This is a genomic window from Streptococcus orisasini, from assembly GCF_001431045.1.
Classification (GTDB): Bacteria; Bacillota; Bacilli; order Lactobacillales; family Streptococcaceae; genus Streptococcus; species Streptococcus orisasini.
The window spans coordinates 57,672-115,342 of sequence record NZ_BCLE01000009.1 but is presented as its reverse complement, the minus strand read 5'-3'; the positions used below and the strand labels follow the sequence as shown (position 1 = coordinate 115,342).

The window sequence follows — 57,671 nt, the reverse complement described above, 5'->3', positions numbered from 1 at the left end:
GGAATGGCTAAAAAATCATAGTGGTGGGAACTTAAGGTAAAACTGTTTTTGTAATTGTTTTGATAACGCTGTTTAAGTAAGTCCATTTCTCCTAGGATACGTTTGGCGTATTTAAGAAAGTCATAGCCATCATCTGTCAAACGCGCTCCAGTATTAGAGCGGATAAAGAGCTGGACACCTAGTTCTTCCTCTAATTCTTTGATGGATGAGGAAAGATTGGGCTGGGTAACATAAAGTCTTTTTGCGGCTTCACTGAAAGAGCCTGTCTTGGCGATAGCCTCAACATAGCGGCATTGTTGAAAATTCATACTAATTCCTTCTTCTTGAGCTTTTTTGACATTATAACAAAAGGAACAATATAAAATCTGCAAAAAGCTGATAGAAAAAAGCAAAGAGGTGATACATTTTTCTTATAGCCTGATAACGTTTTTCTTTGCCAGTGTTTATACGCTTTTAAACGGCCATAAATAAAATTTATAGCTTACCATAAAAAAGATAAATTATACAAGGTGTTTGGGAGATGGTAGGATAAAATCATATTTATTTCAAAGGAGGACAGGCTTATGACAGATAGTAAAAAAGAATGGGTTTTAAAAGCATTTAGAGGTGAAGAAGTAGAACAAGTACCAGTTGGCTTTTGGTATCATTTTTTGCCGGAAGAAGAGTTGGGTCGAGGGCTTAACAGCCGCAGTCTGTTTAAGAAAAATCTGGAAGGTCATAGGAAATTTATCCAAGAGGTGGAACCTGATTTTATCAAAATTATGAGTGATGGCTTTTTCACCTATCCTAATCCTTTAATTACTACCGAAGTGACTTCTATTAAGGAATTGGCGGCTATTACCTCTATTGGTAAGGATCATCCTTGGTTTGACCAGCAGGTAGAATTAGTCAAGGCTATTAAAAAGAGCTTTACCGAAGACATTGTTGCTATTTATAATATTTTTGCTCCGGTCACCTATCTTAAGTGGCAGCTAGCTGGCAAGGTAGCAAGTGGAGATACTATCATTGCTGATTTTCTGCAGGAAGATGCCCAAACCTTAAAAAAGGTTTTAGGAGTTATTGCTGATGACATTGCCATTTTAGTTCAAAAAATTATTAAGGAAACTGGGATTGAAGGAATCTATCTTAGTGTGCAGTCTATTCAAGATGATCGTGTTACTTCACAGGATTACAGCAAGTATATTGCTCCCAGTGATTTGACTATTCTTGAAGCAGCCCATAAGGCAGCTGGCTTGAGTGTTCTTCATATCTGTGGTTACGAAGGGGCTAGCAATGATATCAGTCTCTTTAAAGATTATCCAGCTCAGGTCTTTAATTGGGCTGTCGGTCCAGAAGGTATCAGTCTGGCAGAAGGACGTAAACTCTTTGGTGGTAAACCTGTTCTGGGTGGCTTTGTCAATACAAAGGAAGGCTTGCTCTATAAGGGAAGTAAGGAAGAAATTCAACAGACAGTAGCGAAACTTTTAAAAGAAGCTGGCAAAAAAGCAACGATTATTGGTGCAGACTGCACAATTCCAAGCGATATTGCTGCTGAGCGTATTGCCTGGGTTAAAGAAGCGGCAGCTTTATAAAAGAAAGGAATGATTGAATGGCTAAGAAAAAATGGTTTATCACAGGCGGAGTACTGATTATTCTCATTGGCGGAACTATTATCGGTCGTCAGTTGACCGGCAACAATGCTGCAAATGGAAAAGTAAAAACTTTGAAAGTTGCCCATACTCAAAACTACGTACCCTATGATTATGTTAATGACAAAGGTGAAAATACCGGCTATGAAGTAGAGGTTTTAAAAGCTATAGATAAAAAATTGCCGGATTATAAATTTAAATATACCGGGACAAGTGATGAAGATTTACTGATTGGCCTAGAGTCGGGCAAATATGATATCGGTACCAAGGGAGCTTGGTATACGAAAGAACGTGCTCAAAAATTTATTATTCCTAAAGACGCTATTGGAGCTAGTGTCATTGGTTTTACCATCCGTAAGGAAGATAAAGCAAGATTTAAAAACATTAACTCTTTTGCCCAATTAGGTGGCAAGCTGGTTCCTATTTCCCCACAAAATGCCCAGTGGAATGTAATCGAGGATTACAATAAAAATCACAAGGATAAGCCCATTGATCTCAAAGCTGCAGAAAGTTTCACAGTAGCAGACGCCTATGCTTGGGTTCTTGAGAAACGTTACGATGCTTACTTTGACATTAAACTGTCCTTTGAACAGGCTGTTAAGGATAAGGACGGATCCTATCACAAATATGCTGATAAACTGACTTGGATTCCTTACAAGGGGATTGAGACTTATCCTTTGATACACCGTAATCAGTCCAATAAGAAATTTGTAAAAGCATACAACAAGGCAATCAAAGAACTAAAGAAAGACGGAACGTTATCAAAACTGTCTAAGAAATACTTTGGGGAAGATGTCTTTAACTATGTGACAAAATAGGAGATTGTATGGTTTCTTATACACCGTCTTATGTTTTTAAATTTTTGCCAACCATCATAGCTGCCCTGCCTTTGACCTTGTGGGTCATCTTTCTTACTGTCCTTTTAGGAAGTATTCTGGGAGCAGGGCTTGCTTGGGCACAAGTGGGTTCTGATACTGGTCTTGCCGGATTTGCTAAAGCTTATGTTTTTACGCTGAGGTGTACACCGCCTATTGTTTTGCTCTTTCTTGTTTTCTATGGCCTGCCTAAATTTTTAACCTGGTGGCTCCATTTGGATGTTGATGGCTGGTCACGTACCATTTTTGTTGTTGTGACCATGGTCTTGCTTTTTGCAGCCTCTATATCAGAAGTTTTTAAAGCAGCTTATTTAGCAGTTCCTAAAGGGCAGCTGGAAGCAGGACTGAGTATTGGTCTAACGGGATATCAAACCTTTATCCGTATTTTGCTGCCGCAGACCTTTAAAATTGCTCTGCCTAATATGACGACAGCTGTTTTGAATCTAATGAAAGATGCTGCCTTGGCTTATACGATTGGTTTAGTCGATATTATGGGAGCAGGCAATTTGCTAATCAGCCGCAATCTTGGGAATTATTCCTTGGAAACTTATACGGCTGTTGCTCTTATCTATTGGGGTTTGGCTTTAGTATTGACGGCTCTGTCTTATCTGATGGAGCACAGTCTCGATAAGGGAAATGGTTAAGGAGGAGCTATGGATTTTTCGTATATTTTTCATACATTTTTGCTCTCTTTAAAGGGTGTCCCTGTCACTTTGGCTATTATGGCAGTCTCTATCTTGCTGAGTTTTTTCCCAGCCTTATTTTTAGCTTTAGGCAGAATTTATAAGGTCAAAGGAGTCACAGCTTTTTCAGTTGTCTATCTAGCCTTTATCCGAGCAACGCCGCCAATTCTTTTGATTTTATTTTTTTACAGCCTCTTACCTAGCGTTTTAAATACCATTTTAAAATCCAGCGGATTTGATATTTTCAAGCTCAATCCTATTTATTACGCTTTTATTATCTTTAGTCTGATGACTACTGGAAGCTTGTCAGAAATTTTGCGTTCTGCCATCCTAACAGTTGATAAGGGGCAACTAGAAGCAGCCCAGTCCATTGGTCTGACAACTACTCAAAGTTACATCAGGATCGTTTTTCCTCAAGCTTTGCGAAATGCTCTTCCCAATCTGTGCAACCTAGTTATTAATATTGTTAAAGGGACCTCCCTTGTCTTTGTCATGACGGTTAAGGATATCACGGCCATTGCCAAGGTTGAAGCTGCCCATGGCTATCAGTACTTTGAATCTTATCTGGTGATTTTCATCATTTATATTATCATCTGTGGTCTGATTCAATGGGGATTCTCAGCTCTAGAAAAGCAGTTTGTTTAAGGAGAACTTATGTTAGATATAAAAAATTTATCAAAACAATTTGATGGTAAGACAGTTCTGGAAGATGTTAGCCTGACAGTTGGCAAGGGTGATGTCGTGGTTATTCTGGGCCCCAGCGGATCGGGTAAAACAACTTTTCTGCGCTGCCTCAATCATTTAGAGAAGGCTGATCAAGGACAGCTGACCTTGGACGGTCACTCTTATGACCTAGCTTCCTTAAATCGGAAAGAGGTATTGGACATTCGTCAAAAAACAGCTTTTGTTTTTCAGCATTACAATCTTTTTGCCAATAAAACAGCTTTGGAAAATATTCTAGAAGGCCTTGTTATTGCTAGAAAGATTCCAAAGGCTGAAGCAGAAAAAACAGCTTTAGAAGCTTTAGAAAAAGTGGGTTTGTTGAGTCATAAGGACTATTATCCCAAACAGCTCTCTGGCGGTCAGCAACAGCGGATTGGTATTGCGCGTGCTATTGCTGTAAAGCCTGATGTTATCTTCTTTGATGAACCAACATCAGCACTAGATCCTGAATTGATTGGTGATGTTTTAGGTGTAATGAAGCAGCTAGCGCAAGATGGAGTTACCATGGTTGTGGTAACACATGAGATGAGCTTTGCTAGAGATGTGGCCAATCATGTTGTCTTTATGGATGGCGGCCATATCATTGAAGAAGGAGCTCCTAGGGAATTTTTCCTACGTCCTAAGGAGGAGAGAACACGGCGCTTTTTGGCACGTATTTTGTCTGATGACAGTTATTCGGTAAATTATATATTGTGATAGGCTGAGCAAAAATTTGTCCAATATTCCTGTTTTGGAATAAGCTCTTGACCGCAGTGGTTGGGAGTAAGACTTGTTGGCTAGGCCAAGAAGTCTTACCCTTGCACAGTTCATTAGGTGCTTTAGCACCAATGAACCACTGCTGGCTGGTTTTCCTTTTGCCACAAGGCCAAAGCGGAAAACCTAAACAAATGTGATTTCGACGCCCTCTGGTCAAGTCCGCAAAACCGTAAACTTTTATCTAAGACACCAGAATAGAAATTTTTTGATTCATTAACGAAAAAGGTCGGTCATAGTATTTTCCGATCTTTTTTGGGGTCGCTTTTTTCTCATTTTTATATTAAAATAAAAAGGTAATACATTGCAAGATCTTAGGCGAAGGGACGTTTGAAAGTGACTGAAAAATCTGTAAAAGTCAAATCTTATGCTAATATTGCTATTATTAAGTATTGGGGGAAAGCAGACGCTGAAAAGATGATTCCCTCTACCAGCAGTATTTCACTGACACTTGAAAACATGTATACTGAAACCAAACTTTCGCTTTTGCCAGCCGCCGAGGCTGATGAATTTTATATTGACGGTGTTTTGCAAAATGAAGCAGAACATGCCAAGATGAGCAAGATTTTAGATTATTTCCGAAAAGATCAGCCGCTTTTTGTGAAAATTGAAAGCTCTAATAATATGCCGACAGCCGCTGGCCTTTCATCAAGTTCCAGCGGTTTGTCTGCCCTTGTGAAAGCAGCTAACATCCTTTTTGAAGGGCATCTCAGCCAAAGTAAGCTGGCTCAACTGGCAAAATTTGCGTCTGGCTCTTCTTCCCGTTCCTTCTTTGGTCCCGTGGCTGCCTGGGATAAAGATTCTGGTGAGATTTATAAGGTTAAGACAGACTTAAAGCTAGCTATGATTATGCTGATTTTGGATGACCGTAAAAAACCAATTTCCAGTCGAGATGGCATGAAACGCTGTTCAGAAACTTCCAGCAATTTTAAAGATTGGATTGCCCAGTCTGAACAAGATTATGCCAACATGCTGACTTATCTGGAAGCTAATGATTTTGACAAAGTAGGGGAATTGGCCGAGCGCAATGCCCTTGCTATGCATGCAACAACTGAGAGTGCAAAACCATCCTTTTCTTATTTGACCGAAAAGTCTTATCAGGCCATGGAAAGAGTCAGGAATCTTAGGCAGCAGGGAGAAAGGTGCTATTTTACTATGGATGCAGGGCCCAATGTCAAAGTTCTGTGTTTGGAAGAAGATTTAGAGCATTTGGCGGCTTCGCTGGCTGAGGACTATCAGATTATCAAGTCTAAAACGAAGGAACTTTAAGATGGATGATGTTATTCAGGTACAAACCGGTGGCAAACTTTATATCGCCGGTGAATATGCTGTTTTAACGCCCGAACAGTCAGCTATCATCAAGAATATCCCGATTTATATGACAGCCAGCATTAAACCGGCCGATCAGATTTCTATCTGGTCTGATATGTTTGACTATCGCACAGGGATGGCAGCAGATGCTAACTATGCGCTGATTCAGGAAACAATTGCTGTTTGGGCTGCTTTTTGGGGTAAGGATGTGTCTGATTTAAGACCTTTTACTCTAGATATTACCGGTAAAATGGAGCGCAGCGGCATCAAATTCGGTATCGGCTCCAGCGGCAGCGTGACTGTTTTGACCTTGAAAGCTTTAGCGGCTTTTTACCATGTGAAACTATCCAGAGACACGCTCTTTAAATTGGCCTCCTATACCTTGATTAAGCGCGGTGATAATGGTTCCATGGGAGATCTGGCCTGCATTGCTTATGATGATTTGATTTTATTTACTGCCTTTGACCGCAGCCGGGTGCGCACTTGGATTGAAAGTTATGATTTAAAGACTGTTTTGGCGAAGGATTGGGGTTACAGCATTGAAATCATTAAACCAGCTCTTTCTTGTGACTTTCTGGTCGGCTGGACTAAGGAAGCGGCCATTTCGCGTGACATGATTAATTTGGTTACGTCAGCCGTTACAGATGATTTTCTGATGCAGACTCAAAAAGCTGTTCTCCAGCTGAGGTCTGATTTAGAAGCAGGAGAAAAAGTTGCCATCAAAGCAGAAATTGAAAATGTCTCTAATTTGCTTTCTGCTCTTAGCCCTGCCATTTACAGTGATAAGTTAAAGGAACTAAAGGCAGCCAGTCAGGGACTGGATGCTGCTGCCAAATCGTCAGGTTCTGGCGGCGGTGACTGCGGAATCGCTCTGTCCTTTGATGAAAAAGACAGTCAGACCTTAGCAGAACGCTGGCAGACAAGCGGAATCGAATTGCTTTACCAAGAAAAATTATAGGAGAAAACATGGCAAACAGAAAAGATGAGCATATCAAATATGCTTTGAAGTACGAAGCACCATACAACAGCTTTGATGATATGGAGCTTGTTCATCATTCTCTGCCCGATTATGACCTGAGTGAAATTGATTTAAGCACACATTTTGCAGGCCGGAATTTTGAATTTCCTTTTTATATTAATGCCATGACGGGCGGCAGCAGCAAAGCAAAAGCTGTTAACCGCAAACTTGCTCAAGTAGCTGAAGCCACAGGGATTGTCATGGTGACAGGTTCCTACAGCGCAGCACTCAAAAATGAAAATGACACCTCCTATCCTAACCGGCAAGAATTTCCAAACCTGCTTTTGGCTGCTAATATCGGCCTTGATAAACCAGCAGCTGCAGGCCTGCAGACAGTTGAAAGAACAAAACCGCTTTTTCTGCAGGTTCATGTCAATGTTATGCAGGAACTTCTTATGCCGGAAGGAGAGCGCAAGTTTCGTCCTTGGAAATCTCATCTTTCCGCTTATGTTAGAGACATCCCTGTACCGCTTATTCTTAAGGAAGTTGGTTTTGGCATGGATGTTAAAACGATTGAAACAGCAGCAGAACTAGGAATTAAAACCTTTGATATCTCCGGCCGCGGCGGCACCAGTTTTGCTTATATTGAAAATGAGCGTGGCGGCAACCGTTCCTATCTCAATGAATGGGGGCAGACCACCCTTCAAGCATTGCTAAATGCCCATCCTTTGATGAATCAGGTAGAAATTTTAGCCTCGGGTGGTGTCAGACATCCTTTGGATATGGTGAAATGCCTTGTTTTGGGTGCCAGAGCAGTTGGTCTGTCACGGACGGTTTTAGAACTGGTTGAAAGCTATCCAATCGAAAAAGCCATTGACATTGTCAACAGCTGGAAAGAGGATTTGCGGCTGATTATGTGCGCTCTTAATTGCAAGACTGTTAAAGAACTTCAAAAAGTTGATTATATCTTATATGGCCGTTTAAAAGAAGCTCAGCAAAAGCCATGAGCGCTATGCCGCAAACAAATGAAAAAGTGAGAAAAGTCCTTGTATTTAAAGGATTTTTCTCACTTTTTTTATGGATACAGAAATTAAGGCTAACTCTAATTAGCTTTTTAAAAGCAGATCTTACAGCATATAATAAACAATAGCAATGTACTGTAAGGCTGACGCTAAAAGAATAAAGAGATGCCATATCATATGAAAATAAGGCTTTTTCTTGGCATAGAAGAAGGCACCGACTGTGTAAGAAAGTCCGCCGCCCAGCATCAAGAGCCAAAAGGTAAGTCCGGTTTTACTGATGATAGCTGGAATGATAAAGATAACCAGCCAACCCATCAGCAGATAAAGAAAGAGGCTAAATTTATCATTAATCTTTTTGGCAAAAATTTTGTACAAGATACCAAAAATAGTTGTTCCCCACTGCAAAATAATAATAAGGTAACCCAGCCAGCCGCTGACCAGAGACAGAGCTACTGGTGTGTAAGATCCTGCAATGGCGATATAAATCATGCTGTGGTCAATAATGCGCAGGATGTATTTCTGCGGCGAGTCATACTGCATGGAATGGTAGACGGTTGACGATAGGAACATTAAAAAGAGACTGATGACAAAAATAGACATACCGACTGCAGCCTTTATACCATAAGATTGATAGCTATAAATAGCAGTGATAGGCAGCAAAACGAGCATTATAGCAGCACCGACAGCATGGGTAACGCTGTTGGCAACCTCTTCGCCAAAACTTAGCTGTTTACTTAATTTAAGTGTTTGAGTCGGACTCATCTGTGTCACCCCTTTTCAATTCTAAAACAAGCTGATGTGTTTTATGATAGAGTTTCAATGTCTGGCAGGCAGAAACGATAACAGCGGGAATTTTGTCCGTGCTTTCACCGTTCATGCAAGCTGCAAAATAGTTGTAATTTGTTTCTGATTGAGAATTAGCTGTCAGTATTTCCAGTGTCTGGCTGATTTCCTGAATGGCAAAAACATTCTTTAGGCTAGTAATCACAATCAGGCGAGCTACTTGTTTGCGGCTGTATTTTTTCTTGATTGGTTTGTCAATATGGCCGTGTTTGACATAATTGTTAATCATAGCTGCTGTCAGCCCTTTATCATTTTGTGAGGAAGAGCAGCTGGCTACCTGATTGACATACAAGAGAACCTGATCAAGATACAGGTCTAACTCCGGCAGCTCTTTCCATTGAGGATAGGAATAGGTCACGAATTATCACCTTCAGTTCATCTAGTTTTCATAACCAGATTATATAATTATATAAAATTGTTGTCAAGGAAAAAATGCGGCTCTCTAAAAATAAATATAGATCAGAAAAAAGTAGTACAGGAAGCTGACAGCAGTTAATTCCTTATTAAAGAGACAAAACACCTAGATTACTGAGGTCTAGGTGTTTTGATTTCTGATATTTTCTAAAATAATCTGCGCGGTTTCTAAATTCATATGTTTAGCTTTAAGAAGCTGAGAAACAAGAGTTGGAATTTCCTTTTCCTTGGCTCCGGCAAGTAAGGCTAAGGATTTAGCCTGTAGTTTCATGTGTCCTGCCTGAATGCCAGTACTGGTAAGGGCCTTGAGCGCTGCAAAATTTTGTGCCAGTCCCACTGAAGCAATGACAGCCGCCAGTTCACGGGCATTTGGGTTGCCCAACAAGTCATGAGCTGTCCGGACACTGGGATTGAGACCGATGGATCCGCCCTTGGTTGCAACAGGCAGAGGCAGAGTCAGAGAGCCTTTGAGAATTTGCTGTTTCTGATCAAAGGTCCAAGCAGACAAGCCGCGGTACTGGCCATCCTTAGCTGCATAGGTATGACCGCCTGCCTCTATGGCCCGCCAATCATTACCGGTCGCCATCACAACAGCGTCAATGCCATTGAAAATTCCCTTGTTGTGGGTGCTGGCCCGATAGCTATCTATTCTCGCCAAGTTGCTAGCCAGCTCTATCTTATGGGCAAATGTCTGTGCCATTACCTTATCACGGCTGAGAAATCTAAGCTCAACCTGACAATTTGCTGTGACTAGGGATTCTGTTGCGTAATTTGACAGGATTGCCATTAGCTGTTGACCGCCGGATAATTCTTCTAGCAGCGGCATCAGGGCTTCCATCATGGTATTAACCATATTGGCACCCATAGCTTCCTGTGTGTCAACTGTCAGGTAAACAATAAGAAAGTCTTCTTTTATTTCTGCTGTCAAATCGCGCGCACCGCCTCCACGTTTAACGATAGAAGGGTAGGCCTCATTAGCTAGCATTAATAACTGAGTTTTTTGGGCCAGAATGTCTTTTTGGGCTTTCTTGAGATTGGGGACCTGATAAAGTGCCGCTTGACCAATCATCAGCCGGTCATGAATGATTGTTGTAAAGCCGCCTGAACGCTTGATGATTTTGGCAGCGAAGCTGGCCGCCGCAACAACAGAAGGCTCTTCAGTTACAAAGGGCACCTGATAGTCCTTGCCATCAATGAGAAAATCAGGCGCCATGGCAAAAGGCAGAGAATGTGCTCCCACAACATTTTCGGCCATTTGATTGGCTGTTTCCAGCGGCAGTTGGCGGTTATATTTCAAGTTGTCTATATTTTCAGAGCTGAGCAGCTGTTTTTCAGCCAGTAAATTGATTCGCTCCTGCAGGGACTTCTTCGAAAAACCTGTCCAATTTACTTTGTCTTTAGTCATTGATTTTACCATAAATTCGCTGATGTTCTATGATTTTTTTAAGGGCAAAAGGACCTGTTTTATAATTCTCAAAAGAGGCGTTGCCGTTTTCATCCAAATCAGCTTCTTCAAAGAACATCTTTTCATATTCTGCTACCGATAAGGGACTGCGCTGTGCGAGGCTTTTTAAACGATTGCTTGGTAACTGTTCCTTAAAACCTTCAGCCAAGGTTCCCGTAAAGATTTCTGCAACAGCGCCGCTGCCGTAGCTAAAGAGAGCGATGTTATCGCCAGCTTCTAAATGTTTGCTGTTTTCAAGCAGTGAAAGCAGCCCCAAAAAAAGGGAACCTGTATAGATGTTTCCAATTTGCTGGCTGTAAAGAATAGAAGCTTCAAAATTTGCACGCAGTTTTTCCTGTGCGGCGCTTGGCAGCCTTTTGTCCATGATTTTATTGAAACCTTTGAGAGCCAGCTTTGGAAAAGGCAGGTGGAAACAAAAGGCTGCAAAATCAGCTAAAGAAGTGTCAAAGCGTTTCTGGTATTCTGCCCAAGTTGTTTTCAGCATATCCAGATACTGTTTGGTAGAATAGATGCCGTTAACGTAAGGTGTAGTCGAATAATTAGGCCGCCAGAAATCCATAATATCGCGTGTCTGCGCTAGGTTTTCATCATGGAGAATCAAAATGCGAGGATCTTTTTTGACCAGCATGGCCACACAGCCTGCTCCTTGAGTTGACTCACCGGGAGTATTAATACCATATTTGGCAATGTCGCTGGCCAGTACAAGCACTCGCGCCTGAGGGTGCTTTTCGATATGCAGTTTGGCATAATTAAGAGCTGCAGTGGCACTGTAACAAGCTTCTTTCATTTCGATACTGCGGGCAAAAGGCTGAATGCCCAGCAGCTGATGAACATAGACCGCAGCAGCCTTGCTTTGATCAACACTTGATTCGGTTGCGACAATAACCATATCAATCAGCTCTTTGTCTTCATCTGTTAAAATCTCCTCAGCAGCAGAAGCGGCTAAAGTGATAATGTCATCTGTAATAGGAGCAATACTGAGTGCGTCAAGCATGAGTCCCTTGCTGAATTTTTCAGGATCCTCGTTGCGTGCCGCAGCTAAGTCTTTCATTTTCAAGACATATTGGCTGGTCGCAAAACCAATTTTATCAATTCCAATTGTCATAGATCTTCCTTCTTTTCTTTTTTAGTGATACTTTTTGTAAAATGTCATAGTTATTTTACCATAATTTAAAGCAAAATTAACGAATAAACTTTTTAGAATCAAATCAAAAAAAGTCTTGTTATGGCTAATATTCCACTGAAAGACTATTTTCTGCTATAATATTTCATAAAAAGAAATCACACTTGATTTTTTAAAGTAGAGGAGAAAATTATGACCAAGGCAGATCTTATTTTTAAGGAAAATATTAAAAAAATTTTAGACACAGGTGCTTGGAGCGAGCAGGCGCGGCCCAAGTATAAGAATGGCAAAACAGCCAATTCTAAATATATCACAGGTTCCTTTACGGAGTATGATTTAGCAGAGGGTGAATTCCCCATTACTACTTTGCGGCCGATTGCGATTAAGTCAGCCATCAAAGAAGTCTTTTGGATATATCAAGATCAGACCAATGATTTGTCTGTTTTAAATGATAAGTACGGTGTCAAATATTGGAATGACTGGGAAGTCGGACAGACAGGAACTATCGGCGAGCGCTACGGTGCTATTGTTAAAAAGCACGATATCATGACTAAAATTCTCAAGCAGCTCGAAGAAAACCCTTGGAATCGCCGTAATGTCATCAGTCTTTGGGATTATGAGGCTTTTGAAAAAACAGACGGGCTTCTTCCTTGTGCCTTCCAGACCATGTTTGATGTCCGCCGTGTCGGTGAGGATATTTATCTGGATGCTACCCTAACTCAGCGCTCCAATGATATGCTGGTTGCCCACCATATCAACGCCATGCAGTATGTGGCTCTGCAAATGATGATTGCCAAACATTTTGGCTGGAAAGTTGGAAAGTTCTTTTATTTTGTCAACAATCTTCATATCTATGATAATCAGTTTGAACAAGCAGAAGAACTTTTGCGGCGGGAACCTGCTTTGTGTCAGCCTCGCCTAGTGCTGAATGTTCCTAATAAAACCAATTTCTTTGACATAAAGCCTGAAGATTTTGAACTGCTGGATTACAACCCAGTCAAACCGCAGCTGAAATTTGATTTAGCTATTTAAATAGATAGCAGAAGTGAAAGTGGCAAAATAAGTATTTTTAATCCCTGGACATGTGTCTTGACATATGAATGAATAGCTGTATAATAATACCAACTAATTGATTTTAGAGAAGACGAAAAATGGCAAAAACAATTGAAGTTTGGAATAATATTAAATGGCTGTTTAAAGAAGGAAAAAGACTAGGATTTAAAAGACTCTTAGAGCTGCTGTGGGAAGATTTATTTGGCCACCGAACGCTGGCGCAGTGGTTTTATCTTTTAGGGCTCAGTCTGCCGACTCTTTTGTTGGAGTTTATTGGCGGTACGAGGCATATTGCTGGTTTTGCAGCAGCACTTACGGGAATTTTATGTGTTATTTTTGTTGCAGAAGGCCGAATCAGTAATTATTTCATTGGTTTTGTTCATGAAATGCTCTATCTTTATCTGAGTTTTGAGAACATGTACTATGGCGAAGTTTTAACGACCTTATTTTTTACCATCATGCAATTTGTCGGCGCCTATTATTGGCTGGTGGGCCACCGCAAGGGGCAAGAAAAGAAAGTTGAAGTTAGGGATGTTAAATCACGAAAGCTAAGCCCGCTTGGCTGGCTGAAATCATTGGGAATTGCTGTTGCTGTTTGGCTGGTTTTTGGTTTTATTTATAAATCAATTGGTTCACGCCGCCCCTTTTGGGACAGTTCAACAGATGGCACCAACTGGAGCGGTCAATTTCTGCAGACGGGAATGTACAGTGAGCAGTGGTTGTTTTGGATTGCAACCAATATTCTCAGCATTTTTCTCTGGTGGGGAGCAGAACCACATGTTATGCTCATGTATATCATTTATATGATTAACAGTATTGTCGGCTGGATAAAATGGGAACGCGATATTAAAATAGCTGCCAAAAATGTTTAAAAATTTCTAAAATTATTATTAAAAAACTGCATTTGATTTTTTTCAATGCATTTTTTGTTGAAATTTGTTAAAATAAAATGAGTATGAACAACAAACAAGAAAAGAAAATTATCGCTATTTGGGCTGAAGACGAAAATGGTCTGATTGGAGCTGATGGCAGGCTGCCTTGGCATCTTCCCAAAGAACTCAAACATTTTAAAGAAACAACAACAGGGCATGCACTTTTAATGGGGCGTGTCACTTTTGATGGGATGAAGCGCCGCGTTCTTCCCAACCGTGAAACTTTGATTTTGACAAGGGACGAAAATTTTCAGGCAGAAGGCGTTAAGGCTCTTAACAGTCTAAAGGAGGTTCTGGCTTGGTTTGACAGTCAGAATAAAAACCTTTATGTTGTCGGCGGTGCTAGCATTTATAAGGTTTTTGAGAATCATTACGATGAACTTATCAGAACCAAGGTTCATGGGACATTCACAGGTGATACCTATTTTCCGGAACTTGATTGGTCAGATTTTCAAGAGTCGACAAGCACAGATTTTGACAAGGATGATAAAAATCCCTACGCTTTCACTGTCACTGTCTGGGAAAAAAAGTAGCAAGGAGATTTGCCAAAGATTATGCAAAGAAGTGTTTTTGGGGTATTTACTGCCTTTTTGTTCGTGATTTGTATCTTATGCGCAATTCCTGCGTTTAAAAAAAATCGTTATGGTTTAGGGATATTTTTCTTACTGAATGCTTTTACAAATATTGTAAATACCATTCATGCTTTTTATGGGACCCTGTTTTAAAAAGAGATTAGAAATTAGAGGAAAAAATGGCTGGAAATAGAACGAATGATGTCACAGTTCACTGTTCATTCTGTGGCAAAAATCAAGATGAAGTTAAAAAGATTATTGCAGGTAATGGTGTGTTCATCTGTAATGAATGTGTTGAACTGTCTCAAGAAATTATCCGCGAAGAGTTAGCAGAAGAAGTTCTGGCTGATCTCACTGAAGTTCCAAAGCCTAAGGAACTCTTAGAAATTTTGGACAGCTATGTTGTTGGTCAGGACCGTGCCAAACGGGTTTTGGCAGTTGCGGTCTATAATCATTATAAACGGATCAGCTTTACAGAAAGTCAGGAAGATCAGGATGTTGATTTACAAAAATCCAACATTCTCATGATTGGCCCGACAGGTTCTGGAAAGACTTTTTTGGCTCAGACCTTGGCCAAAAGTCTCAATGTTCCCTTTGCTATTGCAGATGCCACTGCCTTAACTGAAGCAGGCTACGTGGGTGAGGATGTTGAAAATATTCTGCTCAAACTAATTCAGGCTGCTGACTATAACGTGGAGCGCGCGGAACGCGGCATTATCTATGTCGATGAAATTGACAAGATTGCTAAAAAAGGTGAAAATGTTTCAATCACCCGCGATGTTTCAGGCGAAGGTGTTCAGCAGGCTCTGCTGAAAATTATCGAAGGAACGGTTGCCAGTGTTCCGCCTCAAGGCGGCCGCAAGCATCCGCAGCAGGAAATGATTCAAATTAATACCAAGAACATTCTCTTTATCGTTGGCGGGGCTTTTGATGGTATTGAAGATATTGTTAAGCAGCGTTTGGGAGAAAAGATCATCGGTTTTGGACAAAACAATAAGAAGATTGATGATAAGGCTTCTTATATGCAGGAAATCATTTCTGAGGATATTCAAAAATTCGGTCTGATTCCTGAATTTATTGGTCGTTTGCCAGTTTTGGCGGCTCTTGAACAGCTGACTGTTGATGATTTAGTTAAGATTTTGACCGAGCCTAAGAATGCCTTGGTTAAGCAGTATAAGACTCTTCTGTCTTACGACGGTGTTGAACTCGAATTTGATCAAGATGCCCTAGAAGCTATTGCCCAAAAGGCGATTGAGCGAAAGACAGGTGCACGGGGACTTCGGTCAATTATTGAAGAAACCATGCTGGACTTGATGTTTGAAATTCCAAGCCAGGAAGATGTCACCTGTGTGCGCATTACTAAAGAAGCTGTTGAAGGAACAGATAAACCCGTTCTTGAAACGGCCTGAGGAAAACTGATGAGTGAAATTTTAAATACCCATAATGCTTCCATTCTTTTAAGTGCGGCAAATAAGTCTCACTATCCGCAGGATGAGCTACCAGAAATTGCTCTTTCTGGACGTTCAAATGTTGGTAAATCAAGTTTTATCAATACGCTTTTGGGACGAAAAAATCTAGCTCGAACCTCCAGCAAACCTGGAAAGACACAGCTGCTAAATTTTTATAATATCGATGATAAGTTGCGCTTTGTGGATGTGCCGGGTTATGGCTATGCCAAGGTTTCCAAGGCTGAGCGTGCCAAATGGGGAAAAATGATTGAAGACTATCTGACCAGCCGTGATAATTTGCGGGCAGTGGTCAGCTTGGTTGATTTTCGCCATGATCCCAGTGCGGACGATGTTCAAATGTACGAGTTTCTCAAATACTATGACATTCCGGTCATTTTGGTTGCTACCAAAGCTGATAAAGTTCCCCGCGGCAAATGGAACAAGCATGAAGCGGCGATAAAAAAGAAACTGAACTTTGATAAGTTTGATCAGTTCATTATCTTTTCATCTGTTGACCGCACCGGTCTGGATGCATCCTGGGATGCTATCTTAGACTGTCTGTAAAAATAAATCCAAAAAGGTAGGAAAAGCGATTTTCGACTAAAGATTGCTTTATCCTGCTTTTTTTGTTGGCTGTCTTGACAAGATTTGCACAATTAACTATCTTTAAAAACGAATAGTCTAGCTGTTATTCAGACAGTAAGATAAATTGCGGGAGGACGAGGACTGTCTAACTTGTTTTTGGCTATAGTTTCTAACTAATAGCATGATAGAAAATAGCTATTATCTAAGATAGGTTAATTGTGTTATGATAATTCTATTAAGGTTTAGGAGGATTCATGGAAAATCATAATTTTGAAAACGAAGGCCAATTCAAGCGAAAAATGACCAGCCGTCACCTTTTTATGCTGTCTTTGGGCGGTGTTATTGGAACAGGGCTGTTCTTGAGTTCCGGCTATACGATTGCACAGGCTGGTCCTCTGGGCGCTGTGATTTCCTATTTGATTGGTGCAGTGGTGGTTTATTTGGTCATGCTGTCGCTGGGAGAGCTGGCGGTTGCTATGCCAGTAACCGGATCTTTTCATACTTATGCAACTAAATTTATCAGTCCGGGGACTGGCTTTACCGTTGCCTGGCTGTACTGGATTTGCTGGACTGTCGCTCTAGGAACAGAGTTTCTGGGAGCAGGCATGCTCATGGGACGGTGGTTTCCTCAGGTGCCGACCTGGGTGTTTGCGACGCTTTTTGCCTTGATTATTTTTGGAATCAATGCCCTCAGCGTCCGATCTTTTGCTGAAGCAGAGTCTTTCTTTTCGAGCATTAAAGTCATTGCAATTCTCGTTTTTATTGTTTTGGGAATTGGTGCCATGATTGGCATCGTTTCCTTCGAGGGCAAGCATGAGGCCATCCTTTTTAAGCATCTGCTAGCTCACGGGGCTGCTCCAAAAGGGATTCCGGCTCTTATCACTGTTATGCTGGCTGTTAACTATGCTTTTAGCGGAACAGAGCTGATTGGTATTGCTGCAGGTGAGACGGATAATCCTAAAGAGGCCGTACCTAAGGCGATTAAGACGACAATTGGACGTTTGGTCATTTTCTTTGTATTGACCATAGTAGTTTTGGCGTCGCTTCTGCCTATGAAAGAAGCCGGTGTTTCAAGTGCTCCCTTTGTTGATGTCTTTGATAAGATGGGAGTTCCTTTTGCTGCTGATATCATGAATTTTGTCATTTTAACGGCTATTTTATCAGCAGGAAATTCTGGGCTCTATGCCTCCAGTCGTATGCTTTGGTCTCTTGCCAACGAGGGTATGATTAGTCAAAAAGTTGTCAAAATTAATGAACACGGAGTACCTATGCGTGCCCTGCTTTTGTCCATGGCAGGAGCAGTTTTGTCTCTTTTTTCAAGCATTTATGCCGCAGATACTGTTTATCTGGCTCTTGTGTCTATTGCCGGTTTTGCAGTAGTGGTAGTGTGGCTGTCTATTCCTATGGCGCAGATCAATTTTCGCAAAGAGTGGTTAAAAAACCACACCGAAGACGAGCTGTCTTACAAGACGCCCTTGACACCGGTTTTACCCTACATTACGATTATATTGCTGCTGATTTCCATCATTGGTATTGCCTGGGACGCCTCACAAAGAGCAGGGCTATACTTTGGTGTACCTTTTATAGCCTTGTGCTATCTTTATTATTACTGGCGCTATAAGAAATTTTAAGGAGGTTTTATGGGACGTTTTAAAACATTGTTAGAACAGGAAGATTATTTGATTTTACACGGTGCCTTAGGAACGGAGCTGGAATTTTTGGGGCACGATGTGTCGGGAAAATTGTGGTCAGCAAAATATCTTTTAGAGGATCCTGATTTGATTCAGTCTGTTCATGAGACCTACTTGCGTTCAGGTTCTGATATTGTGACCACTTCCAGCTATCAGGCTAGTCTACAAGGGCTGTGCGATTATGGACTCAGTCAGGAAGAAGCTGAAAAGACCATCGCTTTGACCGTTGATTTAGCAAAAAGAGCCAGGGAAAAAGTCTGGCAGGAATTGAGCGAAGAAGAAAAGCAAGGACGTCCCTATCCTTTGATTAGCGGCGATGTGGGGCCTTATGCCGCTTACTTGGCCGATGGTTCGGAATATACTGGCGATTATGGTTCAATGGAAAAAGAAGGACTCAAAGATTTTCACAGATCGCGTATTACTGTTTTGCTGGGAAAAGGCAGTGATTTGCTGGCTTTGGAAACAATTCCCAGTTTCTTGGAAGCTCAAGCTCTGACTGAACTGCTGCAGGAAGAATTTCCTGCTGTAGAAGCGTATATGAGTTTTACAGCTCAAAATAATAGCAGCATTTCTGACGGTACAGCAATAGAAGAAGTGGCAGCTTTACTGGATGCGGCACCGCAGATTTTGGCCTTGGGGATTAACTGCAGTTCTCCTACAGTTTATACTGATCTTTTAAAGAAAATAAGTGCTGTTACTGACAAACCTTTGGTAACTTACCCTAATTCAGGAGAAGTTTATGACGGACAGCATCAAACATGGACTCAATCTGCTGACAAATCCCATACGCTTTTAGAAAATACCATTTCTTGGCGGAAACTAGGAGCCAAAATTGTAGGAGGCTGCTGCCGGACGAGACCTAGTGATATCGAAAGTTTAAGCAAGGGGCTAAAAAAGTAATAAAGAATCATGACTCTTCAAAAGACTTATTCTTCATCTGATATGAAGATGTGTCAGCGAAGAGTTTTTAATATTAAAACGATTTTTATACTCTCACACAAAAAAAGCTCTATAAAGTCTGAAACAGAAACTATCTGTTAGCAGAATTATAGAGCCAGTTTCAGAAAAAGATGATTAGCTTACAATTTTAAAAGTTTCATCATATCCTGCCAGTTGCTGTCCTTTTTAAGCTGAAGAAATTGATAAGGACAGTTTTTTATATAATTTTTTTCTAGGAAATCAGGTGTTTTAAGTCTGTGCCTTAAAAGTGAGAGTTGCGTTTTAAGAGGCAGCTGAATAACTAATGAATCTTGAAATAGATGATGAGGGAGCTTGAGCAAGGCAGATGGAATTTCTTTTTTGAGCTCAGCTGTTTTTTGTTCATGAATTTGTCTGAGATGCTTCTTATTTTTGGCAAACATACCATTGTCAATATAAAGCGATAAGGCCTTTTGCATGATGAGATTTGTGTCATAGTCAATCAAACTTTTATAGGCTAGAAAACTTTTCAGTAGTTTTTTAGGAAGGACCAAGCTTCCTAGGCGCAGAGCCGGAAAAAGAGTGGTTGAAAAAGATTTAAGATAAATAATTCTGTCGTTTGTATCTAAATAATGCAGCGAGAGATTGGACGTTTTGTCAAAATCTGCCATATAGTCATCTTCAACGATATAGACATCGTATTTGTGAGCCAGATCTACCAAAGTCTGCTTTTCTTTCAGGCTGTATGATAAGCCTAAGGGATTAGAGAGGCGCGGAATAGTATAGAAAAATTTAATTGTTTTTTGCTGAAAGAGCTTTTCCAGATAATCAAAATCCAGCCCTTCAAAACCGCGATTAATCGTCAAGTAAGGAAGGTTTTGCGACTTTACCAGGGCATTCATGCGATGATAGGTAGGCTGCTCCAGCAGGATAGTTTTCTTCTGATTGGGAAAATTCATCTGTGAGAGAATATAGAGCGCCTGCTGGGTCCCAGAAGTAACAGCGATATTTTCTTTTTTACTGTAAATTGCCTGGTCTAAAAACAAGGTCTGCAGGGATTTGGTTAGCTCTTCCAGCCCTTCTTGCTGGTGGTAATAATTAAACAGATAATTTTCACGGCCAATCAAGGTTTCATTCATACAATTTCTAAAATCTTCAAAAGCGATATTATTATAGGCGCTGAGAGAAAGCTCAGGCAGCGTTTCTTCCTCGTGACTGTCTTCAAAAACATAATAACCGCTTTTAGGAACAGGATAGATATATTTTTGATATTTCAATTCAGATAAAGCTTTTTGGACAGTGTCTTTGCTGCAGTTAAATTCTGAACTCAACTGGCGGATAGAAGGCAGTCTGTCTCCTCGCCTTAGCTCACCTGTCTCGATTTTTTGAACGATAGTTGTTAAAATTTCTTGATACTTACTAGCCATTTTGTCCCCATACAGTTTAAATTTGTTCCTATTGTACCTCATTCTAAAATTTCTTACAATAGTTTTAACTTTTTAAAAATTAAGGAGTTTATATGATGCCGCGTTTGCTTGTAGCCAATGATTTGCCTGGATTGGGCAAGGTTGCTCTGGCCAGCAGTCTGCCGATTATGGCAGCTTGTCAGGTAGAAACTGCTATTTTACCGACAGTGCTGTTGTCTTCGCACACAGGCGGCTTTAAAAATATTCAAATAGATGATTATACAGCCGGCATGGCTGGTTTTCTGTCACAGTGGCAGGAATTGGATCTTGCTTTTGACGGCCTGGTGACAGGATATTTAAAAAATAAAGAACAGATCGCTTTGCTGATTGCTTTTGCTGAAAAAAAGAAAATTCCTCTTTTTGTGGATCCCATCATGGGAGATAATGGGCGCTTTTACCAAGGATTTGATCAGGATTATGCACAGCATATCCGCCATCTCTGCCAAAAAGCAGATGTCATTACGCCTAATCTGACAGAAGCTGCTTTTTTGACAGGCACAGCTTATCTTGGGGATGATTATGAACCAAATCAGATTGACAATCTTTTAAAAAAATTAGCTGCCTTAGGTCCTGAGAACGTTATTTTGACAGGAGTTTCCTTTGAAAAAGATAAGATTGGCTTGGCTCTTTATCAAAAGCAAAGAGATGAAATCGTTTATATCATGGCCAAGCGCTATCCTCAGCTGTTTTACGGAACGGGAGATATTGTCACAGCTATCCTGGCCAGCGGCTATTTCCATGGGATTGCAGCGGAAAAATCAGCCCGCTTGGCCTTAGACTTTCTGGACGAGGCCATTCAAAGCACACTGAATTTAAACCGTGATTTAAAATACGGTCTTTGTTATGAGCCGCACTTGCTTGAGCTCATCAAGCAGCATCAGTTTTTAGTGGAGGAAGAAAAATGAAAAAAGAAGAGTTGCGTCGGATAATAGAAATCAGTCTTTTTGCTGCTTTAATCTTGGTCAGTGTCCAATTTTTAAGGATTCAAGTGGGACCTCAGTTTATCCATTTGGGAAATGCTTTGGTTGTGATAGCTGTTCTGATTTTTGGTTCAGGCTTTGGCGCCTTGGCAGCGACATTGGGTTTGGGCTTGTTTGATATTTTAAATGGCTATGCAGCAGAAGTTTGGATAACGATTTTAGAGTCTTTGATTGTCTGCTTCGTTTTGCATCTGGTTTATGAGAAGGCTATGAAAGCAGATGATAGGACAATAAATATCCTTACCGTTGGCATCATTGCTGCCTTGACAAAAATTATTCTCAACTTGATCAAGTACACAATCATTAATAGTTTGGTTGGCAGCCTGCCTTTGGCTGCCGCCATGACAGGAGCCCTTGTCAAAATTGCTGGAACTTTTGGAACTTCCATAGTGACTGTTATAGCAGTACCCTTGCTGTATCCCGTTTTCAAGCGTATTGTGCAAAGCAAAAGACTATAGTTGAATGAAGTAAAAAAATGAGAGTGGAGCAACTATAGTTCCACTCTCAGACTGAAGAAAAAGTCTATTTTCTCAAAAAGTAATATTTTGTTATGATACTTTCCTTAGGTAGCACGGACGATAGCGACTTCCTTCGGAATTCCATATCTAGATTTTGAGCCTAGGTCTCAAAATCTCCGAGAGGCAGAAACAGTGAGTTTCTGCCTCTTTTGCTACATCGGAAAGTATCGGGTTAGATTTTGATAGTTCCTATATCATTTTACAAAAATGAAAAGTGATACTATTCTATGATGAAATTTTAGAGAGAATTTAGTTTTGGGAGTTTGTCTACAAACTGAGAGTGGAACAACTATGGTTCCACTCTTTTTTATTATTCAAAAATAACAGGTGCACACTGGCAGTGTTTTAGACAGCAAGCAAAAGTTACAGACAAGCAGCCTTGTTTTATAAAATGAGTTTATCACCGGCTAAAAAGCTGTTTTCAAAATTTTTGGGCGGATGAAAATAGTCTTTGCCAAATTCATCAATCAAACCATGAAATTCTTGGGCGTCCTGATAAGTAAAAGGGGCTGGCAGCCGGGTCAGCTGACGGCTCAGGCTCTGATAATCGCTTAAGCCGGAAAGACCCAGATGGCTGAAAAGCGTTCTGGCATATTTATCAGCAATAAACTGCGGCTGATCAAAGATATAGGTCAGAAGAACGTCGGCCGTTTCGGGACCAACACCGTGGAGTTTCAGCAGGGTTTGGCGCAGGTTTTGCCCGTATTGTTTCACAGCGGCATGAGAATCTTCCTGATGCTCCAGATACCACTTAGAAACTGTCCGAATCGCCTTGCTTTTATTTTTCATAAAGCCGGCCGGGCGGACTAAAAGTTCTAATTGTTCTGAGGACAGTTCCTGTATCCTGCGAAAATCGTAATCCGTCTCAGCTTTGATCAGCTGTGAGGCGCGTGTGGCGTTTTTTTCGGTTGTATTTTGGATGAGAATGGCTTCAATGATAATTTGCTGCTTGCTGTCAGCCGGCCACCAATTAGTGGGACCCATGTGACGGAGCATTTTTTGGTATAAATCGTATATGGTAAGATCCATAAATAGCCGGCTTTCTATTAGAATAATCTTACTTTAACAAAATATCAGATTATTTTCAAATAGACAATAAGCCCAGCCCCTAAAGGAGATGAGCTTTATGTACTTATGGAAAAATTAGTTTTCTTCAATGACCAGCTGGCCATCTTTCATATCAGCCTTGAGGTGTTTGACATCGGTATGATCCAGATAGAAGTCAGTTACTTTGTCACGAATTTCCTGTTCGATAACGCGGCGGAGCGGCCGAACTCCCATAGCTTCGTCATAACCTTCTTCGATCAGATGAGCCTTGGCGCTGTCACTGACCGTTAAGTCAATCCCTTTTTTAGCAAGTGTAATGTTAACCTCAGAAAGCATCAGCTCAACGATTTCGTCCAGATCATCCTTGCTCAGATGTGAGAATTCAATAACAGCGTTGAAGCGGTTGAGGAATTCTGGGCGGAAGTAAGGAGCAATACGGTCCATAATTTTGATATCGTCATCTTTTCCGCGTAGAGCTTCATTGCCAAAACCAGCATTTGATGTTGCAATGATAACAGTGTTCTTGAAGTTGATAGTGTTGCCTTGACCGTCTGTCAAACGGCCATCATCTAAAACCTGCAAAAGCAGGGTGATAACTTGCGGGTCTGCCTTTTCAATTTCATCAAGCAGGACAATGGAATAAGGATTGCGGCGCACACGCTCGGTAAGGGTATTGCTGTTATCATCATAGCCCACATAACCAGCAGTAGTACCGATCAATTTAGAAACGGCTGTACGGTCGCTGTATTCGGACATATCCAGTCGAATAATGGCATCTTTAGAACCAAACATGTCAAAGGCTAGCTGCTTAGCCAGCTCGGTTTTACCGACACCAGTAGGCCCGACAAAAAGGAAGCTGCCGATAGGACGATTGCCTTCGTCAAAGCCTGCGCGATTGCGGCGGATAGCCCGCGAAACGGCTTCAACAGCATCGTCTTGGCCGATAACCTTGCCCTTTAAGCGGGAGTTCATCTCTTTTAAGCGTTCAATATCGCTAGTTCCCATTTGTGAAACAGGAATACCAGTCAGTCTTTCAACCGCTTCGGCCACGTCATTGACAGTAGCTGTTACCTTGCGACCTTCAGTATGATTATCAATTTGAGCTTGGAGTTTATCAATTTTAGTTTTCGCTTTTAAGGCTTCTTCGTAATCTTCTTTTTCAGCCGCTGCTTGCTGGCGGTCTTTTTCTGTTTGAATTTCTTTTTCCAGAGTTTTAACATCTGTAACCGGATGCTGAGCAGCCAAGTGAGCGGCCGTCATGTCTATAAGGTCAATAGCCTTATCCGGAAGACTGCGCTGAGGAATGTATTGGACTGACAAATCAACCGCAGCTTTCAAAACCTCCTTAGGCAAAACAACATTATGGTGTTTTTCATAAAGGTCTGAGATGCCTTGTAAAATTTTATAAGTGTCTTCAGCAGAAGGAGCATTAACCTTCACTTCATTGAAACGGCGAGCCAGAGCAGCATTCTTCATGATGGTGTTACGGTATTCATCCTGCGTAGTTGCGCCGATGACTGTCAGTTCACCACGGGAAAGAGCAGGTTTAAGGATATCTGCCAGACCCTTGGAGCCACTGTCACCACCTGTGTTTCCAGCCCCAAGAACTTGGTGGATTTCATCGAAGAACAGGATGATATTGCCAGCTTCTTTAACTTCACTGATTAAATTTTGAATATTTTCTTCAAAGGATCCGCGATACTGTGTCCCTGCTTCAAGTCCAGAGATGTCAATCGAAATGATTTCCTTATTTTTAATTGCAGCAGGAACATCGCCGTTAATAATGGCTTGAGCCAGGCCTTCAACAACGGCCGTCTTACCAACACCCGCATCACCGACGAGAACCGGATTGTTCTTAGTGCGGCGAGACAGAATTTCAGCGGTTTCTTGAATTTCTTTGTTGCGTCCAATGACAGGATCCAGTTTACCAGCACGCGCCTCGTCTGTCAGATTGCGACCCAGCTTAGCTAGAATACCGTCTTGTTTGGGAGCATTGGGAGAAGCTTTTTGATATTGCTGAGCACCAGCACTGGCAGGAAGTTTTCCGGTTTGACGATATTGAGCAAATTCTTCGGGAGTAACTTCGCGACCATTAATCAGGTAACGGCGTCTTTCCGAGTTATAACCTCCCATATTTCCCATTAATTGATTGAAAATGTCATCCATATTTCCAAATGGATCGTGGCTGTAAAAATTGTTTGCCATAATAAATACCTCTTTTTTGTTAATCTAATAGCTGATAGATTATACTATAACAGTTTTGCTACGAATTTTGCGTAAAAGCTTGATGTTATAGCTTTATCAACTATTTGACTATATTATAACACCTGGTTTGTTATATATCAAGAAATATGTATTATATAATACAAATATTTTTTACTTACTTTAAAAAACATATAAGGCTTGACTTATTCTAAAAATATGATATGATATTAAAGGTTTTGAAAAAAACTGACCTAAGACAGCAGGGGAGCCGTGCTCATAATATTCCTGCCGAGGCACAAAACGTAAACTTAAAAAACGTATTGTACTTTCGTGTCTGGGTTTGGATGCGAATTTTTTGTATCCTGCCAAAAATAAAAACGGAGGTTAAACACTGATGAGTGAAGCAAGTATTGCTAAAAAAGCAGAATTAGTTGATGCTGTCGCTGAGAAAATGAAAGCAGCTGCAAGTATCGTTATTGTTGATTCACGCGGTCTTACTGTAGAACAAGATACAGTTCTTCGCCGTTCACTTCGCGAAAGTGATGTTGAATTCAAAGTGATCAAAAATTCAATCTTGCGCCGTGCAGCTGAAAAAGCTGGTCTTGAAGGACTCGATGATGTCTTTGTTGGACCATCTGCTGTAGCATTTTCAAATGAAGATGTTGTCGCACCGGCTAAAATTATCAACGATTTTGCTAAAGATGCCGAAGCACTTGAAATCAAAGGTGGTGCAATCGAAGGCGCTGTTTCTTCTAAAGAAGAAATTATGGCTCTCGCAACACTTCCAAACAGAGAAGGACTCCTTTCTATGCTCTTGTCTGTACTTCAAGCGCCAGTTCGCAACGTTGCATATGCTGTCAAAGCTGTTGCAGAAAGCAAAGAAGACGCTGCTTAAGTCTTCAAACAGCAGCCTAAAGCTGCAAATGATTTTATAAAAAACATATTTGGAGGAAATTAACAATGGCATTGAACATTGAAAACATTATTGCTGAAATTAAAGAAGCTTCAATCCTTGAATTGAACGACCTTGTAAAAGCTATCGAAGAAGAATTTGGTGTAACTGCAGCTGCTCCTGTAGCTGTAGCTGGTGCAGCTGGTGGAGAAGAAGCTGCTGCTAAAGATTCATTTGATATCGAATTGACTGCTGGCGGTGACAAGAAAGTTGCTGTTATCAAAGTCGTTCGTGAAATCACAGGCGAAGGTCTTAAAGAAGCTAAAGGTCTTGTCGACAACGCACCATCAGTTCTTAAAGAAGGCGTTGCAGCAGCAGAAGCTGAAGAACTTAAAGCTAAACTTGAAGAAGCTGGAGCAACTGTTACTCTTAAATAATCAAGTATTGATTGTTTAAGGCTGAAAGCCAACTTTTAAAGCCTTTTCGCTAATGTCAAGGCAATTAAAAAGGGGAAAATTCTATTGAAATTTCCCCACAAACACCCCCACAAATTTTTGTGAGGGCGTTTTTTATTATGTGACTTTTCTTGCTTTGCTCGCTTGTTCAAAGCAAGAAAAGCAAGGCCGATTACTCCCAACCATCTCTAGGATAACTTTTTTATTCATACAATCTTTCCTTTTATTGATTATTATACTTTTCATCAATGACACTTGAGAACCAGCGGCCGTTAAGAACGTTTTTATTTAGGTCTTCCTTGACATCTTCGGACAGGCTAGTGTCGGCTTCCAGTTTTGTGAGAATGTCTTCAGCAGTTTCTGTGTCGGTTGTGGCTTTGATTTCTGCCTTCTTTTTACTTGCAGTGATGGAAAGGACATTATCTTTCTTGGTCCAAGCTGGCCATTTGCTTAAATCATTGCCGTTTGGATTGCCTGTTGCCAAGAAATTTTTGAGATAAGCTTTGAAATTGGCTGACATTTCAGCTGCGCCATCATTGTTGAAGTCCTGTCCAATAAATGAAGTATAATTAGATGGGCTTTGCAGCATTGGCTCAAAGATACCATGGAAGGCTCCAAATGTTGGTGCAAGCTGCGGTGTGACATCAGCATTGTCACCATAAGAAATTTGTGACACATAAATATTTGACTTATACTTATCTGCCATTAGGCGAGTGCTCTCAACCGTGTTGGATAGACGATACAGTTGACCGCCGTATTTTCTTACATAATTGTACTCTGCCTGTTTTTGACTGTCCTTGAACAATTCACCGCTTGTAAAGTCTTTTGCGAAGCGATTGTCATTGGCTGCAAAAAAGGAGAATTCATTGGTTCCACTTACCAACATCAAAGGAACGTCATTATAATTCTTAGTGTCGAATCCTTCACTTGGGAGGACAGTGCCATCTTTGTATAAGTGAGGGAAGACTGCCATGCGAATTGCCGCATTTCCCATCAATTTGGCTAGACGGTCTGCTGACAAGGTTTTAAGATAGTTTGCTACATCGCTGCCCTTTGTCAGCAACCAAGATTTAGCTTCTTCTTGGCTTGATTTGATACCATCTTCGACGACAAGCGATGCAATAGCTGCCGCAAAAGTGTTTTGACTGTCTTCCATATCAGACAAGGTCATACCGCCACTAAATGAAATGGCCTTATTAAACTTACCCTTAAAGGTTGGTGAAATGAGGGCTGCCATAACATCGCGTCCACCTGCTGAGAATCCTGATAGAGTCACATTATCCTTATCACCACCGAAGGTTTCGATGTTTTCCTTAACCCAATCTAGCGCTTTTGCAATGTCCAGAAGAGAAAAGTTGCCAGATTTTTGGTTATCAGAACCTGTTTTCACAGCCTCAAGTGGATTAAAGCCAAACACTCCTAAACGATAATTGACAGAAACATAGACAGCATTAATATCTTTGACAAAGGTATTTCCCTTGATTTCCTGAGCGTTTCCTGTCTGATTGTTACCACCATGAATGTAGACAATTACTGGTAATTTAGTTTTCTTGGTATCAGGTCGAACCACGTCCAAGTTCAAAGCATTTTCTTTGCCAACAACTTTGTCATTGGAAAATTGAATATCTTTGTCACCATAGTTGCTTGCTTTAAAGGTCCCTTTCCACTTGTTAACTTCCTTTGGTTCCTGCCAACGCTTTGCCTGAGCATAGGGAACACCCAGCCACTCTAAAACCTTCTTGTCCTTGTCTTTTTTTCCCTCAATTTTGCCTTTATCAATTGTTTGAGTAACAGATTGATTGAAAGTACTTGTGTTTTCAGTCTTTTTTGTTTGGCAGGCCATAAGCAAGGACAATGAAGCTACTGTAATGGCACCAAGTGCTAATTTTTTCATTTTTTACCTCCTAAAATTCCTTCCCTTAGCATGAGTAAATTTCAACAGAAACTTCTAAATTTGCAAGATAACTGTGTTAGTCATATGTCAACCTCCTTTAGATTTTAAAATAGTCAATAAAAAAACAAAACTAGACGACAAGTAGCTTCCTCGTTAAAAGAGAGGCTTTTGTTATTGGCTTTGCCTGCGTTGTCAGCAAGACTCCTTAATCTAATCGTAGTATATTTGTTTTTAAATTGCAAACGCTTACTCAGGAAACCTGTTAAAGTATCAGTTTTCAAAACTTTAGTATCATTTTTATCATCTTGTATAACTCGAGATAGTCCAGCGGTTCGCTTTGTTCAGCTTTTTTAATCACAAAAGAAGAGCAGATTTTTGTTACAATAAAAGAGCAAAAACAAGAAAGCTATATATAATTGAAAGAAAGTTGGTGAAAGTGTGTTTAAAACTTTGAGGAGAAAGCTTTTGCTTTTTGGTATTTTATTGGCTGTTTCGCTTATCTCTTTTGGAGTTTTCAAATGGCTGCAGCAATCGCGGGAAAAGCCGCTGAAGTCTAATCAGATTTATGGAGTGACAATTGATGATAGCTGGGAAGAAGACATCAGTACCAAAGAAGTTGTCAAAGCCCTAAAAAAACTGCCTGTCAGACCGACTGTACGGATTGTGATGTCCAGAGAAAGATCGCCTAAAGATTATGTTACTTTGTTTAAGCGAATTGCGCCAGTTGCTGATATTATGGCAGAACCTGTTGATTCTTATGAAATGAAGGCTTATCCGAATGCGGCTTCTTACAAAAAACGTTTTGAGCAGGCCTTAAAATATCTTGGCCCTTATACAGATATTTGGGAGGTTGGAAATGAAGTCAATGGTACGGATTGGATTAAACAAAAACCCAAACTTATTATCAGTAAGGTTGAGGCGGCTTATGATACTGTCAAAGCTGCAGGTAAAAAGGCTGCTGTGACTTTTTATTATGAAAATCCTGCCTACGATCATGATATGATAGATTGGATAGATAGCTATGTTCCTAAAAAACTTAAACAAGGGCTTGATTATAGTTTTATTTCATATTATGAAGATGACAACGAAGGCTATCAGCCTAATTGGAAAAAAGTATTTCAAAGTTTTCAAAAGCGTTTCCCCACTTCTAAAGTTGGTATGGGAGAATGCGGTAATACGGCCGATTCTGCTACACAGGCAAGTAAGATTGCTATGATGAAGCATTATTATAGGCAGCCAATTCGTACCAAACGTTATGTTGGTGGCTATTTCTGGTGGAACTGGGTGCAGGACTGTGTTCCTTGTGATAACAATGAGATTTACGCTGCCTTTAGTGACATTTGGCACAAGCAGGCTGGCAGATAAAAACTGACTGATCTGCTGGTTTATTTCTGGATTTTTCTGTTTGCTTATTATGGTGAAGTGTGCTAAAGTATGGAGATAATTAATGCATTAAGGAGGTTCATAATATTATGAAAACAACCGTATTTGTTAAAGCCGGACAAGTAGCTGTCGGGACTATTGATAAACCCCAGATTGTTGAGGCGGATGATGCTCTTATCCGGGTGGTGCGCTCTTGTGTCTGCGGATCTGACCTTTGGGCTTACCGTGGTGATGATCAAAAAGAAGCTGGTTCTGGTAATACCGGTCATGAAATTATTGGTATCATTGAAGAAACGGGTTCTGAGGTCAATACAGTTAAGAAGGGTGATTTTGTCATTGCACCTTTCACGCATGGTTGCGGTCATTGTGCGGCCTGCCGTGCTGGCTTTGAAGGGGGCTGTCAGGGGCATGATGCCAGTACGAACTTCAGCTCTGGTTACCAAGCCGAATATGTCCGCTATGCTCATGCAGATTGGTCCTTGGTGAAGATTCCTGGGCAGCCAAGCGATTACAGTGAAGGCATGATTGCTTCCTTCTTGTCTCTTGCTGATGTCATGCCGACTGGCTATCATGCTGCTCGGGTTGCTAATGTGCAAAAGGGAGACACGGTTGCTGTAGTTGGTGATGGTGCTGTCGGACTGTGTGCAGTTATTGCGGCTAAGATGCGCGGGGCTAAGCGAATTATCATCATGAGCCGTCATAAAGATCGTCAAGAATTGGCTGTAGAATTCGGTGCAACCGATATTGTTGCAGAACGCGGCGAAGAAGGGATTGCCAAGGTTCTTGAATTGACTAATGGAGATGGTGTAGACGCTGCGCTTGAATGCGTTGGTACACAGCTTTCAACTGAAACAGCTATTAAGATTGCCCGTCCCGGTGCCATTGTCGGCCGTGTGGGTGTCCCGCATACAGATGACATAAACCCAGGTGATTATTTTATGAGAAATACCATTTTTGCAGGCGGTCCGGCATCTGTGACAACTTATGACAAGAGTGTTTTGCTGAAGGCTGTCCTTGACGGTGAAATCAATCCTGGCAAGGTCTTCACGCAAACTTACAAGCTAGATGACATCGATCAGGCTTATAAGGATATGGAAGCAAGAAGAACCATCAAATCAATGATTGTCATGGATTGATAGTAACTGCATAAGAATGAATGGATAAAACCAACAGAAGACTGATGGCAAATTTTTGCCCAGTCTTTTTTTATTTGTCTAAAGAATTGTCTTAGCCTATATCATTGAGCACAAGGTCTTCAAATTTTCAAAGATTTTGCTCATTTTTCCCATAATTAATGCTTATAGCTAACCATAAAAAATTTAGACTATGCAGGGAAAGCAAGAGATGGTACTATATCAGAAATATAAAAAGAATAGAGGTTATTTTATGTCTAAATTTACCATACATACCATCGAAACGGCACCTGAGGAAGTCAAAGAAACCCTGCGTACAGTTGAAAAGGATAACGGCGGCTATATTCCTAATCTTATCGGACTTCTGGCCAATGCACCGACAGCGCTTGAGACTTATCGGACAGTAGGAGAGATTAATCGTCGTAATTCACTGACACCAACCGAGCGTGAAGTTGTTCAGATTACAGCTGCTGTAACCAATGGCTGTGCTTTCTGTGTAGCAGGCCATACAGCTTTTTCGATCAAGCAGATCCAGATGGCACCTGATCTCTTAGAAGCGCTGCGAAATAGTACGCCTATTGACGATGATCCTAAGCTGGATACTTTAGCTAAATTTACTATTGCTGTCATCAATACTAAAGGGCGTGTTGGAGATGAAGCCTTTGCCGATTTTTTGGAGGCAGGCTATACACAGGAAAATGCTCTTGATGTTGTCTTAGGTGTCAGCTTAGCATCACTTTGCAACTATGCCAATAACATGGCAGATACACCGATTAATCCAGAGCTGCAGCAGTACGCAAAATAAAGGAGAAGTATATGGCTTATTTTTCGGAGGACTTTATAACTTGGCTGGATGCCAAGGCCGATCAGCTTGATAGAGAGTCCGGTCATTTGGCTGACCAGCTCTTGGAGCGAATTGCGGCAGAAGGTGTCTTTGGTATTGCTGTGCCTGAAATCTATGGCGGCCAAGGCGGCAGCAAGACAGAAATAGTAGCATTTTTATCAGAATTAGCCAAGCATTCTTTAACGGCGGCCTTTATATCTTGGGGTCATCGAACTTTTATTGAGAATATTCTTGCTAGTAGCAACGACTTTCTGAAAAAGTCTTGGCTGCCGGCTTTATTAACAGGAAAGCTGGCAGCTGGGACGGCTTTATCAAATGCCACTAAATTTTTATCTCATATCGAAGATTTAAATGTCACCATTATTGAGAAAGAAGGCCGTTATTATCTTAAAGGCCGCCTGCCTTGGATAACAAATTTACGTTCGGATAACTTTGCAGCTGTTTTTGCAGCTCAATTTGAAGACAGCAGCAAAGAGCCAATCATTTTGGTCATTCCTTCCGGAGTGTCTGGCTTGTCGCGTTCAGCTGACTTGGAATTTGTAGCCTTGCAGGGATCTAATACGGCAGCTTTAACCTTTGATAATGTTCTTTTGGACGACGCTTGGATACTGTCTAAGAATGCCAAACGTTTTTTGGCTCAGACACGGCCTGAGTTTTTAGGATATCAATTTGGTCTGGCTTTTGGCCTAGCAGAGCGTTCGCTGGCCGAAGTGGCACAGAGCTTAAGCAGCAACCGTTCGGTACTTAAAGAAGAGTATGATGAAACAAGAGCTAAACTAAATATTGTGCAGCACGACCTATTTAAAGGTCTGGAATCACAAGAGTTTATTCAAGAACCTCGTCGGCTTTTCCAGCTGCGCATTGATATTGTCAATATAGTGGCAGCCAGTTTGCTTTTGGAATTACAGGCAAGCGGCGGCCGTGGTTACTTCAAAAATTCGGCTTCTGGTTTTATCCGCCGCTGGAATGAAGGTGCTTTTTTACCGATTGTTTCTCCAAGTGCTGTTCAGCTGCGGCATATTTTGGAAACGATTTAATCAGGAAAAGAAAAGGGCCGAAACACATTTGTCTCGGCCTGATTTTCTTGTGAAAATTATGGAATAGCAGGAGAAATAGTATTCATCAGAATATCAGCACTGGTATCAGGCAGAATCCTGACGCGGTTCAAGGACAGAAGACCATTTTCAGCGCTTGCTAGGCCTTCGTTGGTTGTGACACCTAGTTTGTATTGATTGTTAGCTAGGCTAAGCGTAGTATCATTGTAGCGTCCTGCTGGATAAGCAATAGCTGTAGTTGTTTGATTGAGCTGCTTATCTAGGTATTCTCTGGACTGTGACAGTTCCTTGGCCTGTGTTTCTTGATTTAATGTCGATAAATCTGGGTGATTAACCGTATGCGACTGAAAGGACATACCACTTGCTTTCATTTCCTTCATTTGTTTAATGGTTAGGTTACCGGCTCTGCCTTCATCGGTAAATGCGGTAATGACATTGTTGGTTGCCTTGGCCTGATATTTTTTTAAAATAGGATAGGCGATATTATAAAAATCAATTAGGCTGTCATCAAAGGTCAGCCAGATAACTTTTTTGGCAGGCAGAGCATTTTGGTTGAGAACCTGATAAGCTTCTTCAGGACTTAAAAAATAATAGCCTTCTTCGCTCAAACGCTTGATATGGCTTTCAAAAACTGTGGGTGAAACAATGAGATTGGCATTGGCTGCTTCATCAACTGCCATATCATGGATGGCATGATACATCAAAATAGGCAGCTGAACAGGTTTTTCTTGCTTGGTCCATTTAAGTGTTTTGGCTGCTTTTTTAGGCTTTTTTTGACTGGATTTAGTCACAGAAGGAGACGTTTGGCTTTCGGTTTTACTGCTCTGCTGTCGTGTCAGTATAAATGCAAGAAAGCCTAATGCTAAAAAACAGGCAAGCATCAAAATGATATTTACAATAGTCAACTGTTTCTTTTTCATAATCATAATTATCCTTTCAGCTAATTATAGCATAAAGGAGAGGATAATTAGCTGTCAATTCTACTAAAAATTTGATATAATGAAAAAAATGTTTTTGCGAGGAGAAGGAAATGTCTATAAAAATTGGTTTACTTGGTTTTGGGACGGTGGCAAGTGGTATTCCCTTTTTGTTAAAGGAAAATAATGGGAAAATTACGGCTGCTTCAAGAGACCGTTTGGAAATTGCTAAGGTTCTAGTTAAGGATGATGAGGAAAAAGACCGTCTTTTGGCCGAGGGCAATGAGTTTAATTTTGTGACTAATGTTGATGACATTTTATCCGATGAGACGATTGACATTGTTGTTGAGCTGATGGGGCGTATTGAACCTGCCAGAACTTTTATCACTAAGGCACTTGAAGCTGGCAAGCATGTGGTCTCTGCTAACAAGGACTTGATTGCCACACATGGCAAAGAGCTTATTAAGCTGGCTCAAGATAAGGGAGTGGCTTTTTATTATGAAGCAGCTGTTGCCGGTGGTATTCCAATTTTACGAACCTTGGCTAACTCTTTGACTTCTGACAAGGTAACACGTATTTTAGGTGTGCTTAATGGAACGTCTAACTTTATGATGACTAAAATGGTCGATGAAGGCTGGACTTACGAAGCAGCCTTAGCAGAAGCACAGGCACTAGGTTATGCTGAAAGTGATCCAACCAATGATGTTGAAGGAATTGATGCAGCTTACAAGGCTGTTATTTTGAGTCAGTTCGGCTTTGGCATGACTATTGATTTTGATCAAGTGGCTCACCAAGGTATTTCAAGTATTACACCTGATGATGTCAGTGTCGCTCAGCAGCTGGGCTATGTCATTAAGTTGGTAGGTTCTGTCGAAGAGACTGAGTCAGGTATCTTTGCTGAAGTTTCACCGACCTTCCTGCCAAAATCGCATCCGCTTGCCAGTGTTAATGATGTTATGAATGCTGTTTTTGTTGAGTCAATCGGCATAGGAGAGTCCATGTATTATGGACCAGGTGCCGGCCAAAAACCAACGGCAACCTCTGTAATGGCAGATATTATCCGCATTGCCCGCCGGATTAAAGATGGAAATGTCGGTAAACCTTTTAATGAATTTGTCCGTGATGCACAAATTGCCCATCCAGATGATGTTAAGAGCCACTATTATTTTGCTGTTAATACTGCGGATGAAAAAGGGAAAATGCTGCGTTTAGCTGAAATTTTCAATTCAGAAGATGTTTCCTTTGAGCAAGTTTTGCAGCAAAAAGCTAATGGTGAAACAGCGCGTGTTGTGATTATCACGCACTCTCTAAGCAAAACGCAGCTGGCTAATGTTACTAAAAAACTACAGGCAGGTGCAGATTTTGAATTAGTTAATACCTTCAAGGTGCTAGGGGAATAGAATGAAAATTACAGTACCTGCAACATCGGCCAATGTCGGACCGGGTTTCGACTCTGTTGGTGTTGCCCTTTCCAAATATCTTTCTATTGAGGTCTTAGAAGCAGCTGATGCCTGGGAAATTAGTCATGATTTGGACAATATTCCAAGCGATGACAGCAATTTGCTGATTGTGACAGCCTTAAAGGTTGCTCCTGATCTTAAACCTCATCGCCTGCGAATGACCAGTGATATCCCCCTTGCAAGAGGCTTAGGCTCATCAAGTTCTGTTATTGTTGCTGGCATTGAGCTGGCTAATCAATTGGCAGATTTACAGCTGACAGCTGGTGAAAAGCTCAATATTGCTACCGCCATCGAAGGTCATCCTGATAATGTGGCACCGGCTATTTTTGGCAATCTTGTCGTCTCTAGTTATGTTGATGAAAGGGTTAATTATGTTGTCGGCAGCTTTCCTAAATGTTCTTTTGTGACCTTTATTCCTAATTATGAGCTAAAAACTAGCGACAGCCGTGGTGTTCTGCCTGATAGACTCAGTTATAAAGAAGCTGTTGCAGCCAGTTCTATTGCCAATGTAGCTGTTGCAGGGCTTTTGACCGGTGATTTAAAGACTGCTGGAAAAGCCATTGAAGGCGACCTTTTCCACGAACGTTTCCGCCAGTCACTTGTTAAAGAATTTCCGGCAATTAAAGCCATTGGTGAACAAAACGGAGCTTATGCAACCTATCTTTCAGGGGCTGGCCCGACTGTCATCGTTTTGGCAGATCAGGAAAATGAAGAAGCAATCAAAGCAGCCATTGACCATCTTGATTTGGATGGAACGAGCTGTATTTTATCTGTTGACACTGAAGGAGTAAGGATTGAAAGAGACTAGACAGGGACTGTTACTCGGTTTAGGAGCATATGTGTTATGGGGAGTTATCTCCCTTTTTTGGAAACAATTATCAGGAGTTAACGCTTACGCGATTTTTTCCTACCGTATCCTTTGGACCCTAGTAACCATGCTGCTATATATGTTTTTATCAAGACGTCAAACCGTTTATAAAAAACAGCTAAGTGAGCTATTGGCAGATAAAAAAGCAGGAAGGAATATGATCTTAGCCAGTTTTTTAATTGCCATCAACTGGCTTTCTTATATTTATGCGGTTACTAACCAGCAGGCTACTCAGGCAAGTCTGGGTTATTATGTTATGCCTTTGGTCTCTGTGCTTTTGTCCCTGATCTTTTTACGGGAGCGGCTGGACAGGTGGACCGTATTTTCTGTATTATTGGCTGCCTTTGGAGTTCTTATTCTTATACTTAATACAGGAAAAGTTCCTTTTATAACGTTTCTACTAGCTTTTTCTTTTGCTTTTTATGGCTTGATTAAGAAAAATATCAAGCTTTCCAGTGATGTAGCCATGCTGGTAGAAGCCGCTGTTATAGCCCCTTTAGCCTTGGCCTATCTCTTCTTTTTTAGCAATGAAAGCCTGTTTGACTACAGTCTTTGGGAAAATATTCTGCTGATAGTTTCAGGTTTTGTAACAGCTGTTCCACTCTTATTGTTTGCTGAAGGAGTCAAAAAGGCTCCTCTCAATTTAATTGGCTTTATTCAGTACATTAATCCGACTATGCAGCTGTTGATTGCAGTTTTGATTTTTGGCGAAGCCATTACTCTTGGGGAGCTGCGGGGCTTTATTTTCATTTGGCTGGCAGTTTTCATTTTTATTATGGGACAAATCTTAATGCTAAGAAAAGGGAGTGGGAAAAGACAGCAATGATTGCTGTGTAATCACCCGCAAAACAGTGTAATCTAAGAAGATTAGGTATAAAATAAATTGGAGAAGTAATGAACTATCAAGAAGCCTTGGCTTGGATAAACGGCAATTTAAAATTTGGGATTAAACCAGGTATTGATCGTATGGCCTGGATGCTGGAAAAAATAGGTAATCCACAGAAAAATATTTGCGGCATCCATGTTGTCGGAACTAACGGAAAAGGGTCAACTGTCAATTACCTGCAAAACATTTTTAGCCAAGCAGGCTATAATGTCGGCACCTTTACCTCTCCTTATATTATTGATTTCAGGGAGCGCATTTCTGTCAACGGCCAAATGATTAGCAAAGAAGAACTGGTTAGCCTGGTTCAGCTAGTCAAACCTGTGGTTGAGCGTCTGCCGCTTGAAACAGACCTCGAAGCAGCAACGGAATTTGAAATCATCACGCTGTTGATGTTTGTTTATTTTGGACAGGTTCATCCGGTTGATGTGGCAATTATTGAAGCAGGAATGGGCGGTCAGACTGATTCAACCAATGTCTTTAAGGCACAGGCAGTCATTTGCACTTCCATCGGTCTGGATCACCAAGCTGTCTTAGGTAATACCCACGCTGAGATTGCTGGGCAGAAGGCCGGCGTTCTAAAAGACAAGGTGCCCTTTATTTTTGCGGAAAAACGCAGTGATGTTAAGGCTGTTTTTTATCAAAAGGCCAAGGAAACGCACAGCCCCCTTTATCAGCTGGGAGAAGATTTTAAGATTTGGGATAAGGGAGCTGTTTTTGATTTTAGCTATGGTAGTGATACCATTTCTGATATCCGTCTTGTGATGAAAGGGAAACACCAAAGATCCAACGCTGCTTTGGCTGTTATGGCCAGTCTTTTGCTGCAAAAAGAGTTTCCAAAAGTGACAAAAACTGTCATTAAGAGTGCTTTAGCAAACAGTCGCTGGGCAGGTCGAACGGAATTTATCAGAGAAAATCTCATGATTGACGGTGCTCACAACAATGAAAGTGTGGCTGTATTAACTGATCTTTTACAAGAGCAGTATGCTGACAGAAATATTCATGTGCTTTTTGCTGCTATTGCTGGCAAACCAGTCGAAACGATGCTTGCGCGGCTGAGCCAGTTGGCGGATGTGACCGTGACAGCCTTTCCTTACCCCAGAGCGCTTACTTTGGAAGATTATCCTTCCCAATATGAACAGGTGTCTGATTTTTCAGTCTGGCTGAAAAAATTTGAGAAGGCTGAGAAAGAGGACCTCTATGTCATCACAGGATCGCTTTATTTTATTTCACAGGTTCGAAAAGAGCTTTTGAAAAATAAAGAAATAGGCTATAATAGAATGTATTAAAAAATGAGTGAGAAGGTAAATGTCAGACCAAAAGAAAATTGAAGAAGCTGTTTATCAGCTTTTAGAAGCACTTGGTGAAAATCCTGAACGCGAAGGGCTTTTAGATACACCAAAACGTGTTGCCAGAATGTATCAGGAAATGTTTTCTGGGCTAAACGAGGATCCTAAGGATCAATTCACAGCTGTTTTTTCTGAAGAACACGACGAAGTTGTTTTAGTTAAGGATATCCCCTTTTATTCCATGTGTGAACATCACTTGGTTCCTTTTTACGGAACAGCTCATGTCGCCTATATTCCGAGTGGCGGTCGGGTAACAGGCCTCAGCAAATTAGCGCGTGCAGTGGAAATCGCTAGTAAACGGCCGCAGTTGCAGGAACGTTTAACAGCCCAGGTAGCTGATGCGCTTGAAGAAGCTCTAACTCCCAAAGGTGTTTTTGTTATGATTGAAGCTGAGCACATGTGCATGACCATGCGGGGAATTAAAAAACCAGGCAGCAAGACAGTGACCAGTGCCGCCAGAGGTCTTTGTCAGTCTGATAAAGATATCCGTCAAGAAATTGTTTCAATGATTCACAATTAAGGAGCTATTATGAAAATCGGCAAGTATGAATTGGCAGATCAAGCAGTCATTATGGGAATTCTTAACGTGACCCCAGATTCTTTTTCAGACGGAGGCTGCTATACCTCTATAGACAAGGCTTTAAAACAGACTGAAGAAATGCTGGCAGCAGGAGCAAAGATTATTGATGTTGGCGGGGAATCAACCCGCCCCGGAGCTAAATTTGTTTCTGCTGAGGATGAAATAAAACGGATTGTGCCGGTTATCAAAGCGATTAAAGAGCGATTCGACTGTCTCGTCAGCATTGATACCTACAAGACAGAAACAGCTCAGGCGGCACTTGAAGCAGGTGCTGACATTTTAAACGATGTCTGGTCAGGGCTCTATGACGGCTGCATGTTTGAATTGGCAGCACAGAAAGATGTCCCAATCATTCTCATGCATAATCAAAAAGATGAAGTTTACGGTGATATAATACAGGATGTTTGCCATTTTCTGTTGGAACGTGCAGAATTAGCCCAAAAAGCTGGTGTCAAAAAAGAAAACATTTGGCTGGATCCCGGTTTTGGTTTTGCTAAAAACGTTGAGCAAAATTTGGAGCTTTTGAAAGGCTTGGAACAAGTCACCAATCTTGGTTATCCTGTCTTGTTTGGTATCTCCAGAAAACGTGTTGTGGACAGTCTGCTTGGCGGCGGTACAAAGCCGCAGGAACGCGACATGGCAACAGCAGCTCTGTCTGCTTACGCTATTGATAAGGGCTGTCAGATTGTCAGAGTGCACAATGTTACTGTTAACAAGGATATTGTCAAAGTTGCCAGTCAGTTAATGTGAGGATTTATGGATAAAATTATTTTAAAGGGCTGCCGTTTTTATGCTTATCATGGTGCTTTTTCTGAGGAGCAGACACTGGGGCAGATTTTTGTCGTAGATGCTGAATTAGCTGTGGATTTAAAGGCAGCGTCAGAAACAGATAATCTGGAAGATACGGTTCACTATGGACAGGTTTTCGAAACGATTAAAAAACGTGTAGAAGGAAGCCGCTATGTCTTAATTGAAAAGCTGGCAGGCGTTGTCTGTCAGGATATTTTTGAGCACTTTCCGGCTATTTTGGCTGTTACAATCCGAATCACTAAGGAAAACCCGCCCATTGCTGGTCACTATGACGCTGTTGGTGTGGAAATAAAGCGAGAACGCCCATGACACTTGTTTATTTGAGTTTAGGCAGCAATATTGAAAATAGGGAAGCTTATTTGGAGAAAGCTTTGACCAGTCTAGCTGAACTTCCTCGGACCCGCCTGCTAGCTCAGTCAGCGGTTTATGAGACTGCAGCTTGGGGCAAGACTGATCAGGCCGATTTTTTAAATTTGACCTGTCAGCTGGAAAGCGATTTGTCACCACAGGAGCTGCTGCAAAGCTGTCAGCGCATTGAACAGCAGCTGGGCCGCATTCGCCATGAGCACTGGGGTCCCAGAACAATTGATATCGATATTCTCTTTTATGGCCATCAAATCATTAACAAAGAAGACTTGCAAGTGCCTCATCCCTACCTTCAGGAACGTGCTTTTGTTTTAGTACCGTTGAATGATATTGCCAGCAGTTTTATCCATCCGCTGCTGAAGCAATCGATAGCCAATTTACTGCAAAGAGTGGATAAGTCGGGAGTGAAACGCTTCAAGGACTGACTTGCTGCTATCGGATTTTTTCTCCATATTTAATTGTGCTGAAGGGAATGGAGAATGATGCCTTAAAATTCATATCTTCTGTCGTCAAAACAAACAAAATTTGATATAATAAAATCGGTTTGAGTTACCGATTTTTTAGTATTGAAAAGTATAGAATTGAGATTATCATGTTAAAAGAAATGAAACAAAGTTTAGAAGGCATTGATATTCGTTTTGATGAGCCTTTAAAAAAATATACCTATACGAAAGTAGGCGGCCCAGCTGATTTTCTCGCTTTTCCGCGTAATCGCTACGAACTAGCGCGAATTGTTAAATTTGCTAATAAGCACCATATCCCTTGGATGGTTTTAGGCAATGCCAGCAATCTGATTGTCCGTGACGGCGGTATCCGGGGCTTTGTCATTATGTTTGATAAGCTTAATACTGTTACTGTTGACGGCCATGTAATCGAGGCTGAAGCGGGTTCTAATTTAATTGAGACAACCAAAGTTGCTCAATACCACAGTCTGACAGGCTTTGAGTTTGCCTGCGGTATTCCTGGAAGTGTCGGAGGAGCCGTCTTTATGAATGCTGGTGCTTACGGAGGCGAGATTTCTCACATTTTAATTTCCGCACAAGTTCTGACAAGAGATGGGGATATTAAGACGATCGAAGCGCGCGATATGCGTTTTGGTTATCGCCATTCAGTCTTGCAGGACAGTAAAGAAGTGGTGATTTCAGCTAAGTTTTCTTTAAAACCTGGTGATTATACTCTTATCAGTCAGGAAATGGAGCGTCTCAATCATCTGCGGGCTCTGAAACAGCCTTTGGAACATCCTTCCTGCGGTTCTGTTTTCAAGCGTCCTATGGGGCATTTTGCAGGCCAGCTCATTATGGAAGCTCATCTTATGGGTCATCGTATAGGCGGTGTGGAAGTAAGTAAAAAACATGCTGGTTTTATGGTGAATATTGATAATGGTTCGGCCAAAAACTATGAAGATTTGATTGCGGATGTCATCCGCAGAGTTAAAGAACATTCTGGGGTTACTTTGGAGCCTGAAGTTCGGATTATTGGTGAAAAAGAAATATAGGCGGAAGGACACATAAGCATTGACTAATCCAATCATTGTCTTTAAAAATGTATCAAAAATCTTTGAGGACAGTGGCACGGTTGTTCTCAAAGATATTAATTTTGAATTGGAAGAGGGGAAATTTTATACTCTTCTTGGTGCTTCAGGATCTGGAAAATCAACCATCTTAAATCTTATCGCTGGTTTGCTGCAAGCAAGCAGCGGGGACATCTTTCTTGATGGCAAGAGAATTAATGATTTGCCTATCAACAAACGCGACGTCCATACTGTTTTTCAGTCCTATGCCCTTTTTCCTCATATGACGGTCTTTGAAAATGTGGCTTTTCCGCTCAAGTTGCAAAAGTTACCTAAAAAAGAAATTGAAGACCGGGTAGCAGAAGTGCTGAAAATGGTCCGTTTAGCTGGTTTTAAAAAACGTTCCATTCATAAACTGTCCGGCGGTCAAAGACAGCGCGTGGCTATTGCTCGTGCTATCATCAATCAGCCTAGGGTTGTTTTGCTTGATGAGCCTTTGTCAGCTTTGGATTTGAAGCTGCGAACCGAGATGCAGTATGAACTGCGAGAATTGCAGCAACGGCTGGGAATTACTTTTGTTTTTGTTACCCATGATCAGGAAGAAGCACTGGCCATGAGTGATTGGATCTTTGTCATGAATGATGGTGAAATCGTTCAATCTGGAACACCAGTTGATATTTATGATGAGCCTATCAATCATTTTGTGGCAACTTTCATTGGTGAGTCTAATATTTTGTCGGCAACGATGATTGAGGACTATCTGGTAGAATTCAACGGCAAGCGCTTCGAAGCTGTTGACGGCGGTATGCGGCCCAATGAACCTGTTGAGGTTGTAATTCGTCCGGAAGATTTGCAAATTACTCTGCCTGATGAAGGCAAACTTCAGGTAAAGGTAGAAACGCAGCTTTTTCGCGGAGTGCACTACGAGATTATCGCTTATGACAATCTGGGCAATGAATGGATGATTCATTCAACCCGCAAGGCTATTGAAGGTGAAATTATCGGGCTCGATTTTAGACCCGAAGATATCCATATTATGCGCCTTAATGAGACTGAAGAAGAATTTGATGCCCGGATTGAAGAATACGTAGAAACCGAAGAACATGAAGATGGCCTGATAAACGCTATAGAGGAGGAACGCCATGAAGAAAAAATTTGATGTATTTTCTCTTCCCTACCTTCTATGGATAGGCCTTTTTGTTTTAGCTCCGGTTGCTTTGATTCTTTACAAATCTTTTTTTGATATTGAAGGCCGTTTGACACTAAACAATTATCAAACTTTTTTTGGCAGCTGGACCTATCTGAGAATGAGCCTCAATTCTATTCTTTATGCTGGTGTAATCACACTGGTGACACTTTTAATTGCCTATCCGACGGCTTTGATTTTAACTCGGCTTAAACAAAAGCAGCTCTGGCTGATGCTGGTCATTTTGCCAACTTGGATTAATCTCTTACTTAAAGCATATGCTTTTATGGGGATTTTTGGCCGTCAGGGCAGTGTCAATAGTTTTTTGCAGTTTATGGGACTTGCGCCTAAGCAGATTCTTTTTACGGACTTTTCATTTATTTTTGTAGCTGCCTATATTGAAATTCCCTTTATGATTCTGCCAATTTTTAATGCTCTGGATGATATTGATCCTAATTTAATTCATGCTAGCCGCGATTTAGGAGCGACAGATCTGCAAACCTTTACCAAGGTTATTTTCCCTCTGTCTTTAAATGGGGTCAGAAGTGGTGTCCAGTCTGTTTTCATTCCCAGTCTTAGTTTGTTTATGCTGACGCGTTTGATAGGCGGCAATCGTGTTATTACCTTAGGTACAGCTATCGAACAGCATTTTTTGACAACACAGAACTGGGGAATGGGATCAACTATCGGAGTTGTTTTAATTATGACTATGCTCTTTATTATGTGGGTGACAAAGGAGAGAAATAAATGAAAAGAATAGCCAATCTTTATTTAATCCTTGTCTTTTTAATTCTTTATATTCCTATTTTTTATCTGGTTTTTTATTCCTTTAACCAGGCTGGGAATATGAATCATTTTACAGGTTTTACTTTAGAGCATTATGAGAACATATTCAGCGATAAGCGCTTAATGTTGATTTTAGCAGAAACTTTTCTGATTGCCTTTTTAAGTTCTCTATTAGCAACCATTATTGGAACTTTCGGAGCCATTTTTATTTATCAAACAAAAAGAAAACGCCAGAATACTATTTTATCAATTAATAATGTTCTCATGGTTGCCCCTGATGTTATGATTGGGGCTTCCTTCCTGATTTTTTTCACCTTTATCGGTTTTAGATTGGGACTGCTTTCAGTGCTGCTCAGTCATATTGCTTTTTCCATTCCCATAGTTGTTCTCATGGTGCTTCCGAGATTGAAGGAAATGAATGATGACATGATTAATGCCGCCTATGATTTGGGAGCCAGCCGCTTTCAGATGCTGCGAGAAGTCATGCTGCCTTATTTGACGCCCAGTATTATTGCTGGTTATTTCATGGCTTTTACCTATTCTTTGGACGACTTTGCAGTGACTTTTTTTGTCACGGGAAATGGTTTTTCAACCCTTTCTGTAGAAATTTATTCCCGCGCCCGTCAGGGAATTTCTTTGGAAATCAATGCCCTTTCTGCCGTGGTCTTTCTTTTCAGCATCTTGCTGGTGATTGGTTATTATTTTATTTCTCAGGATAAGGAGGACAGACATGCATAAATTGTACTCTTTCATGGGAAGTATCTTAGCAATCGTACTCCTTTTAGCTGGACTTGTTTTTTATATGAGCAAACAGGACAGCGGTACTCATTCTGATAAATTGGTCATTTATAACTGGGGGGACTATATTGATCCTGAGCTGCTGACAAAATTTACTAAAGAAACTGGTATTCGGGTTCAGTATGAAACCTTTGATTCCAACGAAGCCATGTACACCAAAATCAAACAGGGCGGAACAACTTATGATATTGCTGTCCCTAGCGATTACATGATCAGTAAGATGAAAGCTGAAGGGCTCTTGGTGAAGCTTGACCGCTCGCAAATTAAGGGATGGAACAATCTTGACAAACAGTTTCTAGGTAAGAGTTTTGATCCGTCAAATACTTATTCGATACCTTATTTTTGGGGAACAGTGGGGATTGTTTATAACAGTAAAATGTTAAATAATGTTCCTAAGCACTGGAGTGATCTTTGGAATAAAGAATACACCAACAGTATTTTACTGGTTGATGGTGCTCGTGAGGTATTGGGCTTTGGACTTAACAGTCTTGGTCTTAGTTTAAATACCAAAAAAACAGCTGAGTTAGAAAAAGCTGAAAACAAATTGAATCAATTAACTCCGAATATTAAAGCCATTGTCGGTGATGAAATGAAAGGTTATTTAATCAGAGGTGATGCGCCGCTTGGTGTAACTTTTTCCGGCGAGGCCAGCGAGATGCTGGATGCTAATGATGATTTGCGTTACATTGTTCCCAATGAAGGCTCTAATCTCTGGTTTGATAATTTAGTGATTCCCAAAACGATGAAACACAAAAAAGAAGCTTACGCTTTTATTAATTTTATGCTGAAGCCAGAGAATGCTGCTCAAAATGCCAGTTATATCGGTTATGCAACACCAAATGCTAAAGCAAAAGAGCTGTTACCAAATAAAATTAAAAACAATAGGGCTTTTTACCCCGATGCTGAGACTGTCAGTCGTTTAGAAGTTTATGACAATCTCGGTAAAAAATGGCTGGGCATTTATAATGATCTTTATCTGCAGTTTAAGATGTACCGCAAATAACAAAAATAATCAGTCTTAAAAAACAGCCTTTACTTTTTGTAATTTGATTTGATATGATATAAAAGGGTATTTTAAAGACAAAAGGGAAATGCTATGAAAATCGACAAGGTATTTAATAATAATGTTGTACAGGTTCTTGGTGACAAGAACGAAGAGATTATTGTTATGGGAAAGGGTTTGGGCTTCCAAAAGAAAACAGGAGATGAGGTCGACCAAGAGCTGATAGAAAAACGATTTATTTTGCAAGATACTGATGTAGCGAGTGAATTATCGCGTGTCTATACTGATCTTGACAGTATTGAGATTGAGCTGATTCTCGCTATTATCAATCAAGGTCAGAAAATCTTGGAACAGACCTTCGATATTTCACTCTATATTGCCTTAGCCGATCATCTGCATTACACCATTGAGCGAACAAAAGAAGGACTGACGCTGCAAAATCCTCTGTCTTGGGAAGTCAGGAAATTCTACCCCAGAGAGTTTCAGTTGGGCAGAGATGCTATCGCCTACATCAAGGAAAAGCTGGGAGTAGAACTGGCCGATGATGAAGCGGCTTCGATTGCTCTGCATTTTATCAATGCCCAAAAAGACAGCGGACTTTTGGAGAAGAACCGTCTGATTTCCAAAATAGTCATTGATATTTTGGAAATTGTTCGTCTGCATTTTGGGCAAATCGAGGATGAAGAATCTATCAGCTACAATCGATTTGTGACACATGTTCAATATTTTGCTCAGCGCGTTGCCAATGGTCTTGTTCAAGGAAAAAATGATGCTTTTCTTTATGAACAGGTCAAGGAAAATTATCCGCATGCCTTTGCCTGTACTGAAAAGATTAAGTCCTATGTGGCATCTGGTTATGATTTTACAATGAGCAAAGATGAACAGGTCTATCTTACTATTCACATTCAGCGCTTAGAAGCAAGTCAGTAAGACTACTTTTATACCAAAGGCATAAAAGCAAAACTATGGTCTATCGTGATTTTTAGACAATTAAGCGGAACTTTCTGATAAATTGGTGTAATATTTTTGTAAAAACGCTTGCAAAATTAAAATGTTATGCTATAATAACATTTATAAAAGGATTGTTACTGGCTAAGCAGGCAAAACCTAGATAAATACGAAAGAATTGTAAAGAGTGCACTCTTTGCATTAGTCTTTGGTATTTGTTTAGGTTTTTTTGCATGTGAAATGGTAATTATTCTAAAAAATAACTGTGCTAGAGCCAGATTGGCTGAATTCGATTATTTAAAATCGTCAAGTCACTCACGGCTTAGCATCTTATTTAACTGAGCGCGCCTACAACTCTTTGGAAAAAGGTCACCATTTCCTAGATGCAAGCATCTTCGTCATGGTTCCTATTTTCCTGTGAGTCGCTTAACGGCTTAACATCTTATGAAAGGAGCCTAAAATGGCTAAAGATTATACTGAATTGGCAAATGACATTGTCAAACACGTCGGCGGCAAAGATAATATTGTCAAATTAGTCCACTGTGTTACCCGTCTGCGCTTTACTCTCAAAGATGAAAGTAAGGCTGATGAAGAGTATCTCAAACAGCGCGAAGGTATTGTCACTGTAGTGAAAGCAGGAGGATTATTCCAAGTCGTTATCGGCAACCATGTGCCTGATGTTTACGATGCTGTACTGAAAGCTGCCGGCATCTCTGGGGACGGCGGCATTGATGTAGATGAAGGAGATATTCCTCGGGGCAATCTTCTGGATCGTTTCATCGCTTTGATTTCCGGGCTGTTCCAGCCTATGCTTGGTGTGCTTTCGGCAGCCGGTATGTTGAAAGGTGTCGTAGCTATTTTAGCAGCAGTAGGTGTTGCTGAAACTGATGGTCTCTATATCGTCTTAAATGCAGCTGGTGACGGGTTCTTCCAATTTCTGCCGCTCATTTTGGCACTGACAGCAGCCAAGCGCTTTAAGATGGATCAATTCACAGCAATTGCCCTTGGTTTTGCCTTGGTTTACCCCAATATTGCTGCCAGTTTTGCTAAAGGCGGTGTAACTTTCCTAGGAATACCGGTTATTTTCCCAGCTTCCAGCTATCTGCAAACTGTCCTGCCTATTATTTTGACGGTTTGGGTTGGTTCTAAAATGGAGCATTTCCTGAAAAAAGTCATTCCCGATGTTGTTAAGGTCTTTGTTGTTCCATTCTTCCTTCTTTTGATTACGGTTCCTCTGGCCTACTTAGCAATTGGTCCGGTCATGAACTACGCCAGTGACCTTGTTGGTAATATCTTTACTGGTATCTATGGTATCAGTCCAATTCTGTACGGTCTTATCCTTGGTGCTTTGTGGCAAGTTTTGGTTATGTTTGGTCTTCACTGGGGATTGGTACCCTTGGCCATCCTTGAAATCCAAAGCAAGCATGTAGGTGTTATCTTAGTAGCAACCATCGCTATTTGTTTCTCTCAAGCTGGTTCTTTGATTAACATTATGATGCGTACCAAGGAAGAAAAAGTACGTGAATTGGCTGTTCCGGCTATGATTTCAGCCTTCTTCGGTGTTACCGAACCTGCTATCTATGGTATTACGCTGCCAATGCGTATGCCATTCATTATGACTTGTATTGCCGGTGCTATCCAAGGTGCCTTCCTCGGCTTGATGAATGTTAAAATGTTCGTTATGGGCGGTATGGGACTCTTCTCGATTCCGTCATTCATTTCAAAAGAAAATTCAATGAATCTGACTTACTATCTCATCGCCTGTGTATCTTCGCTCATCCTTGGTTTTGTTTTAACTCAGTTTGTTAAAATTCCTTATCTTTACGGTCAGCCCGGCTCTGAAAGTGCAGGCGGCGTTTCAGAAGAAGAAACCGTTCAAGAACTAAAAGAAATCAAGCAGGAAATCATCGCCAGTCCTCTGATTGGTAAAGTTGTTAAACTGGAAAATGTTCCCGATGAAGTATTTGCATCAGGAGCTATGGGTAAAGGGATTGCCATTGATCCTGATGACGGTGCAGTCGTTGCTCCGGCCAAAGGAGAAGTAACCTTAGTCTTTCCAACAAAACATGCCATTGGTTTGAGAACTGAAAATGGGGCTGAAATTTTAATTCATATTGGTATGGATACCGTTTCACTTGCTGGAAAAGGCTTTAAGGGCTTTGTTGAAGTTGGTGATAAGGTAGAAGCTGGTCAGACTCTACTTGAGTTTGATGTCAATGCTATTAAAGCAGCAGGTTTGCCAGTTATTACGCCAATTATTGTCACAAACTCAGACCAATATGAAGATGTTTTGACAACACAGGAACGAACTGTTGAGGCAGGAGACTATCTTCTGACAGCTGTCAAATAAACAATAATTATTTATAAGAGCAGGATTTCTCATGATTGTTAAATCAATCGTGCAGATTTTATCCTGCTTTTTTTATTTTAGAGAAATGATATTAAAATACGAAAGAATGATAGTATCCTACTAAAAATAAAGGAGAAACTTGAAAGCGCTGTCTTGCTCTGCTAAGATAAAAGTAGAGATTTTTGACGGACGAGGGGGGATTTTTATGACTCGATAAGAGCAAGCTTTATGTAAGAAAGAATAAAAGCGTTTTAGTTCTGTGAGGTATTTAAGATGAAAAATGAGGTGAAAAAACTGCTTGCTTTGGGTGTTCTAAGTCTTGCCTTTGTCTCAGCAAACCCTGTACTGGCATCCAATTCAGAAAATCGTATTAATGATGTTAAGATGATTATCAAGGGCTATGAATTTGGTCCTGCTGTTCCTAAGCTGCTTGTGAGATTAGACCAAAAGGTCTCAAAAGTGTCTTCTAAAAATCTCAGTGTTCAAACTGCAGGTATTAAGCGTAAAATTCAAAAGGTTTATTTATCTGATAAAACCGGCCTAGAAAGTAAGGCTAAAGAAAGCCGTTATTTGACGATTCAAATGCCTGTCACCTATGACGTTGATGATGCTGATAAAAATGCATCACCCTTTGTCTATAATATGGAAATCTTCCAAAACCAATGGGTCAAAACTTATCCTGTGTCTATCAAAGGCCTAAGTGTTAGCCAAAAAGGGAAGTCCTTCCGTTTAGATAAGAACGATGATGTCATTAATAAGCGGATTTCTCCAGATTCAGATATGTTTAAGAATCGAGGAGATTTTTCAAACGATTATACCAATCCTTTTACGAAAAAGGAAGAAACAATCAACCTCAAATATGTGGCTTATGAGCCTAAAAGCCTAAAATCAGGTCAGAAAAACCCATTAATTATCTGGCTGCATGGTCAAGGAGAAGGCGGCACAGACCAAGATATTACCCTGCTTGGCAATGAAGTGACTGCTCTTGCTAAAAAGAAAATCCAAAATCACTTTACATCAGGCCACCAAAAAGGAGCCTATGTATTAGCAGTTCAAACTTCAACTTATTGGATGGATGAAGGTGATGGCACCAATGGTTCTGGTTCTGGAGTATCACGTTATACGCAGGCTCTTATGGACGCTATTAAGCAATATGTAGCTGGCAACAAGGATGTAGACACTGATCGTATTTATTTAACCGGCTGCTCTAACGGTGGTTATATGACTATCAACATGGCTCTGCACTATCCTCATTATTTTGCAGCTCTGGTTCCTCAAGCGACAGCTTATTCTTATTATGAGTATGAAAGAAATGCAGATGGTACCTATAAGACTGTTGAGGACAAGAGCAGCGTTTCTGGTAAATCTGCTGTTCGCACAGATAAAATTTGGTTCGACAGCCAAAAAGTTAAGAAGCTTAAAAACATTCCTATATGGTTTGTTCATTCAGCAGCAGATAAAATTGTTAATCCTAAAAATTACTCTCTGCCAGTTTACAAATCTCTTATTGACAGCGGCGCAAAAAATAAATGGTTTTCTTATTATAAAGATGTGCGCGGAACGGATATGAAAGGTACTGTCTATAACGGTCACTGGTCATGGACTTATTTCTTTAACGACCAAGTGTCAGGTGTTCAAGACCCATCAGCTATTAAAAAGACTTCCAAATTATCAGGATTTAAAGCTAGCAACAAAACTAAAGGAGGAGCTGCTACTGCTAAAGTAGGCAAAACATCTTACACCAATGTCTTTGATTGGATGAATGCTCAAAAGAAATAGAAGTATTGCCTGCATAAAACACGACAAAAAACGATCAAGTCAGCTTATTGGAAGTCATATTCCATATTCAAGAGCTACTTGTTCGTTTTTTTAATTTTAGTTAAGTCTAACGGATTTAATTTGTTTTTTTAATCGTTTTTCGGTAATGACTAGGGGTCATTCGATAGTAACGCTTAAATTGACGGTTAAAATTGGAAAGATTGTTAAAGCCAACTTCAGTTGAAATTTCAAGAATGGGTTTGATTGAATTGACAAGCAAATCACAGGCTTTGCTGAGTCGAAATTGAATAATAAATTCAGTGCAGGAAATCCCGGTATGCTGCTTAAAGACTGTCATAAAATGAGTTTTACTGTAGCCTATGAATTTTGCTAAGCATTCAATAGACAGTTCTTCTTGATAATGCTGATGAATGTAGTCAATTAATTCGCGAATCTTTTCATTTTTGCGATACATATCATTAGAGTGCTTGTATAGGACATATTGATGAAAGTAGAGCAAGTAGAGTAATTCTTGCAGTTTAGCCTTTAAAAGCAGTTCAAAATGCCGTCCTTGTCTGTGATAAATATCAAAAATGGCAAACAAACAGCTTTTGATAGCATCATATCCTGACATTCCCTGTTTTATGCAGGGAACCAATTTGAAACTAGAGTTCTGCAAAGGCTGCAGATAGCGAAGGCTCGTTTGATCCAGAAGAGAATACCCTACCATATCTAAATGAAAAAGCAGTGTCTCAGCCTTTTGTGTTTTGTCATCAATGGGGTGAATAGAATGCATTCCATTGGGGCGTACGAGGATAATATCTCCAGACTGGCTGTTAAAATAATCGTAATCAATGTGATACTGAGCTGTTCCTTCATAAATATAAGAAATTTCTAGTTCAGGATGCCAATGAAAAAGTGTATCTGGCCATCCGTTAGCAATTTCTGTTTTAAAGATTTTATATGGTAATAGATGATTATCGAAATTTGTTATATGTTTAAAATTTTCGTCTGTTAAAAAATCTTTCATTTTTACTCTTTCCAAATCGTAGGATAGTATTATTATAGCATATCCATAGCTTATAAAAAATAAAGGAGAAAGATACATCGTTGTCATGTCTCGAATCAGAAATATTTGTAATAAAACAGAAACAAAATCGTTGACTTTTGTAACAATTATAGCTATAATTTCTATAGACAAATAGATAATATTACAAAATATCATGATGGGGATGAAAAAGTGGAAGAAAAAGATATTGTTTTGACAGGTTTTTATAATGCTAGACTGAACAGCTGGCAAGAGCTACAATTAAACCATAGTTTGCCAAGTGAACAAACTGTAAAAGATAGCTATGAAGGAAATGCTTATACAAAAGGCGAAGAAGCTTGGTACATTTATAACAGGAGTGCTCAGCTCGGCAAAATTATCAGTTCAAATTGGGGTAGAGCTGATGAGTGGGTAAAAAATGCCCAGCAAGAAGGTTATGCTATTGGGAATGTAGCTGAAGTTGAAGCAATTGCTTATTTTGAAGAGGCAAATAAAAAGGGCCACCTTGCTTTTGTAGAATACGTCAATAGTGATGGAAGTTTTATTGTCAGCGAGATGCCTAGTCCTAAAATTCTTAATTGGCGTCTTATACAGCCACAATCGTCAATTACTTTTATTTATCTTTAAAAAATGGATTTATATGGGGCAGACAAGCCAATCTTAATTATAATTTTGATTAGCTTGTCTGCTTGCTCTTTTTAATATAAAAGAATAGTATCAGTATTTCACAAGATAGTATCAGCCATTTTCCTTCTGAAAATCATATAATAGTATTATCAATATTTGAAAGGAAAAGACTATATGGCTTACACATTTCCAGACAACTTCTTATGGGGCGGTGCAACAGCTGCTAATCAGTTTGAAGGAGCTTATGATCAAGATGGGAAAGGCTTGTCAGTTCAAGATGTGACACCAAAAGGCGGTGTTGCTCAGCCTGGCTCATCAAGTCCTTTAATTACAGATGAACCAACAGCGGACAATCTTAAATTAATAGGAATTGATTTTTACAATCGCTACAAGGAAGATATTGCCCTTTTTGCCGAAATGGGATTTAAGGTTTTTAGACTGTCGATTGCTTGGTCACGTATTTTCCCAAATGGTGATGATCAAGAACCAAATGAGGCTGGACTTGCTTTTTACGATAGAATTTTTGATGAATTGGCCAAGTACAATATTGAGCCTTTGGTGACATTGTCTCACTATGAAACGCCCTTACATTTGGCTCACAAATATAATGGCTGGGCTAATCGTGATTTAATTGGTTTTTACGAACGCTATGTTCGAACTGTGTTTACACGTTACAAAGATAAGGTTAAGTATTGGCTGACTTTCAATGAGGTTAATTCTGTTTTGCATGCTCCATTTATGTCCGGCGGAATTTTGACAGATCCGTCAGAATTAAGCAAGCAGGATCTCTATCAAGCAGTTCATCACGAGCTTGTAGCATCAGCGCTTGCAACTAAAATTGGTCATGAAATCAATCCAGACTTTAAAATCGGCTGTATGGTACTCGCCATGCCTGCTTATCCAATGACTGCTAACCCACTTGATCAGCTAGCCGTTCGAGAATTTGAAAATCAAAATTATTTATTTAGTGATTTGCATGCACGCGGAAAATATCCAAATTATATCAAGCGCTATTTTAAAGAAAATAACATTGAGATTCAATTTGCCGAAGACGATGAAGAGTTAATGCTTGAAAATACTGTTGATTTTATCTCATTCTCTTATTATATGAGTGTAGCAGAAGCACATAATCCTGAGGACTATGAATCTGGTCGCGGTAATATTATGGGGGGCATCACCAATCCTTATCTTGAAGCTTCAGAATGGGGCTGGCAGATTGATCCTATCGGTCTGAGATTAGTACTTAATGATTTTTATGATCGCTATCAGTTACCGCTTTTTATTGTAGAAAACGGTCTTGGAGCAAAAGATGTTCTTATTCAGGGGTCAGATGGACTTACAGTTGAAGATGACTATCGTATCGATTACCTTCAAAAGCATTTAATACAAGTCGGAGAGGCTTTACAAGATGGTGTAGAACTGCTTGGATACACCACATGGGGCCCTATTGATTTAGTTTCGGCATCAACGGCAGAAATGAGTAAGCGCTATGGCTTTATCTATGTGGATCGCAACGATGATGGAACAGGAAGTTTAGCACGTTATAAGAAAAAATCATTTGCTTGGTATAAAAAAGTTATCAAAACGAATGGAGCAAGTCTTTATGATTAGAGCTTAGAGTTTAAAAATATACTATAGTCAAATATAATAAATACTAAGGTAGTCAGACTAATTAATTGACAGAGAGATGTAAAATAAAAGGCTGAAATGAAATTTCTCATTTCAGCCTTTTATTGTTGCTAAAAAGATTATATATCATTGAAAAAATCAAAAGTTTTATAGTCGGCAGAAGTAGGTCCCAAAATAGAGGTTGTCAATGGAAGCAAGGCAAAAATAGCCATTGTTTTTCTTTCTAGTTCTGTTTGCTCAGTAATTTTAGGCTGAGAAAGATAGGCGGCCTTGGAAGCAGCACCTAATTGTGCAATCTTTAAGTCTTTAATCGCTTTATTCTTTAAATTGCCATTGTGTTCTTGACTAAAGAGGTAGTTCATTGCCTCTCTTAAAATAGGATTTTCACTAACAATAATTTCATTGTCAATGACTGAACGGATAGCAAGGTACTGAGTGGGATTCATTATATTTGCATTTCCATTAGAGGTTTCAAGATTGCTAATTGTTTGTTTTGTCACTCCAATTCTTTTTGCTAAGTCTTCAGCAGTCCAATTAGCAATATTTCGCAGTGAAGATAGGTTTAATTGCAATTGTTTGATTTTTTGATTTGAATGTGAGAGTCTTTTCGGCATAAGATCACCTCTTGTAAATTATTTTATACTATATTATAAAAGATTATAGTTATTATGTCAATTTATATTTAAATATAAAATACTTAAATTTAGTCAATTATTTTATATTTAAATATATTATTTTGTTAAAGAGTTGGCTTCCGAATTATTGTAAATATACTAAAATATTACATTTTATATGCAAAGGACTTCTAAAATTAGAAACCATTCCTAAAAATTAGAAATCAAAACCTTAATAAAATCAGCGTTTTAGAGAATTATAGATAGTAAAATTAGAATTTTTTAAAAATAACAAATCAATGACAATTAGGAATTTCTTATTAAAAACAATGTTTTTATGTTAAAATACATAGTGTAGATATAGGAAGTTGAAATATTCTACGAAAATAATTAGGGAGAAATTCTTTTAATATGAAAATGAAACGTAAACTTTTAAGCTTGGTTTCAATCCTTACAATTTTATTAGGAGCATTTTTGGTGACGAAAGCTGTAAAAGCTGAACAGATTACCAATTATACAAACACAGCTTCTATTACTAAATCAGATGGAACACCGCTTTCGCCTGATTCATCTATTCGTTACTGGGAACCATTAGCCATCAGCAATGAAATTGCTTTTCCAGATGAAGTAAGCATTAAGGCAGGAGATACACTGACTTTGAAATTGCCAGAGCAGTTGCGCTTTACAACGGCTCTTACATTTGATGTTTTGCATGCTAATGGTCAATTGGCTGGTAAGGCAGTAACAGATCCAGCGACACAGGAAGTAACTGTAACTTTTACAGATGTTTTTGAGAAGCTTCCTCAAGATAAGAAAATGTCGCTTAACTTTAACGCACAAGTGGCTCATGATAAGATACCAACGCCAGGTAAAATTAATTTTACTTATAATGGTGTTGTATATACTACCACGGTTGAAGGAAAAGAAGTTGAGCCAGTGAATCCTACTGTATACAAAACCGGTTATCAAGATCGTAATGATCCAAGTATTATTCACTGGCAGGTACTGATTAATAGTAAACAGTCATCTATTGATAATCTCACTTTGACTGACGTTGTTGGTGAAGGACAAGAAATTGTTAGAGATTCTTTGCTTGCTGCACGTCTGCAATATATTGAGGGTGATGATGTTGACAGTTTAGATGAAGCTGCTTCGAGACCTTATGAAGAAGATTTTTCTAAAAATATTTCGTATCAAACTAACAATACTGGTTCAACAGTCGGATTTACCTATACTTTTGCTAATTCGATTAAAAATGCTATATTTATTTCATATAATACACGTTTGACAAAATCGCAATCTGTTGGTAATGACATGACCAATAGTATTGCAATTTCTGGAAATAACGTAACGTATTCTGATTCAGTCGGTTATGCTCGTATTGAGTCTGCTTATGGTAAAGCTAGCTCAAGACAAAGAAGAGAATTGCCAACTACAACAACAGTTGCTGAAACAACGACTTCAGCTTCATCAACTACAACTACTGAAGCAACCACTGAGGCAACTACAACAACAGCAGAAAATACTACAACTACTACTGAAGCAGCTACAACTACGACAAGTAATGCTTCTACTACAACAACAGAAGCAGCTACAACTACAACAAGCAATGCTGCCACTACGACAACAGAAACGGCAACAACAGCTGCAGGGACAACAACCACAGAAGCCAAAGGAACAACAAGCAGCCAGACATCTACAACAACTTCGCAAGTTCCATTGACTACAAATGCAACAACTGTTTCTAAACAGTCAGTGAAGCGAAAAGTAAGATTTGTTTTGCCATCAACTGGTGAGCAGGCTGGACTTTGGATGACTGCTGTTGGTCTTGTTATTGTAGCAGTGGCAGGCGTTTACTTCTATAGAACTCGCCGTTAATTTAAAACAGTAAGCAATCATATGACAGAGGTTGGAATCATTATTCCTGCCTCTTTTTAAGTAGGACATGTCCGTCATACTATCGAAACGAGTTCCTTCATTAAGCGAGGATTGGATAGTTGTTCAAATTGCTGTTTGGAACGACACGTGTTAAAAGTTAGTTGAACCGCTGTGTTGCCAACCAAATGACACATACGGTGGTGGTGAGAGAGGCTAGGGATTATTCCTTACTCAATTTGGCTGGAATTTAAAAATTAAGCAATTTTTGAGCCGTAATCTTTTCTGGGAAGCAATTGTTTTTTTAAGAGCAGTTATTTTATGTTATAATATGTGTAATAATCATTTCAAGGAGGTCGTGTTATCAGTAGCAATAGCAATACAGCCAAAAGATTATTGAAAAAGAGTAAGAACAGCCTTTTAAGAGGGGTTTTTAGCCGGCTAACAATTATTGCCATTTTATTCCTGATTCAAATCTTTTTGCTGCTGTCAACATTTCTTTGGTTCAGTCATTATAGGCTGCATTTGGAGATTTTGGAGATTATTTTAATGACTGGAGCAGTGCTTTATCTTGTCAACAGTCAGATGGATACACTTTCCATTATTACTTGGCTATTGGTTATTTTGCCTTTTCCGTTTTTGGGAACACTTTTTTTAATTTATACTAAACAGGATTGGGGCTATCGAGAGTTGAAAACACTTGTAAAAAGGTCAACTCAGGCTATAAAACCTTATTTTCAGCATGATCAAGAAATCTTAAACAGGCTTAAGGAAAGTCATGCTAGGACCTATAATTTGGCTCAGTACCTTCATCGAAGCGGCGGTTTTCCTGTCTATGAAAATACTAAGGTGACCTATTTCCCTGACGGGCAGTCTAAATTTGAAGAGATGAAAAAACAACTGTTAAAAGCTGAAAAATTTATCTTTTTAGAATATTTTATTATTGCTGAAGGGTTGATGTGGGGAGAAATTCTCTCAATCTTAGAACAAAAAGCCAAGGAAGGTGTAGAGGTCCGTGTCATGTATGATGGTATGCTGGAGCTGTCCACCTTGTCTTTTGATTATGTCAAAAGGCTGAAAAAAATCGGAATTAAGGCCAAGGTATTTTCTCCGCTTTCTCCTTTTGTGTCTACCTATTATAACTATCGTGATCATCGTAAAATCTTGGTTATTGATAATAAGGTTGCTTTTAATGGTGGAATTAATCTTGCAGATGAATATATTAATCATATTGAGCGCTTTGGCTATTGGAAAGATACGGCGGTTATGCTAGAAGGTGAAGGAGTAGCTTCCTTTACCTTGATGTTCTTGCAGATGTGGTCTACGACTAATAAGGATTACTATTTTGAACCTTACGTGAGGAATTCCTATAAGGTAGCAGCGAACGGTTATGTTATTCCCTACAGCGACTCACCGCTTGATCATGAGAAAGTGGGA

At 40.1% G+C, this 57,671-nt stretch carries 55 protein-coding genes and 1 other annotated feature (2 of these 56 cut by a window edge); of the genes, 43 read left to right on the top strand and 12 right to left on the bottom strand.

Going from position 1 to position 57,671, the window contains the following annotated elements; translation table 11 throughout:
- Positions 1–308 carry the 5' end (the start) of a LysR family transcriptional regulator gene (locus tag SCSH_RS02060; protein ID WP_057490236.1) on the bottom strand. Its footprint begins 598 nt before the window's first position, so 308 of the gene's 906 nt are visible here — the first part of the coding sequence; its start codon is at positions 306–308; its stop codon lies beyond the left edge, outside the window.
- Positions 309–563: 255 nt separating this feature from the next.
- Here SCSH_RS02060 and SCSH_RS02055 point away from each other — a divergent pair, with 255 nt between their 5' ends.
- The 8 genes from SCSH_RS02055 to fni all read left to right on the top strand — a co-directional run bounded on the left by SCSH_RS02055 (position 564) and on the right by fni (position 7,938).
- Entirely contained in the window at positions 564–1,571 is a 1,008-nt protein-coding gene (locus SCSH_RS02055; RefSeq protein ID WP_057490235.1) for a uroporphyrinogen decarboxylase family protein, read from the top strand.
- A gap of 17 nt (positions 1,572–1,588) precedes the next feature.
- Positions 1,589–2,446, top strand: a complete 858-nt coding sequence (locus SCSH_RS02050) for a transporter substrate-binding domain-containing protein (RefSeq protein ID WP_057490234.1) — start codon at positions 1,589–1,591, stop codon at positions 2,444–2,446.
- Positions 2,447–2,454: 8 nt separating this feature from the next.
- Entirely contained in the window at positions 2,455–3,147 is a 693-nt protein-coding gene (locus tag SCSH_RS02045; protein WP_057490233.1) for an amino acid ABC transporter permease, read from the top strand.
- A gap of 9 nt (positions 3,148–3,156) precedes the next feature.
- Entirely contained in the window at positions 3,157–3,831 is a 675-nt protein-coding gene (locus SCSH_RS02040; protein ID WP_057490232.1) for an amino acid ABC transporter permease, read from the top strand.
- Positions 3,832–3,840: 9 nt separating this feature from the next.
- A complete protein-coding gene (locus tag SCSH_RS02035; protein WP_057490231.1) occupies positions 3,841–4,605 on the top strand; it encodes an amino acid ABC transporter ATP-binding protein in 765 nt (254 codons plus the stop codon).
- 393 nt (positions 4,606–4,998) lie between these two features.
- A complete protein-coding gene (gene mvaD / locus SCSH_RS02030) occupies positions 4,999–5,931 on the top strand; it encodes a diphosphomevalonate decarboxylase (protein ID WP_057490262.1) in 933 nt (310 codons plus the stop codon).
- 1 nt (position 5,932) lies between these two features.
- Positions 5,933–6,931: a phosphomevalonate kinase gene (locus SCSH_RS02025; RefSeq protein ID WP_057490230.1), complete on the top strand. Its 999-nt coding sequence runs from the start codon at positions 5,933–5,935 to the stop codon at positions 6,929–6,931.
- A gap of 8 nt (positions 6,932–6,939) precedes the next feature.
- A complete protein-coding gene (gene fni, locus SCSH_RS02020; RefSeq protein ID WP_057490229.1) occupies positions 6,940–7,938 on the top strand; it encodes a type 2 isopentenyl-diphosphate Delta-isomerase in 999 nt (332 codons plus the stop codon).
- Between the two features lie 120 nt (positions 7,939–8,058).
- On the opposite strand, the gene trhA is transcribed toward fni, so the two are convergent.
- The 4 genes from trhA to SCSH_RS02000 form a co-directional block, all read right to left on the bottom strand.
- The gene (gene trhA / locus SCSH_RS02015) at positions 8,059–8,715 is read right to left on the bottom strand and encodes a PAQR family membrane homeostasis protein TrhA (protein WP_057490228.1); all 657 of its coding nucleotides are present in this window, start codon (positions 8,713–8,715) and stop codon (positions 8,059–8,061) included.
- On the bottom strand, positions 8,693–9,154 hold the full coding sequence (locus SCSH_RS02010; RefSeq protein ID WP_057490227.1) for a DUF1836 domain-containing protein: 462 nt from the start codon (positions 9,152–9,154) through the stop codon (positions 8,693–8,695). Before SCSH_RS02010 ends, trhA begins: the two co-directional genes overlap by 23 nt.
- Positions 9,155–9,331: 177 nt before the next feature.
- Complete coding sequence (locus tag SCSH_RS02005) at positions 9,332–10,615, bottom strand: hydroxymethylglutaryl-CoA reductase, degradative (RefSeq protein WP_057490226.1); 1,284 nt, start codon at positions 10,613–10,615, stop codon at positions 9,332–9,334.
- Complete coding sequence (locus SCSH_RS02000; protein WP_057490225.1) at positions 10,608–11,780, bottom strand: hydroxymethylglutaryl-CoA synthase; 1,173 nt, start codon at positions 11,778–11,780, stop codon at positions 10,608–10,610. The genes SCSH_RS02005 and SCSH_RS02000 overlap by 8 nt, the downstream gene beginning before the upstream one ends.
- Before the next feature lie 210 nt (positions 11,781–11,990).
- Between SCSH_RS02000 and SCSH_RS01995 the strand changes: the two genes are divergently transcribed.
- The 7 genes from SCSH_RS01995 (at position 11,991) to mmuM (ending at position 18,979) form a co-directional block, all read left to right on the top strand.
- Positions 11,991–12,830 (top strand): thymidylate synthase, encoded by an 840-nt coding sequence (locus SCSH_RS01995; RefSeq protein ID WP_057490224.1) that lies wholly within the window; start codon positions 11,991–11,993, stop codon positions 12,828–12,830.
- 119 nt (positions 12,831–12,949) lie between these two features.
- Positions 12,950–13,723 (top strand): nicotinamide riboside transporter PnuC, encoded by a 774-nt coding sequence (gene pnuC, locus SCSH_RS01990; protein ID WP_057490223.1) that lies wholly within the window; start codon positions 12,950–12,952, stop codon positions 13,721–13,723.
- An 83-nt stretch (positions 13,724–13,806) separates the two neighbouring features.
- Entirely contained in the window at positions 13,807–14,316 is a 510-nt protein-coding gene (locus tag SCSH_RS01985) for a dihydrofolate reductase (protein WP_057490222.1), read from the top strand.
- A 218-nt stretch (positions 14,317–14,534) separates the two neighbouring features.
- A complete protein-coding gene (gene clpX / locus SCSH_RS01980; protein WP_057490221.1) occupies positions 14,535–15,764 on the top strand; it encodes an ATP-dependent Clp protease ATP-binding subunit ClpX in 1,230 nt (409 codons plus the stop codon).
- A 6-nt stretch (positions 15,765–15,770) separates the two neighbouring features.
- Complete coding sequence (yihA, locus tag SCSH_RS01975; protein WP_193743671.1) at positions 15,771–16,367, top strand: ribosome biogenesis GTP-binding protein YihA/YsxC; 597 nt, start codon at positions 15,771–15,773, stop codon at positions 16,365–16,367.
- Between the two features lie 275 nt (positions 16,368–16,642).
- Complete coding sequence (locus SCSH_RS01970) at positions 16,643–18,019, top strand: amino acid permease (RefSeq protein WP_057490219.1); 1,377 nt, start codon at positions 16,643–16,645, stop codon at positions 18,017–18,019.
- 9 nt (positions 18,020–18,028) lie between these two features.
- Positions 18,029–18,979 carry a homocysteine S-methyltransferase gene (mmuM, locus tag SCSH_RS01965; protein ID WP_057490218.1) on the top strand — a complete coding sequence of 317 codons (951 nt, stop codon included), beginning with the start codon at positions 18,029–18,031 and terminating at the stop codon, positions 18,977–18,979.
- Positions 18,980–19,158: 179 nt separating this feature from the next.
- Here mmuM and SCSH_RS01960 read toward each other — a convergent pair whose 3' ends face one another.
- Complete coding sequence (locus SCSH_RS01960) at positions 19,159–20,424, bottom strand: aminotransferase-like domain-containing protein (protein ID WP_057490217.1); 1,266 nt, start codon at positions 20,422–20,424, stop codon at positions 19,159–19,161.
- A gap of 92 nt (positions 20,425–20,516) precedes the next feature.
- Here SCSH_RS01960 and SCSH_RS01955 point away from each other — a divergent pair, with 92 nt between their 5' ends.
- Positions 20,517–21,368: a pyridoxamine kinase gene (locus SCSH_RS01955; RefSeq protein ID WP_057490216.1), complete on the top strand. Its 852-nt coding sequence runs from the start codon at positions 20,517–20,519 to the stop codon at positions 21,366–21,368.
- On the top strand, positions 21,365–21,901 hold the full coding sequence (locus tag SCSH_RS01950) for an ECF transporter S component (protein ID WP_057490215.1): 537 nt from the start codon (positions 21,365–21,367) through the stop codon (positions 21,899–21,901). Before SCSH_RS01955 ends, SCSH_RS01950 begins: the two co-directional genes overlap by 4 nt.
- 444 nt (positions 21,902–22,345) lie before the next feature.
- Here the strand turns inward: SCSH_RS01950 and SCSH_RS01945 are convergent, their stop codons facing one another.
- Together SCSH_RS01945 and SCSH_RS01940 are read right to left on the bottom strand one after the other, a co-directional pair.
- Positions 22,346–22,990, bottom strand: coding sequence for an endonuclease III domain-containing protein (locus tag SCSH_RS01945; RefSeq protein ID WP_057490214.1), 645 nt, complete (start codon positions 22,988–22,990; stop codon positions 22,346–22,348).
- Positions 22,991–23,104: 114 nt separating this feature from the next.
- The gene (locus SCSH_RS01940) at positions 23,105–25,213 is read right to left on the bottom strand and encodes an ATP-dependent Clp protease ATP-binding subunit (RefSeq protein ID WP_057490213.1); all 2,109 of its coding nucleotides are present in this window, start codon (positions 25,211–25,213) and stop codon (positions 23,105–23,107) included.
- Positions 25,214–25,445: 232 nt separating this feature from the next.
- Positions 25,446–25,578, top strand: a sequence feature (ribosomal protein L10 leader region).
- Between the two features lie 29 nt (positions 25,579–25,607).
- On the opposite strand from SCSH_RS01940, the gene rplJ reads away from it, so the two are divergent.
- Together rplJ and rplL are read left to right on the top strand one after the other, a co-directional pair.
- Positions 25,608–26,108, top strand: coding sequence for a 50S ribosomal protein L10 (gene rplJ / locus SCSH_RS01930; protein WP_057490212.1), 501 nt, complete (start codon positions 25,608–25,610; stop codon positions 26,106–26,108).
- Between the two features lie 65 nt (positions 26,109–26,173).
- Complete coding sequence (gene rplL, locus SCSH_RS01925; RefSeq protein WP_057490211.1) at positions 26,174–26,542, top strand: 50S ribosomal protein L7/L12; 369 nt, start codon at positions 26,174–26,176, stop codon at positions 26,540–26,542.
- A 241-nt stretch (positions 26,543–26,783) separates the two neighbouring features.
- Here rplL and SCSH_RS01920 read toward each other — a convergent pair whose 3' ends face one another.
- Positions 26,784–28,454, bottom strand: a complete 1,671-nt coding sequence (locus SCSH_RS01920; RefSeq protein ID WP_057490210.1) for a carboxylesterase family protein — start codon at positions 28,452–28,454, stop codon at positions 26,784–26,786.
- A gap of 450 nt (positions 28,455–28,904) precedes the next feature.
- On the opposite strand from SCSH_RS01920, the gene SCSH_RS01915 reads away from it, so the two are divergent.
- The 4 genes from SCSH_RS01915 (at position 28,905) to SCSH_RS01900 (ending at position 32,851) form a co-directional block, all read left to right on the top strand.
- Entirely contained in the window at positions 28,905–29,819 is a 915-nt protein-coding gene (locus tag SCSH_RS01915) for a hypothetical protein (protein WP_057490261.1), read from the top strand.
- Between the two features lie 107 nt (positions 29,820–29,926).
- Positions 29,927–30,973: a zinc-dependent alcohol dehydrogenase family protein gene (locus tag SCSH_RS01910; protein ID WP_057490209.1), complete on the top strand. Its 1,047-nt coding sequence runs from the start codon at positions 29,927–29,929 to the stop codon at positions 30,971–30,973.
- A gap of 250 nt (positions 30,974–31,223) precedes the next feature.
- Positions 31,224–31,775, top strand: coding sequence for a carboxymuconolactone decarboxylase family protein (locus SCSH_RS01905; protein ID WP_057490208.1), 552 nt, complete (start codon positions 31,224–31,226; stop codon positions 31,773–31,775).
- A gap of 11 nt (positions 31,776–31,786) precedes the next feature.
- The gene (locus tag SCSH_RS01900; protein WP_057490207.1) at positions 31,787–32,851 is read left to right on the top strand and encodes an acyl-CoA dehydrogenase family protein; all 1,065 of its coding nucleotides are present in this window, start codon (positions 31,787–31,789) and stop codon (positions 32,849–32,851) included.
- Between the two features lie 56 nt (positions 32,852–32,907).
- Here the strand turns inward: SCSH_RS01900 and SCSH_RS01895 are convergent, their stop codons facing one another.
- Positions 32,908–33,795, bottom strand: coding sequence for a polysaccharide deacetylase family protein (locus SCSH_RS01895; RefSeq protein WP_057490206.1), 888 nt, complete (start codon positions 33,793–33,795; stop codon positions 32,908–32,910).
- Between the two features lie 104 nt (positions 33,796–33,899).
- Between SCSH_RS01895 and SCSH_RS01890 the strand changes: the two genes are divergently transcribed.
- From SCSH_RS01890 to SCSH_RS01815, 16 genes are all read left to right on the top strand, one after another.
- Positions 33,900–35,186 carry a homoserine dehydrogenase gene (locus SCSH_RS01890; protein WP_057490205.1) on the top strand — a complete coding sequence of 429 codons (1,287 nt, stop codon included), beginning with the start codon at positions 33,900–33,902 and terminating at the stop codon, positions 35,184–35,186.
- A 1-nt stretch (position 35,187) separates the two neighbouring features.
- On the top strand, positions 35,188–36,054 hold the full coding sequence (gene thrB / locus SCSH_RS01885; RefSeq protein WP_057490204.1) for a homoserine kinase: 867 nt from the start codon (positions 35,188–35,190) through the stop codon (positions 36,052–36,054).
- On the top strand, positions 36,041–36,940 hold the full coding sequence (rarD, locus tag SCSH_RS01880; protein WP_057490203.1) for an EamA family transporter RarD: 900 nt from the start codon (positions 36,041–36,043) through the stop codon (positions 36,938–36,940). The genes thrB and rarD overlap by 14 nt, the downstream gene beginning before the upstream one ends.
- A gap of 68 nt (positions 36,941–37,008) precedes the next feature.
- The gene (locus SCSH_RS01875; RefSeq protein ID WP_057490202.1) at positions 37,009–38,286 is read left to right on the top strand and encodes a bifunctional folylpolyglutamate synthase/dihydrofolate synthase; all 1,278 of its coding nucleotides are present in this window, start codon (positions 37,009–37,011) and stop codon (positions 38,284–38,286) included.
- 19 nt (positions 38,287–38,305) lie between these two features.
- The gene (folE, locus tag SCSH_RS01870) at positions 38,306–38,866 is read left to right on the top strand and encodes a GTP cyclohydrolase I FolE (protein ID WP_057490201.1); all 561 of its coding nucleotides are present in this window, start codon (positions 38,306–38,308) and stop codon (positions 38,864–38,866) included.
- 9 nt (positions 38,867–38,875) lie between these two features.
- On the top strand, positions 38,876–39,676 hold the full coding sequence (folP, locus tag SCSH_RS01865; RefSeq protein WP_057490200.1) for a dihydropteroate synthase: 801 nt from the start codon (positions 38,876–38,878) through the stop codon (positions 39,674–39,676).
- A 6-nt stretch (positions 39,677–39,682) separates the two neighbouring features.
- Positions 39,683–40,045 (top strand): dihydroneopterin aldolase, encoded by a 363-nt coding sequence (folB, locus tag SCSH_RS01860; RefSeq protein WP_057490199.1) that lies wholly within the window; start codon positions 39,683–39,685, stop codon positions 40,043–40,045.
- Positions 40,042–40,527 (top strand): 2-amino-4-hydroxy-6-hydroxymethyldihydropteridine diphosphokinase, encoded by a 486-nt coding sequence (gene folK / locus SCSH_RS01855; protein WP_057490198.1) that lies wholly within the window; start codon positions 40,042–40,044, stop codon positions 40,525–40,527. The genes folB and folK overlap by 4 nt, the downstream gene beginning before the upstream one ends.
- A 164-nt stretch (positions 40,528–40,691) precedes the next feature.
- Positions 40,692–41,597 (top strand): UDP-N-acetylmuramate dehydrogenase, encoded by a 906-nt coding sequence (gene murB / locus SCSH_RS01850; protein ID WP_152972489.1) that lies wholly within the window; start codon positions 40,692–40,694, stop codon positions 41,595–41,597.
- 19 nt (positions 41,598–41,616) lie between these two features.
- The gene (locus SCSH_RS01845) at positions 41,617–42,771 is read left to right on the top strand and encodes an ABC transporter ATP-binding protein (protein WP_057490196.1); all 1,155 of its coding nucleotides are present in this window, start codon (positions 41,617–41,619) and stop codon (positions 42,769–42,771) included.
- The gene (locus SCSH_RS01840) at positions 42,755–43,549 is read left to right on the top strand and encodes an ABC transporter permease (protein ID WP_057490195.1); all 795 of its coding nucleotides are present in this window, start codon (positions 42,755–42,757) and stop codon (positions 43,547–43,549) included. The genes SCSH_RS01845 and SCSH_RS01840 overlap by 17 nt, the downstream gene beginning before the upstream one ends.
- A complete protein-coding gene (locus tag SCSH_RS01835) occupies positions 43,546–44,322 on the top strand; it encodes an ABC transporter permease (protein ID WP_057490194.1) in 777 nt (258 codons plus the stop codon). The genes SCSH_RS01840 and SCSH_RS01835 overlap by 4 nt, the downstream gene beginning before the upstream one ends.
- Positions 44,315–45,385 (top strand): ABC transporter substrate-binding protein, encoded by a 1,071-nt coding sequence (locus SCSH_RS01830; protein WP_057490193.1) that lies wholly within the window; start codon positions 44,315–44,317, stop codon positions 45,383–45,385. The genes SCSH_RS01835 and SCSH_RS01830 overlap by 8 nt, the downstream gene beginning before the upstream one ends.
- 93 nt (positions 45,386–45,478) lie before the next feature.
- Positions 45,479–46,315, top strand: a complete 837-nt coding sequence (gene licT, locus SCSH_RS01825) for a BglG family transcription antiterminator LicT (RefSeq protein WP_057490192.1) — start codon at positions 45,479–45,481, stop codon at positions 46,313–46,315.
- Between the two features lie 478 nt (positions 46,316–46,793).
- Positions 46,794–48,683 carry a beta-glucoside-specific PTS transporter subunit IIABC gene (locus SCSH_RS01820; protein WP_057490191.1) on the top strand — a complete coding sequence of 630 codons (1,890 nt, stop codon included), beginning with the start codon at positions 46,794–46,796 and terminating at the stop codon, positions 48,681–48,683.
- A 273-nt stretch (positions 48,684–48,956) separates the two neighbouring features.
- Positions 48,957–50,462: a prolyl oligopeptidase family serine peptidase gene (locus SCSH_RS01815; RefSeq protein ID WP_057490190.1), complete on the top strand. Its 1,506-nt coding sequence runs from the start codon at positions 48,957–48,959 to the stop codon at positions 50,460–50,462.
- Between the two features lie 115 nt (positions 50,463–50,577).
- Here SCSH_RS01815 and SCSH_RS01810 read toward each other — a convergent pair whose 3' ends face one another.
- Positions 50,578–51,471: an AraC family transcriptional regulator gene (locus tag SCSH_RS01810; protein WP_057490189.1), complete on the bottom strand. Its 894-nt coding sequence runs from the start codon at positions 51,469–51,471 to the stop codon at positions 50,578–50,580.
- A gap of 180 nt (positions 51,472–51,651) precedes the next feature.
- On the opposite strand from SCSH_RS01810, the gene SCSH_RS01805 reads away from it, so the two are divergent.
- The gene (locus SCSH_RS01805) at positions 51,652–52,116 is read left to right on the top strand and encodes a CHAP domain-containing protein (RefSeq protein WP_057490188.1); all 465 of its coding nucleotides are present in this window, start codon (positions 51,652–51,654) and stop codon (positions 52,114–52,116) included.
- Positions 52,117–52,290: 174 nt separating this feature from the next.
- Positions 52,291–53,727 (top strand): glycoside hydrolase family 1 protein, encoded by a 1,437-nt coding sequence (locus SCSH_RS01800; protein ID WP_057490187.1) that lies wholly within the window; start codon positions 52,291–52,293, stop codon positions 53,725–53,727.
- Between the two features lie 137 nt (positions 53,728–53,864).
- Here the strand turns inward: SCSH_RS01800 and SCSH_RS01795 are convergent, their stop codons facing one another.
- Positions 53,865–54,359, bottom strand: coding sequence for a helix-turn-helix transcriptional regulator (locus SCSH_RS01795; RefSeq protein WP_057490186.1), 495 nt, complete (start codon positions 54,357–54,359; stop codon positions 53,865–53,867).
- Between the two features lie 411 nt (positions 54,360–54,770).
- On the opposite strand from SCSH_RS01795, the gene SCSH_RS01790 reads away from it, so the two are divergent.
- The gene (locus SCSH_RS01790; RefSeq protein WP_057490185.1) at positions 54,771–56,237 is read left to right on the top strand and encodes a collagen binding domain-containing protein; all 1,467 of its coding nucleotides are present in this window, start codon (positions 54,771–54,773) and stop codon (positions 56,235–56,237) included.
- A 393-nt stretch (positions 56,238–56,630) separates the two neighbouring features.
- Positions 56,631–57,671 carry the 5' portion of a cardiolipin synthase gene (gene cls, locus SCSH_RS01785; RefSeq protein WP_057490184.1) on the top strand. 495 nt of this gene lie beyond the right edge of the window, so the window shows 1,041 of its 1,536 coding nt (coding positions 1–1,041); it begins with the start codon at positions 56,631–56,633; its stop codon lies off the right edge, out of view.

What these genes read in the sequence shown, in the direction of transcription:
- SCSH_RS02005 (WP_057490226.1), bottom strand. Translation starts at nt 10,615, where the DNA reads ATGACTAAAGACAAAGTAAATTGGACAGGTTTTTCGAAGAAGTCCCTG.
- SCSH_RS01955 (WP_057490216.1), top strand. Translation starts at nt 20,517, where the DNA reads ATGATGCCGCGTTTGCTTGTAGCCAATGATTTGCCTGGATTGGGCAAG.
- SCSH_RS01945 (WP_057490214.1), bottom strand. Translation starts at nt 22,990, where the DNA reads ATGGATCTTACCATATACGATTTATACCAAAAAATGCTCCGTCACATG.
- SCSH_RS01795 (WP_057490186.1), bottom strand. Translation starts at nt 54,359, where the DNA reads ATGCCGAAAAGACTCTCACATTCAAATCAAAAAATCAAACAATTGCAA.
- SCSH_RS02025 (WP_057490230.1), top strand. Translation starts at nt 5,933, where the DNA reads ATGGATGATGTTATTCAGGTACAAACCGGTGGCAAACTTTATATCGCC.
- SCSH_RS01920 (WP_057490210.1), bottom strand. Translation starts at nt 28,454, where the DNA reads ATGAAAAAATTAGCACTTGGTGCCATTACAGTAGCTTCATTGTCCTTG.
- SCSH_RS01800 (WP_057490187.1), top strand. Translation starts at nt 52,291, where the DNA reads ATGGCTTACACATTTCCAGACAACTTCTTATGGGGCGGTGCAACAGCT.
- SCSH_RS02035 (WP_057490231.1), top strand. Translation starts at nt 3,841, where the DNA reads ATGTTAGATATAAAAAATTTATCAAAACAATTTGATGGTAAGACAGTT.
- SCSH_RS01940 (WP_057490213.1), bottom strand. Translation starts at nt 25,213, where the DNA reads ATGGCAAACAATTTTTACAGCCACGATCCATTTGGAAATATGGATGAC.
- SCSH_RS01950 (WP_057490215.1), top strand. Translation starts at nt 21,365, where the DNA reads ATGAAAAAAGAAGAGTTGCGTCGGATAATAGAAATCAGTCTTTTTGCT.
- SCSH_RS02055 (WP_057490235.1), top strand. Translation starts at nt 564, where the DNA reads ATGACAGATAGTAAAAAAGAATGGGTTTTAAAAGCATTTAGAGGTGAA.
- SCSH_RS01835 (WP_057490194.1), top strand. Translation starts at nt 43,546, where the DNA reads ATGAAAAGAATAGCCAATCTTTATTTAATCCTTGTCTTTTTAATTCTT.
- SCSH_RS01970 (WP_057490219.1), top strand. Translation starts at nt 16,643, where the DNA reads ATGGAAAATCATAATTTTGAAAACGAAGGCCAATTCAAGCGAAAAATG.
- SCSH_RS01810 (WP_057490189.1), bottom strand. Translation starts at nt 51,471, where the DNA reads ATGAAAGATTTTTTAACAGACGAAAATTTTAAACATATAACAAATTTC.
- clpX (WP_057490221.1), top strand. Translation starts at nt 14,535, where the DNA reads ATGGCTGGAAATAGAACGAATGATGTCACAGTTCACTGTTCATTCTGT.
- SCSH_RS01815 (WP_057490190.1), top strand. Translation starts at nt 48,957, where the DNA reads ATGAAAAATGAGGTGAAAAAACTGCTTGCTTTGGGTGTTCTAAGTCTT.
- SCSH_RS02045 (WP_057490233.1), top strand. Translation starts at nt 2,455, where the DNA reads ATGGTTTCTTATACACCGTCTTATGTTTTTAAATTTTTGCCAACCATC.
- rplJ (WP_057490212.1), top strand. Translation starts at nt 25,608, where the DNA reads ATGAGTGAAGCAAGTATTGCTAAAAAAGCAGAATTAGTTGATGCTGTC.
- SCSH_RS01960 (WP_057490217.1), bottom strand. Translation starts at nt 20,424, where the DNA reads ATGGCTAGTAAGTATCAAGAAATTTTAACAACTATCGTTCAAAAAATC.
- trhA (WP_057490228.1), bottom strand. Translation starts at nt 8,715, where the DNA reads ATGAGTCCGACTCAAACACTTAAATTAAGTAAACAGCTAAGTTTTGGC.
- folE (WP_057490201.1), top strand. Translation starts at nt 38,306, where the DNA reads ATGTCAGACCAAAAGAAAATTGAAGAAGCTGTTTATCAGCTTTTAGAA.
- SCSH_RS01985 (WP_057490222.1), top strand. Translation starts at nt 13,807, where the DNA reads ATGAACAACAAACAAGAAAAGAAAATTATCGCTATTTGGGCTGAAGAC.
- SCSH_RS01875 (WP_057490202.1), top strand. Translation starts at nt 37,009, where the DNA reads ATGAACTATCAAGAAGCCTTGGCTTGGATAAACGGCAATTTAAAATTT.
- fni (WP_057490229.1), top strand. Translation starts at nt 6,940, where the DNA reads ATGGCAAACAGAAAAGATGAGCATATCAAATATGCTTTGAAGTACGAA.
- SCSH_RS02000 (WP_057490225.1), bottom strand. Translation starts at nt 11,780, where the DNA reads ATGACAATTGGAATTGATAAAATTGGTTTTGCGACCAGCCAATATGTC.
- SCSH_RS01895 (WP_057490206.1), bottom strand. Translation starts at nt 33,795, where the DNA reads ATGATTATGAAAAAGAAACAGTTGACTATTGTAAATATCATTTTGATG.
- SCSH_RS01910 (WP_057490209.1), top strand. Translation starts at nt 29,927, where the DNA reads ATGAAAACAACCGTATTTGTTAAAGCCGGACAAGTAGCTGTCGGGACT.
- rplL (WP_057490211.1), top strand. Translation starts at nt 26,174, where the DNA reads ATGGCATTGAACATTGAAAACATTATTGCTGAAATTAAAGAAGCTTCA.
- SCSH_RS01820 (WP_057490191.1), top strand. Translation starts at nt 46,794, where the DNA reads ATGGCTAAAGATTATACTGAATTGGCAAATGACATTGTCAAACACGTC.
- SCSH_RS01790 (WP_057490185.1), top strand. Translation starts at nt 54,771, where the DNA reads ATGAAAATGAAACGTAAACTTTTAAGCTTGGTTTCAATCCTTACAATT.
- SCSH_RS01900 (WP_057490207.1), top strand. Translation starts at nt 31,787, where the DNA reads ATGGCTTATTTTTCGGAGGACTTTATAACTTGGCTGGATGCCAAGGCC.
- thrB (WP_057490204.1), top strand. Translation starts at nt 35,188, where the DNA reads ATGAAAATTACAGTACCTGCAACATCGGCCAATGTCGGACCGGGTTTC.
- SCSH_RS01905 (WP_057490208.1), top strand. Translation starts at nt 31,224, where the DNA reads ATGTCTAAATTTACCATACATACCATCGAAACGGCACCTGAGGAAGTC.
- SCSH_RS01995 (WP_057490224.1), top strand. Translation starts at nt 11,991, where the DNA reads ATGACCAAGGCAGATCTTATTTTTAAGGAAAATATTAAAAAAATTTTA.
- folK (WP_057490198.1), top strand. Translation starts at nt 40,042, where the DNA reads ATGACACTTGTTTATTTGAGTTTAGGCAGCAATATTGAAAATAGGGAA.
- SCSH_RS01890 (WP_057490205.1), top strand. Translation starts at nt 33,900, where the DNA reads ATGTCTATAAAAATTGGTTTACTTGGTTTTGGGACGGTGGCAAGTGGT.
- SCSH_RS02050 (WP_057490234.1), top strand. Translation starts at nt 1,589, where the DNA reads ATGGCTAAGAAAAAATGGTTTATCACAGGCGGAGTACTGATTATTCTC.
- pnuC (WP_057490223.1), top strand. Translation starts at nt 12,950, where the DNA reads ATGGCAAAAACAATTGAAGTTTGGAATAATATTAAATGGCTGTTTAAA.
- folB (WP_057490199.1), top strand. Translation starts at nt 39,683, where the DNA reads ATGGATAAAATTATTTTAAAGGGCTGCCGTTTTTATGCTTATCATGGT.
- SCSH_RS02040 (WP_057490232.1), top strand. Translation starts at nt 3,157, where the DNA reads ATGGATTTTTCGTATATTTTTCATACATTTTTGCTCTCTTTAAAGGGT.
- licT (WP_057490192.1), top strand. Translation starts at nt 45,479, where the DNA reads ATGAAAATCGACAAGGTATTTAATAATAATGTTGTACAGGTTCTTGGT.
- SCSH_RS01840 (WP_057490195.1), top strand. Translation starts at nt 42,755, where the DNA reads ATGAAGAAAAAATTTGATGTATTTTCTCTTCCCTACCTTCTATGGATA.
- folP (WP_057490200.1), top strand. Translation starts at nt 38,876, where the DNA reads ATGAAAATCGGCAAGTATGAATTGGCAGATCAAGCAGTCATTATGGGA.
- SCSH_RS01830 (WP_057490193.1), top strand. Translation starts at nt 44,315, where the DNA reads ATGCATAAATTGTACTCTTTCATGGGAAGTATCTTAGCAATCGTACTC.
- mmuM (WP_057490218.1), top strand. Translation starts at nt 18,029, where the DNA reads ATGGGACGTTTTAAAACATTGTTAGAACAGGAAGATTATTTGATTTTA.